Raw genomic sequence first — 49,041 nt, 5'->3', positions numbered from 1 at the left:
CATCCCGAACAGGACCGTGAAACGATTACGCGCCAATGATAGTGCTGCAACCAGTGTGAAAGTAGGTTATCGTCAGGCTTTTATTCCGCATACCCCCGCTTATTCAGTTAAGCGGGGGTTTTGCTTTAAGTGAGAATAGTCGATTTTGTAAGTGGTTTCACAGATCTTAGTGAAATTAGCTGGAGAAAAGACTAGACAAGAAGTTAGATTATGCAGTATAATTTTGCTTCTGTTGATGTGGTGACACACATTAAGTTTATCTGACTAAGCAAGAATATGGGTGCTTAGCTCAGTTGGTAGAGCGGCGCCCTTACAAGGCGTAGGTCGGGAGTTCGAGCCTCTCAGCACCCACCACAGATAAACAGCAAGAACGGTTAAGTAGTTTCGGAGTGGTAGTTCAGTTGGTTAGAATACCGGCCTGTCACGCCGGGGGTCGCGGGTTCGAGCCCCGTCCGCTCCGCCAGTTATAAAGAAAAAAGACAAGCGATGCTTGTCTTTTTTTTCGTCCGCATTTTCCTGCACTTCAAGCTCTGCAATTCCTCTGCGCCTCTAATTTCCGTTCTCCCATATTAAATCCGGCCACCTGGCATACAGACTAATCTCTCATTGCGACTCTGTGGCGTAGCAGGGATTTCGAACGGTATACCTTTGCCTGCATAACGAAGGCTGCTTGCAAGCAGCTCTTCCTTCCTTTGTGCCTCTGTGTTGAGAGCTCTCCAGCCTTTCATAAATGTTGCGCGCAAAACAAAACCCCCGCCAATTACTTGAGCGGGGGTTGATGGGACAAGAGCCGTCAGTTCATCACGCAGCCTGTGCGCTGTCCATCTCACCATCCAGTGCAAACACCACATCACTAAGCAAGCTTGCCAGCTCGGCAGTCATGAGCACAAAGTCAGCATCAAAGCGTTCTTCCTCATTACTACCCTTGTCCTTGCTTTCATCGAGCACATCCAGCGGTTTGATGCGCTTGATCGTCAATGTATCAGTCAGCACAAAGCTGACCTTGTCATCCCAGGTCAGGGCAAGCTTGGTGCATTGCTTACCAGCAGCAATATGTTTCTGGATATCGTCCGGTTCCAGGGTATAGCGCACATAACGTACGGTGGCCTTGTCTTCGGTAGAAGACTTCAATTCTGTATCCTGGTCTATGGTGAAGCCCTTGGGCGCTTCGTTACCGGCCAGCCAGCCTGTCATGGCTGCCTGTGGGGAAGTTTTGGTGCGCAAGCCTTCCAGTGGGAGCTTGTCGCAGCACTTCAGCAAAAGTTTGATGACCTCATCCGCCTTGGAGGGGCTGGAGGCATCAATGACCAGCCAGCGGTTCACAGGATCAATCCAAACATTGGTATTGCGCTTGACGCCAAAGGCGCGTGGCAATAATTCTTCAGTGATGCGTTCTTTTAAGTCTTTCATCGCCTTGCGGCCAGGTGCGAAGCCTTGTTCTTCTTCTATTTCCAGCGCGCGTGCCTTGGTCACCTGGTTGATGACACTGGAAGGCAGCAATTTCTTTTCTGTTGCCAGCGAAATCAGGAATTGCTGATTCACGCTATGCACCAGCTGGTCATTATTGCGTGGCGATGCCCAGCCCTGGCTTTGCATCTCGTTAGAGGCACATTGTGAAAACGCAATGCGTGACAATTGGGCATGCAACTCCTCGGCAGTGATCTTCCAGGGAGTTGTCAGACGAAAAACTTGTAGATTCTTGAACCACATAGCGTATCCAGACGAAGAAAACCTAGCATTCTACACGCCTGCGCCGAGCCACTCACGACCAAAAATACAGCTTTCGCGGCAAGAAGTGAGGCTTCGTCGCTTTCCGGCATACAGGCTGGGTCGACTTTGCAATACTTCTTCCATCGCAGCAGCACAAACAAACCGAAACGACATCAGTAGCGCTAACAGCACTCAAGGAAATCATCATGTTGAACCAACTCATCAGCAACACACCAATCTATGTATGGGCAATCCTGGGCTTTCTGGCCTTTCGCGGCATCAAGTCCAGCGTTGATCGCGAATTGACAGTCAGGGCAGTGGTCATCATTCCTCTGGTCATGCTTGCCTTGTCTATTCAAGGCATATTGTCCGGTTTTGGTGCTGATCCTCTGGTGCTCGCAGCATGGCTGGCGACGATGACAGCTGCCGCCGCAGTCTCCTGGAATATGGTCAGCGACAAGAATATCCGCATCCTGGCAGACAGGGGCACGGTGTTTTACCGTGGCAGCTGGGGCCCGCTGGTGATGATGATGGCTATCTTTGTCATGAAATACATCGTCAATGTTGCCTTGCACGTTAATCCAGCGCTGCACACAAATATGCAATTTGCCTTGATCAGCACAGCTTTATTTGGTTTGTTTAGCGGTTTGTTCCTGGGCAAAATGCTGCGTGTCCTGATTATGTATAAACAAGCAATGTCTGAGAAATCAGTATTTACAAACCAGGTAACAGCATAAAACGCGATAGCGCAGTTATAGCAGGAGAATGAGTAGTAATTCGTAACAAGAAGATGCAAGTTTAGCTTGCAGCATCTCAGACAGGGGGCAGGGTAGACAGTATAATGTCCCCTGTCCTTATTTTATTTATTGTCAAAATACAATAAAAATTCTGTGCCATGCTAGCTGAACAAAAACAAGAATTATTGAAATTATTCCAGAACGCAGTTGAACCCCTGTTGGTGGGTTCCGAGCTTAAGCCTGTGATAGCGCTGGAGCGCCCACGCGATCCTTCTCACGGTGACGCTGCCTGCAATATCGCCATGCAGATCGCCAAGCCACTGCGCAAGAATCCGCGTGAGCTGGCACAGACTATCGTGGCTGCTGTAGAAGCACAAGCTAGTCCGCTGGTTGCCAGCGTAGAAATCGCCGGTCCTGGCTTTATCAATATACGTCTTGCTACTGCGGCCAAGCAGGCTGTCGTGACGACAGTTTTGCAAAAGGGGGCAGAATTTGGCAAAAGTCAGCGCGGTGCCGGTGAAAAAGTGGTGGTGGAATTTGTTTCTGCCAACCCTACTGGTCCCCTGCATGTAGGCCACGGTCGCCAGGGCGCGTTGGGTGACGCCTTGTCTGCTTTGCTGGATGTGCAAGGCTATGCCGTCAGCCGTGAGTTTTACTATAACGATGCGGGTGTGCAGATCAATAACCTGGCTTTGTCGGTACAAGCCCGCGCCAAAGGTTTTGCGCCTGGTGATGCTGGCTGGCCAGAGTCTGCCTATAACGGCGACTATATCTCGGACATTGCACAAGACTTTTTAGCAAAACAAACCGTTTCAGCGGGTGACTGCGCGCCAGTGACTGCCAGTGGCGATGTTGATGATATTGAATCCATACGCCATTTCAGCGTTACTTACCTGCGTCGTGAGCAAGATGCCGACTTGCTGGCTTTTGGCGTCAAATTCGATAATTACTATCTTGAAACTTCTCTCTACAAAGATAACAAGGTAGAGACGACGGTTGCCGCCCTGAAGGCAGCAGGCAAAACCTACGAACAGGAAGGCGCCCTGTGGCTGCGCACCACTGACTACGGTGACGACAAAGATCGCGTCATGAAAAAGTCGGATGGCACTTACACATACTTCGTGCCAGACGTGGCTTACCATGTCACCAAATGGGAGCGTGGCTACCGCAAGGCCATCAATATCCAGGGCAGTGACCATCATGGCACCATAGCCAGGGTACGAGGCGGCTTGCAGGCCTTGAATGTCGGCATACCGCAAGGCTACCCTGACTATATCCTGCACAAGATGGTGACCGTTATGAAGGATGGCGCCGAGGTCAAGATTTCCAAGCGAGCCGGTTCTTATGTCACCGTACGCGACCTGATCGAATGGTCGGCTGGTGGTGATGAACAGCGTGGCCGTGACGCCGTGCGTTTCTTCCTGATTTCCCGCAAGGCAGATACTGAATTCGTGTTTGACGTCGACGTTGCGCTCGCGCGTTCAGATGAAAACCCGGTGTACTACGTTCAGTATGCTCATGCCCGCATCTGCTCGGTACTGGCGCAATATGCGACTGATGAAGCCGCTTTTGCACCGCTGTCCAATGTCGACCTGTCACCATTGACAGCACCACGCGAAGCCAGTTTACTGGCCAAGCTGGCAGAATATCCTGAGGCTTTAGAAAAAGCCCTGGATGAACTCGGCCCGCACCAGGTCGCCTTCTACCTGCGCGATCTGGCAGGTGAGTTGCATAGCTATTACAATGCTGAGCGGGTTTTGGTTGATGATGAAGCAACCAAACTGGCCAGGTTGGCATTGATGCTGGCAACCCGCCAGGTCTTGCGTAATGGCCTGGCACTGTTGGGTGTGTCCGCACCTAACAAGATGTAAGCCAGCAGGCCCAAGCCAAGAAACTAGCTGAAAACAAGCTCACACAACACGTCGGAGACGCATGAAAGCTCAACAGAACGCCCCAAAACAAAAGAATGGCCAGCGTGGCAGCACTCTTACTGGCATCATTATTGGTCTGGTGATTGGTCTGGCTATCGCCGTGGGTGTGGCGATGGTCATTACCAAGACATCGACACCGTTTACCAATAAAAATGGTAAATCGGACAAGGCTGACATTCCTCTCACGCAATTACAAGATCCGAACAAGCCTCTGTATGGCAACAAGGATGCGGTCAAGGAAGCCAATAAGGAATTGACGGCCAGCAAACCTGCAGAAACTGTCGCGCCGCCTCCTCCCAAACCTGTAGAAGCCAAGCCACCTGAAAAAACTGCAGCAGAAAAGGCCGCTGAAAAAGCCGAGAAAGCTGCAGAAGCGGCCAAGCATGATAATGCCGACGAAAAATATATTTACTTTTTGCAGGTTGGCGCGTTTAAGGAACAGGCAGCGGCAGAAAATAGCCGTGCCAAACTGGCATTGATCGGTTTTGAAGCACGTATTCTGGAAAAAACGTCCGACTCCGGCACCATGTATCATGTGCGCTTGGGTCCGTATTCACAACTGGAAGCAATGAACCGTACCCGTTCCAGGTTGTCAGAGAATAGCGTTGATGTCGCTGTTGTGCGTACCGTCAAATAATCTTCGGATCATTGAGTAATCGAGCAAAGGAATCGTGATGCAATTCTTCAGTCAAATCAAACGTCGCATGTTCATGCTGGCTGGTTTGTCCCTGGTGGCTGCGGCTGTCAGTGCCACTCCCACCGCGCCGCAGGCGGGTGTTGAATACCAGGTACTCAAGCGCCCCCAGCCTGTAGAAGGTGGCAAGAAAATTGAAGTGATAGAATTTTTTGGCTATTTTTGCCCACATTGCTATGCACTGGAGCCTTTGCTGGCTGAGTGGGTCAAGAAACAGGGTGATAATATTTCCTTTAAACGCATACACGTGAATTTTCATGAGCTGGTCCCGCAGCAAAAACTCTACTTCAGCATGGAAGCCATGGGTAAGGCTGACGAATATCATATGAAGGCTTTCCAGGCTTTCCATGTCAATCGCAATCGCCTGCAAACTGACGCTGATATCATGGATTTTGTCAGCAAGTCTGGCCTGGACAAGCAAAAATTCACCGACGTGTATAACTCCTTCTCCATTAATAGCAAATTGAGTCGCGCCACCCAGTTGGCGAGTGCCTATCAAATTGATGGTGTGCCATCCATTGCCATTGATGGCCGCTATGTGACCTCGCCTGTCATGGCAGTCGCAACGATGTCGCGCGTGACAGAAGAAGTGCAAAATCGCGCCGCAATCCAGGTTCTCGATTTCATGATCGCCAAGATACAGAAGGAAAGAAATACTTTGGCTCCGGCTCCGGCAGCGGCTGCACCAGCAGCCTCAGTCAATGCACCGGCCAAAAAGAAATAAGCACACCTCCTCATTGCAGCAAGTCCGCCACCACGGCGGACTTTTTTCATTGGACATCATGAAAACTGTCTTTATCACTGGCGCATCCTCAGGCATAGGTGCGGCACTCGCCAGGGCTTACGCTGAGCAAGGAGCCACTTTGGGTTTGGTGGCCCGCCGTCAGGAAGTGCTGGAGGGATTGCGGCAGAGCTTGCCCAATCCCGGCCAGCACCATGTCTATGCAGTGGATGTCACCGATCATGCGGCTCTGGCCGGGGCAGCCCATGATTTCATGCAGGCCGTGGGACAGGTCAATATCGTGATTGCCAATGCTGGTATCTCGGTTGGCACGCTCAGTGAATATGCCAGTGACATCAAGGTGTTTGACAGCATATTGCAAACCAATCTGATCGCCACGGTAGCGACTTTTTCACCCTTCATCAATGCCATGAAAACTTATGCGCGCAATACTGATTGCCGCCTGGTCGGCATAGGCAGTGTTGCTGGCATACGTGGCTTGCCGGGTGCTGGTGCGTATTGCGCATCCAAGGCGGCAGTCATCAGTTATTGCGAATCGCTGCGGGTGGAATTGCGCGACAGTGGCATACGTGTCGTGACTATCGCCCCCGGTTATATCGATACGCCCATGACCAGGGGTAACCCTTATCCCATGCCTTTCCTGATGCCAGTCAGGGCGTTTTGTGCATCTGCATTACGCACAATCGAAAGGGGCAATACTTACCGCGTCATCCCCTGGCAAATGGGTGTGGTCGCCAAATTGATGCGCATCTTGCCTAACGGGCTATATGACGCTGTGTTTGCCAGGGCACGCCGCAAGCCGCGTGCCGCAGACCAGGCATGAGCAGGCTGGTCGACGCGTTGGGTACGCTGCATCAACCCTATGAGGCTGATGCAGAGGCCGGGGCTGGGCCGCGCATCGTCAGCCTTGTGCCCTCGATTACAGAATTGCTGTGTGAGCTGGACTTGTCACGCTATCTGGTCGGGCGTACCGGTTTTTGCATACATCCTAAATCCGTGGTGCAGGATATCCCCAAGATCGGTGGCACCAAGGATGTGAATATAGAGAAAATCCGCCAGTTGGCACCCACCCATTTGATCGTCAATATCGATGAAAATGAAAAGCCAACTGTGGAAACCCTGGCTCAATTCATCCCCCATGTAATCGTTACCCATCCACTGGTGCCACGCGATAATCTGGCGTTATATCAATTGCTGGGCGGGATATTTGGTGTGCAGGAAAAAGCGCAGGAATTATGTATTCAATTCGAAGCTGCTTATGCCGCCCTGGACCCTGTGCCAGACCATACCCAGAGTGTCGTTTACTGCATCTGGCAAGATCCATGGATGACCGTCAGCCGTGACACCTATATCGCCGCCATGCTGGCCCTGATAGGCTGGCAAACCTGGTCGCCACCGAATAGCATCTTGCGTTACCCCGGTTTTCAGTGGAGCAGCGCCGTTGAGCATCCCATAGACCGTGTGCTGCTATCAACCGAACCCTACCGCTTTACCGAAACTCATGTGGATGCGCTGGAGAAGCAGCTAGGCTTGCCTGTGCAACTGGTCGATGGTGAAATGTTGTCCTGGTATGGCAGTAGGGCAATTGCTGGTTTGCAATACCTGCGAGGTTTAAGCAAGCAATAAGGTTATGCAATTTCGCCTAACAGTGCCAAATTCGAAATACGTCTATACAATTTACACAAAAATGCCACACTGCACAGCACAATAATTGACACTCTAATATCTGGACAACCATACTTCTGGGCATACCAGTTAAGGTTTTCTATATATTCTTGGAGAAGTTTGTTATGAGTAAGATGCGCAAAGCGATTTTACTTGCCCTGTATGGTGCGAGTGCAGCAACTGTTTTTACACCCGTCATGGTGAGTGCGCAAACTGCTCCCGCGGCAGAAAAAGCCCCTGAAGCCGGCATGCAAACCATGACTATCGTTGGTTCGCGCCGTGCCAATACCAGCGCCACCAATACTCCTTTGCCTGTCGATTTCATTTCGGTTTCCAAAGCCGCAGAGCAGGGCGGTCAGTTTGACCTGGCCCAGACACTGGCAAATATCTCGCCTTCTTTCAATTCCACGCGTCAGACTGGTGCCGATGGTGCTGATCTGGTGGATTCCGCCGCCCTGCGTGGCCTGGGTTCAGACCAGACCCTGGTGCTGGTGAATGGCAAGCGCCGCCATACCGTCGCGCTGGTGAACTTGTTTGGTGCCCGCAACCGTGGCAATACCGGTACAGATTTGAATGCCATCCCGGTCATGGCGATCAGCAATGTGCAAGTCTTGCGTGATGGTGCCGCCGCCCAATACGGCTCTGACGCGATTGCCGGTGTCATGGATATCAGCCTGAAGAAAAACCTGGGCTGCGAAGCCAGCTTTGGTTACAGCCAGTATTCTGTCGGCGATGGTAAAAACTATCTGCCATCCGCTTATTGCGGCATCGCCCTGGGTGAAAAAGGCGTGTTCGGCATCACGGTAGAATATACTGACCGTGGCCGTTCCAACCGTGCCGACCCTGGCAATCCACGTACCATCGGCGACACCAAGGTCACCGGCCCTACCGTCTACCTGAATGGTGAAGTGCCCAACGGTGGCAATGACAAACTGTATTTCACCCTGGGCGCGCAACAACGCAAGGCATCTTCTGCTGCCTGGGCGCGCGGTGGCATAGGTTCTGACGACATTCCTTCCCGCAATTCTGCCGCCATGTATCCTAATGGTTTCGTGCCCTATATCAATGGCGATATCAATGACATCTACGGCACCGTAGGCTATAAATGGGACATAGGCGAATGGCGTGCTGACCTGTCGCAGACCTATGGCTTCAATGAACTGAAGTACAACGTCAGCAATACCATCAACGCATCGATTGCCAATAAAGACTTGCTGGCTGGTGGCAAAGGTATCAGTCCCAGCAGTTTTGATGCGGGTGGTTTTTCTTTCTCACAAGCCACCACCAATCTGGATTTCAGCCGCTTCTTTGATGGCTTCATGAATGGCGTCAACGTCGCCTTCGGTGCTGAATACCGTCGTGAAAACTACAAGATTACGGCTGGCGAGGCAGGTTCTTACAATGACGTTGATGGCCTCGGTTTTGGCGGCAATGCCGGTAGCCAGGGTTTCCCCGGTTTCCAGCCTGGTGACCGTACTGACAAAAACAGAAACAGCATCGCTGCCTATGTCGATGTAGAAACAGATATCACCACCCGCTTCAAGCTGCAGACAGCAATCCGAGGTGAGCGCTATAGTGATTTCGGATCTACCCTGACGGGCAAGCTGGCAGGCAGCTATAAAGTGGCAGATGAAGTCTTGCTGCGTGGCTCGGTCAGTACAGGTTTCCGTGCGCCGTCTCTACAACAAGTGCATTTCTCTTCCACCTTCACCGACTTCATCAGCGGCGTACCTATGGATGTGGTGCTGGCACCAAACGGTGGTGCAGTGGCCAATGCGGCAGGCATCCCCAAACTCAAGGATGAAACCTCGAAAAACTACACGCTCGGCCTGACTTTCAAACCGAATAATGCGTTTGCGCTGACAGCCGATTTGTACCGTATCGATATCGCCGATCGTATCGTCTTGTCCGGTCGTTTTGATGCTGACAATTACCCGGCTCTGGGTACTACCCTGCAGGCGCTGGGTGTAGGCCAGGCACAGTTCTTTGTGAATTCCATCAATACCAAGACCCAGGGTCTGGATTTGACTGCTTCACATAAAACCAATCTGGGTGCTGGCAAGTTGGCGACATACCTCGGTTTGAATTACAGCACGACTGAAGTCACCAAGGTACAGGCTCCGCCATCTTTGAAAGGCTATGAAGATGTCTTGTTGTCTGAACGTGAACGCCTGTTCATAGAGCAAGGCGGCCCAAGAATGAAAGCCACCCTGGCTTTCAATTATGAGCAAGGCCCATGGGCCAGCGAGTTCAAAGTCATCCATTATGGTTCACAAACCCTGGGCACTTTCTCAGGCACCGCATCCGGTGTGCCAAATGCCCGTTACGAACCCAAGACCTCGGCTGACGTGGCGTTGACCTATGCCTTCAATGACACCACCAAGCTGACTGTAGGCGGCAACAATATTTTCAACGTCAAACCTACCCGCCAGGACCCGAATGAAACAGATAATGGTTTCTACTATGACAGTGTGCAGTTTGGCCTGGGTGGCGCATCTTACTTTCTGAAACTCTGGAAGAAGTTTTAATTTGTCTCACCTAGGGAAATAACCCCTGCCCGCGAAAAAAATGGCCTGCATGCAAATGCCAGGCCATTTTTTCTGGCATCCTCAATTTCTTATAATTCCAAAATGTGGAACAATGAATTTCAAATGATGAGCATTCTTTTCTCTATCGGAATAAGGCAAAGTTACACCATTCGCGGTGCAGATACAAAACGCGAATCCCTTAAACCTGATTTGAATGGAGTCTCACATGTCCCGCATTACTATTCCTAGCGTAGAAACATCCCCTGCAGCTTCCCAGCCATTGTTGGCTGCCGTGAGTCAGCAATTAGGCATGGTTCCCAACTTGATGAAACTGGTTGGCAATAGTCCGGCAGCACTGGAAGGCTATCTGTCACTTAGCGGTGCACTCGCCAAAGGCAGCCTGAGCGCACAACTGCGCGAGCGTATTGCACTGACTATCGCAGAATACAATGGCTGCGATTATTGTTTGGCAGCGCACGCCTACATTGGCAAAAATCTGGCAAAACTCAGCGATACCGATATCGACGCGGCGCGTGGTGCACAAGCCGCCGATACTAAAACCCATGCAGCCTTGCAATTTGCCCGTCAAGTCGCAGAACAGCGCGGCCGTGTCAGCGATACTGAACTGGCCAATTTGCGTGCAGCCGGATTTGATGAAGCTGCGGTCATAGAAATTGTCTTGAACGTGGCGTTGAATGTATTGACCAACTATGTCAATAACGTGTCGCACACAGATGTGGATTTTCCTAGAGTAAATCCGCGCTAATCCTTCGCAAACCCAGTGGTTCTTGACGGGGAGCAAACTCCTCGTCAGTAATACAACATTCAATCAGATGGAGTAAATCATGGATCTGGAATCAGCAATAAGTAAACATGCCGAATGGAAAGTTAAATTTCGTGCTGCTATAGGCAAGAAATCACAAATGGATATTGCGCAAGTATCCAACATCCATCAATGTGAAATCGGTTGTTGGCTGGACCATGAAGGCAAACAGCAAAATGGTCATTTGCCAGAGTTTGCCCATCTGATCGACGCACACAAGCAATTTCATGTTGCTGCCGCCAGAGTCGCCAGCCTGATCAACGTTGGTCAGTATTCTGCCGCAGAGAATATGTTGAATGGGCCTGTCTACACAGGCGTATCAAGGCAAATCGCCACTGGCATCATGAAACTGAAAAAATCTGTTGCTAATGCATGATCAGGTCTTGTTGGTCAAGCTCACCCCGGCAATGACCAGCAAACCTCCAACTATCATCGATGGCAAGATAGGTTCACCCAAGATCAGCGCCCCCAGACTGATACCAAATACCGGCACCAGATTATTAAAGACTGCCGTGCGTGAGGGGCCTATGCATTTCACGCCTTCGTAATACCAGACAAAACCAATGACCGTGCCAAAAGCACCTAGATACACCAGCGAAGCCAATACTTGCCAGCTCATGCGGGCATGCTCAAAGCGCGGCAATTCCAGCACTGCCCCCAGGCCCAGCAAGAGCAAACCCCACAGTGAGGCATACGTGGTGGCAGCAATTGGTGACAGTCCTTTTAAGGCATGCCGTCCTATGATGGTATAGGCTGCCCAGCCGCAAATCGCAGTCAGCATGAACAATTCGCCCTTGCCTAGCGATTGCGATAAATCATGCACCGCGCCGATCAAATCGCCACGGGTAATCACTACAGCGGCACCAGCAAAAGCCACCATGATGCCCAGCCAGCGTACCGCACTCAGCCTTTCGCCAAACAGCAAGGCCAGTGCCAGCGCAGTGACTATCGGGTTCAAGGCCACAAACAGGGCAGTGCGCCCGGCAGGCATATTCTCCAGCGCAGCAAAAAAACACAGGTTGTACAAAAAGATACCCGTCGCGCCCAGCGCAAAGGTGGCATGCATTTGCTGCCTGCTGAGCTTGGGCAAGCCACCTTCCAGCCGCCATGCCAGCAACAATAATAAAACACTGGCGACGGCAAAACGGATAAAGGCCGCAATCATATGCGGGATTTCCTTGGCGACCAGACGCCCGGCAATGAAAGTGCCGCCCCAGAACAGGGCAACACAGACAAGTTTCAGATAAGTGGAGACAGGGGCTTTGTTCACGTTGGCGTACGCTATGCAAAAGCCTGTTAGCCTACACTAAAATCATGTCTCTCGTGATTCGGTGGTCTAAGGTTTGCAGACATATCTTTCAGACTAAAAGACATGTCTGCACGCCCTAATCGATCTCCAATAGCATGACGCCGCGCGCAGCGACCTTTATTTTCTGCGCCAGTTCAAAGTCCTGCCCGCTCAGAACATCTTTTGCCTTTGCGTTTGCAGGCAATATCTCTGCAAAGCGCACCGTTGTCAGTTCTGTCTCAGTCATATTCTTGTTCATTACCACCATGATTTTGCGCTTCTGGTTGTAGCGGAAGTAAACATAGATACCATTCTGCGGTGCAAAGTGCATCAGTTTGCCACCGTGTATTGCGCTTTGCGTCTTGCGCCAGTTCAGCAGCTTTTTGATAAAGGCCTGTGCTTCCAGTTGTCTGGCAGTCAGCCCTTCGCCAGTGAATGCATTTACTGCATCACCCGCCCAGCCACCAGGAAAGTCTTTTCTGAAAGCACCATCATCCCTATGCTTGGTACTCGTCATCAAAATCTCGGTACCATAATAAAACTGCGGCGTGCGCGGCATGGTGGCGACATAGGTGATCGCCATCTTGAACAAATCCAGATCTTCATCCAGGGCGCTATACAGGCGGCTGACATCGTGATTGCCTTCAAACAGCACCATAGATGATGGTTGTGGGTAGAGCTGGTCATTGATCAGGGCTTCATACAACGTGGCAAAACCAGAGTGCAGGTTCTCTGGCGCGACCAATGCCTTACGCAGTGTGTCGTGCAAGGGGAAATCCATCATACTGGGCATATGCGAGACATAGCCATTTGCATTCTTGTGCCCACGCAGCCAGTGCGCCACCAGATTGGGATTGTCAGACCATTCTTCGCCCACCAGTGTCAGGTGCGGATATTCATGCATGATGCGGCGTGACCATTCCGTCAGAAAGCCTGGGTCAGAATAGCCATAGGTATCTGCCCGTATACCCGCCAGCCCGGCATATTCTATCCACCAGATGGTATTTTGTATCTGGTAGTTCGCCACCAGCGGGTTGTTCTGGTTCATGTCTGGCATATGGACTTCAAACCAGCCTTGGGTAAAATTCTTTTTATCTATGGCAGATGCATACGGGTCGCTGGCAGTGGTGCGTGCATGATAGGTCGGTACAAATTCACTGTTATAGCTGAGCCAGTCTTTACTGGGCAAGTCTTTCATCCACCAGTGGCCATCACCGATATGGTTGAGTACGATATCCTGGATTACGCCTATGCCCTGTTTTTTGGCATCGGCCACCAGTTGCCGGTATTCTTCATTGTTGCCCAGGCGGGCATCAATCTTGTAATAATCAGTGGCGGCATAACCATGGTAGGAATATGCCAGCTGATTATTTTCAACTACTGGGGTAGGCCATAGCATGGTGTAACCCATACCAGCAATATAGCCGAGGTGATCGCGTATACCCTTGAGGTCGCCACCATGGCGACCAGCACTGGCATCGTTGCGGTCCAGCTTGTCGACAAAGCCGGGCAAGCGGTCATTGCCGGCATCACCATTGGCAAAACGGTCAGGCATGAGATTCAGGATCACATCTGATGGACCAAAACCGCGTCGTTCTGCCGCGCCTTTTTCACGCGCCTTGAGTTCATAGGGGATGGTAAATTGCTGATTACCCTGCTGCATGCGTATATCGAATTTACCGGAGCGGGTGGCTGGCGCAATCTGTAAATCCAGAAACAGGTAATTGGGATTGCTGAGCTTATGTATGCCCTTGATTTGCACGCCGGGGTAATCAATGCGTGGTGTGTAAGTGGCAATTTGTTTGCCATGTAACATGACTTGCAACTTGTCACTCTTCATTCCTACCCACCAAAAGCCGGGTTCTACATGCTCCATGGCTGGCTGAGCCTGGACAAATGCTGGAGTCAGGACCAGCAAACTGATGTACAGGCGTGCAAAGTCAGTGATTTTCACTGGGTCTCCTTAATAATAAGCTGATTTATATTTTGTACTAAAACTACATTTATTCGTTGATTCTAAATTAATCGTTTGATTTTGGATATTTTATTCAAGCAGGCTATGTATTTTGATTACATATGCAACGGTGGCCGGAGTGGCTAAGCCAATTCAAAGCCAGAACTGGGGCCGGATTTTGCCTCTTTTTTGAGCTTCAAGCAGGCGCTTTGTTTGATATTTTCTAGCTTATCAAATCAGGCTGAGCGATCTCAGCAAAAGCAAGGGTTGCACAAAAGTGTAGCTCGCATCCGGGGAGGATATATGCAAGATATTTCAAATTTACATGGCATTTTCAGCGACGTGCAAGCCTTGCAAGGCAAGCTCAAGTCCCGGCTGGCAGATGTGGAACAAAATGCAGAAAAATTCAAGACGGCTCTGCAAACCGCAGTCAAGCCAGAAACCAAGGCCGAGCTGGTTACCAGTTTGAAAGAAAAAAGCAGCACGCTCTTGAACGGTAATGGCTATGCGACTGATCTGGTCTCACAAATACAAGCGAGCCTGGCGGCTCTGGGTGAGCAATGGCAGGCACCTCCGGTAGCGGCTGCGCCTGTATCTACACCAGCCTCTACCCCCGCAGCAGCCCCGACTGTCGCACCTGTCGCTAGCGCACCAGCGGCCACTACCACCATGGCCAGCACCGGCGACACTGGCAGCAAAGTGACTACGGCAGCAGTCACGACTCCTGCTGTAGCAAAAGCACCTGCAGCAACCCCGCCTGTGGTGGCACCCGCTCCCACCATTGCTCCGGTGAATACCACACATCCGCCATACAGGGTGTATGACCCCACCAATCCATCTGCTTTTGTCGAGCCCAGCAATCCAGGTGGCGGCACTAACTTGCTAGCAGCAAACCTGGTGTTTAATCCTGACCCCAGGCCAGATTCCGTGCACTCCTTGAAATACCCGGTAGCAGTTGCGGGAACGGTTGACCGGGGTGAGCAACTTAAAAACTATGAAATTGCGTATGAAAAATTATGCGCTGAAAATAACGTCTGGAATCAAAAAAATATAGAAATCCGTAACCAGACCTTGCTGGCTTCGCCCTATGCGGCATTTGCTAACTCGAAGGGTGTTAATTTGGCTGCACAGGCTGATCCTTATTATCTGGCTCATCTGGCTGATCCGACCAAGGTGCCGGGCTAGTCATGCTTCAGACCTGCTGACTTCCAGGCGGATTCGTGCTTTAGGGCAATCAAGAATAATTCCTCACAACGGGGCTGGCGCAATCAGTTTGTCACCTGATCGACGTCTGGCCTCGTCTGTCAGCAATGACAGATTCGCATCCCCTATGCGTTTGTGAGCAAACGCGTATTCACCTTGCGTGTTCACGCAAACTCATCCTCATTGATACAGGTAGAACTATTTTTCATGCTGACAGTCTCAATTGCTGCAAGCTGTTTTGCTGTTCCTGATTATGAAATAGCTACCCCATTCTGCTTTGTCCTGGAGTGTTCATCATGAAGCCTGTTCTCAAAGCCTTGCTGTTTGCTTGCAGCATGCTAGCCAGCACTGCCCAAGCCCAAGCTGATCCTGCCCTGTTTCAACCCGGCCTGATTTCTGATGGCGGTGTTTTTGGACTGGCCTTATCCCCAGATGGGAATCAGGCATTTTGGGTGCAATCGCAAGGTCGGCGGATAGCTTTGCGCATCATGAGTTCAAGCAGGGTCAACGGTGTCTGGCAAACTCCCCAGATAGCAAGTTTTTCCAGAGATACCCAATGGAAGGACATCGATCCTGCCATCAGCCCCGATGGCAAGACCCTGATTTTCCAGTCCAACCGGCCAGTGCCGGGCAAACCTGAGCGCAAGGGCTTTGATATCTGGGCCTCCAGCAAAACTGCGGATGGCTGGGGGGCTGCCTATCACCTCGGCAATGTCATCAATACCGATGCCTCCGAATCTTCAGCTTCGATTGCCGCGAATGGCAATATCTATTTCATGAAAGAAAATGAAGAAGCTGCCCAGCAATCTGACCTGTATGTATCCCGTTTCATTAATGGAGCCTACCAGACGCCGGAAAATCTGGGGCCACCTATCAATAGCAAAGAGCGCGAATCCAATCCGTATGTTGCGCCTGACGAAAGCTATCTGATCTATTTTTCCACCAGACCCGGAGGCTATGGGGATGTCGATCTGTATATCAGCTTCCGCGAACAGGGCAAGTGGACTGAGGCTGTCAACCTGGGCCAGACCATTAATTCAGCGGCAGCAGAATTTTGCCCTCTGGTACATCAGGGCCGTATTTATTTGTCACGACAAGTTAAACAAGGTGACAGGTTTATAGAAAATATCTATTCTTTCCCCTTTGATGCCGAACAGTACAGAAGCAGACGCTGAGGCAGGAAGATTGCAGGCAGGTGTATGATGCCGCTTGCTCAGGACAGGATATTTGCATGAAAAAAATGCAGTGGCTACAGCGCTATACCGGCGTAATTTCAGGTTTGTTCATCATATTTGTGGGATTTGTCCCTGCCAGTAGTGCTCAGGCGGCACCAGCATCGATTCCCACTTACACCTATGAAGTCGTGCGCACCTATCCGCATGATCCAAATGCCTTCACCCAGGGCTTGTTCTTCAAGGATGGTTTTTTGTATGAAAGTACGGGTTTGCATGGGCGCTCATCTGTACGCAAGCTCAGGCTGGAAACGGGAGAAGTGCTGCAAAAGGCCGATTTACCCAAACAGATTTTTGGCGAAGGCATCACCTGGTGGGATAAGCACCTGATAGGTATTACCTGGACTTCGCAGGCTGGCTACGTGCTGGATCTGGACAGCTTTGCCTTTAAAAAAGAATTTGCCTATAGAGGTGAAGGTTGGGGCCTGACGCGCAATGATAAAGAAATCATCATGAGCGACGGCACCGCAGAATTGCGTTTTCTTGACCCGGAAACCCTGCGCGAAACCCGCCGCCTCAAGGTGACCGCAGATGGCAAACCGGTAGAACAGTTGAATGAGCTTGAATGGGTAAAAGGCGAGATTTTTTCCAATATCTGGCAAAGCGACATGATCGCCCGCATTGATCCCAAAACCGGCAAGGTTACAGGCTGGATCAATTTGAATGGAATATTACCCATGGGTGACCGTATCCTGAATCAGCCCGATGTACTCAATGGCATTGCCTATGATGCAGCCAAAGACAGATTATTCGTCACCGGTAAATTGTGGCCAAAATTGTTTGAAATCCGTTTAATCAAGCGTTAGACATCATCATGCATAAAATACTGTATTGCCTGGCTTGCGCTGTGATGAGCTTGTTGCTGAGCACGCTCTCTGCGCATAGTCTGGCGGCTGATACCAGGCTGGAAAACCAGCTCATCCTGGCCCTCAAAATCAAACCAGACGGGCAAGACAGGCTGGCCGAATCCAGGCCTGTGATACGGGCTTACCAACAAGCCGCGATCATCAGTAAAAAGCCGCAGCAGCGTGCCGACTACATTGATTTTTATCTCTTGCAAAAACCAGCCAGCTTCATGGGGCATACATTGATTTTGCTGGAAGAAGAATACATGGATAAGTATGTAGGCTGCTGTGTCAGTCCTGGCATGGGCCTGATGTTAAAGACCAATGTTGATACGCGGGCAGTACAAGAGTTTGCCGAAAAAAATGCTTGTACTTTCACCCCGCATGCGGACGTGTTTGACAGGCTGAAGACATTTGGTATTGCTCATAAATTAGCCAAGGCAGATTACGCCATGCTCAGTTGCCGCGAGAGAGACACACAGAAATAATCAGTCTGATGCCTGAAATGGTTTGCTATGGCTAGTCATGGCTTGTAGTTGCTTGCCTTTTTGTATATAAACAGAGCTTGCCAGCCCGGTCTTTCTATCATGAGAGGAAAGTGTCCTGTCTGAGCCTTACCGCAGCCCATCCGATATTTATCCCAGCCTGATTTATGATGATGCCCCAGCCGCGATAGACTGGCTGGTGCGTGCCTTTGGTTTTACCTGCCGTTTTGTCGTGCCCGGCGAGGGTAACAGGGTAGAGCATTCTGAACTGAGCCTGGGTACAGGCGTGGTCATGATCAGCTCGCCCAAGGCCGAGACGCATCATGTCAGCCCCAAATCCCTGAATGGCATTTCACAGGCGCTCAGCGTCTTTGTGGCCGACCCGGATGCACATTATGCAGTGGCAATTGCTGCCAGTGCAAAACTGGTGCGGCCATTGCAGACAGAAGAGTATGGTGCCCGGGGTTATATGGTGCTAGACACCGAAGGCCATCTCTGGTATTTCGGTAATTATCGGCCCGGTGAATACTGGCAGGATAAATAAGCTTAGGGCAAATTCATCAAGCATTCATCAACCAATTCGGGAGTAAATGTTCATGCATAAAGGCAGCTGCCATTGCGGCAAAATCGCATTTGAAGTAGAGGGCGAGATAGACAGCGGACTCTCTTGTAATTGTTCCATTTGCCAGCGCAAGGGTTCGCTGCTGTGGTTTGTGCCATTCACTAATTTGCACTTGCTGACTGCAGAAGATGCTGCCAGTACCTACATCTTCAATAAGCACGTGATTCAGCATAAATTTTGCCCTACTTGCGGCATGCATCCCTATGCAGAAGGCGTAGACCCAAAAGGCAACAAGGTGGCTGCCATCAATCTGCGCTGCCTTGAAGATATAGATCTGGCGGCCATACCTGTGCATCACTATGATGGCCGTGCTTTGTAAAGGGATAAGGATGTTGAAAAAACACTTGGGTACGGCTGGTTTATTGCTGGCCATTTTCAGCCTGGGTTTCATGCCTGCACATGCAACTGGCGCCACTGACGCAAAGCGTGATGCACTGGTGGCGCAATTGACAAAGTTGGCTGACGATTGGGACAAGGCCATTGTCCGCAAGGACCAGGCCGCGATCGAAGCCAATATGGCGGAAGATTTCCGCCAGATAGATGCTAGCGGTGATATCGAAACCAAGACCAGTTTCGTGAATGGACTGATGTCGGCCAAGCTGGAAATTGATCCCTACACGGTAGAGGATTTTGAAGTGCGCCTGTATGGCAATGTGGCCCTAGTCAGTGGTCGCACCAGAATGACGGGGCGCTATGACGGTAAGCCCTTTACCTCTCATTACCGCTATATCGATATCTATGTGCAGCGTGATGGCAAATGGCAGATAGTCAGTGTGCAGATCAGTAAAATACCGCAGGAATAAAAAATACTGCCCCGCTGCAACACGGGGCCATATTTTTTCAGACTTATTTAACGCTTATTTCACTACAAAACGCAGCACACCATCCTCACCCATTTCCCTGCGCAAGACACCGTCATACCAGAGCTTGTGCAAGTGGGCCAGCGCTTCGCCTATGGCGAAAGTCAGTTGATGAGAATCCAGCGGGCGGCGGAACATGATGGGGACGATATCCATCGCGGACTGCAGCGTGGCACAGGCTGTCTTTACTTCTTCCAGCCGTTCGGTATGATGGTCTTGCAATTGCTGCACACGAGTATGCAAGCCCTTGAAGGGTTTGCCATGTGAGGGCAGGATCAGCACATCTTCTGGCAGTGGCAGGTATTTTTGCAATGAATCCATATACTGCTGTACAGGATTGGCTTCCGGCTCTATCGCAAATACCGAGACATTGGTAGAAATGCGCGGTAACAGCATATCGCCAGAGATCAGGATATTCAGCTCTGCGCAATACAGGGACGCATGCTCAGGTGAATGGCCAAAACCGGTGATGACTTGCCAGTGACGTTGGTTGATGATGACATCCAGCCCTTCTTGCATGCGGTGGTAGGCAGTTGGTACAGTCGGCACCAGCCTGGTGTAGTGTGTTTTTCTTTCCTGTATCTGTTCCTGCATGCCGCTATCGACCAGGCCATGCTTGCGAAAATGCGGGAACATGGCCGTGCCGTCAGCACCCGGCAGGCTGGCCGACATCATGCGGGCAAAGGCATATTCGCCTGCCGTCATCCACAGTTGTACATTCCAGCGGCTGCACAGCCAGTCAGCCAGGCCTATATGGTCGGGGTGGCAGTGGGTGGCAAGAACGCGGATGATGGGCAAACCACGCAAATGGTTGTTAAGGTCGCCGAACAAAATCTCCCATGCATCACGGGTGGCATCGCTGGCTATGCCGCAATCGACAACCGTCCAGCCACGCACCTTGCCCTGGCTGGTTTCTATTTCGTCTTCCAGCAGCCACAGATTGATATGGTTGAGGGCAAAGGGCAGGCCCATGCGTATCCACAGCACGCCCGGGGCGATTTCCATTGTCTTGCCGCTGTCGGGCAAGGTTTCGCCGAAAGGATAGTGAAGTTGTTGTTCTAGTAAGTTCATGGCTGTCTCTGTTGTTATTGTGGAGGCGAGGGGGTGTTGACATATCTTTTAGACAAAGCGTTCACCCCATATCGAGGGCTGGCAAGGCGTGTGGTGCAGTCAGGGCTGGTGCCCCTGACAAGACGCAGAATCTTGCAAACCCTGCAGTCCAGCCCTCGACATGGGGTGAACCCGGAGGGAATGGGCCAGAAACCTCGCCTGGCGTTGTTGTGCGTCGCTCACTTGGCTCGCCAAGCAGCGCTCCGCACGCCTAGCCAGACAAGGTTTCTCACCCATTCGCTTGACTAAAAGATATGTCAACACCCCCTATCTGCTACCTGTTTTCTCATTATGGATGACTCCAGAAGCGCTGGAATAGCCTACAATGCGATTTAAAACTATTTGACGTTAACGTCAACTGCATCAAGTGCAGATTGTAATCAGAAAACTGTTTCTGTGTTTTATCACCAGATTGACCATGGCCACCTATACCATTACCGAACTTGCCCGCGAATTTGATATTACCCCAAGGGCAATACGATTCTATGAAGACCAGGGTTTGCTGAGCCCTACGCGTGAAGGTCCCGGCGGCCGCAACCGTGTCTACACGACGCGGGAACGCACTCACCTGAAGCTGACCCTGCGTGGCAAACGCCTGGGCCTGAGTCTGTCAGATATCAAGAGCCTGGTCGATATGTACCGTTCTCCCAAGGATACCGAAGTACAGTTGCAGAGTTTCCTGGTGGTGCTGGCCAGACACAGGGCAGCGCTGGAACAACAGCGCGAAGATATAGAAATCATGCTGGCCGAAATTAGCGCGCATGAAGAAAAGAGCCGTAGTTTGCTGGGGCAACTGGACCATGCAGAAAAATAAGATATTTTCGATAATACATATTGCAAATACGACAAATTTGCTGATAAGTCGGTAGGTGAAAAGTAGCAAATCAATGAATTGACGTTTACGTAAACGTCAATTAGACGTATTATTTTTGTCTGAGATGGTTTTTCCGTAGTAATGGGGGCTTCATGAATAATCAGGCAACACAGTCACTGGATCACAAACTGGCCCTGAGCTTGCTGGAAAGCTTTAATGCCCAGGGTGCTTTGATGGCCTGGAATGCCCGTCTGACCAGCATCACTCCCGGTGCATGTGAAATCAGCCTGCCTTTCAGTGATGTAGTCAGCCAGCAGCATGGCTATTTCCATGGCGGTGTGATTGGTACGATAGCCGATGCAGCAGGTGGCTATGCCGCGAATACCCAATTGATGCCGGTGAGTGAGTGCTTAACTGCAGAATACAAGATCAATATCGTTGCACCCGGCAAGGGTGATACCTTGATCGCCCGTGGCAAGGTATTAAAGGCAGGTAAAACCCTGGTGGTATCCAGCGCAGAAGTCTTTGTCGTGCACCAAGGCCAGGAAAAACTCTGTGCCATCATGCAACAGACTTTGTTTGTGATACCCAAGGCAGAATCCAGGATGTAGGCTATAGGCTTAACAAGGCTGGCATGCTTGATCATAAGTCAACATAAGCCAGCAAATTTTAATTTTATAAAAGTGTGAGGACGACATGCTCCATTTACCAGGTTTGACTTTTGATCACGGCGAAGACATCGCCGCTTTGCGCGAAGCCGTGCAGCAATTTGCCCAGGCAGAAATCGCCCCGCGTGCCGCCGAGATAGACCGTAGCGACCAGTTTCCCATGGATTTGTGGCGCAAGATGGGTGACCTGGGCATCCTGGGTGTGACAGTCAGTGAAGAATACGGAGGCGCAAACATGGGCTACCTGGCCCATATCATTGCCATGGAAGAAATTTCCCGCGCTTCTGCCTCTGTCGGCCTGTCGTATGGTGCCCACTCCAATCTGTGCGTGAACCAGATCAAGCGCAATGGTACAGAAGAGCAAAAAGCCAAATACCTGCCAAAACTGATTAGCGGTGAACACATAGGCGCGCTCGCCATGTCCGAGCCAAATGCAGGTTCCGACGTCGTCAGCATGAAGCTGCGCGCCGACTGGAAGGGTGACCGCTGGGTACTGAACGGCACCAAGATGTGGATTACCAATGGCCCTGATGCGGATACGCTGGTCGTGTATGCCAAGAACGACCTGGAAGCTGGCCCACGCGGCATGACGGCCTTCCTGATCGAAAAAGGCTTTAAAGGCTTCAGCATTGCGCAAAAGCTCGACAAACTCGGCATGCGCGGCTCCCATACAGGCGAGCTGGTGTTCGAGGATTGTGAAGTTCCGGCAGAAAACGTGCTCGGTGGCTTGGGCAAGGGCGTCAATGTGTTGATGTCTGGTCTGGATTTTGAACGTACCGTCCTGTCCGGCGGCCCTCTGGGCATTATGCAAGCCTGTATGGACGCAGTAGTTCCTTATGTGCATGACCGCAAGCAATTCGGCCAGCCTATTGGAGAATTCCAGCTCATGCAAGGCAAGCTGGCGGATATGTATTCCACCATGATGGCTTGCAAGGCCTATGTTTATGCTGTCGGCCAGGCTTGCGACCGTGCCACTACGCCAGAAGCAGTGCGAGCCCTGCGCAAGGATGCGGCGGGAGCGATTCTGTATTCCGCAGAAAAAGCCACCTGGATGGCAGGCGAAGCCATCCAGACCCTGGGTGGCAATGGCTATATCAACGAATACCCGGTAGGTCGCTTATGGCGCGATGCCAAGTTGTATGAAATTGGCGCGGGCACCAGCGAGATACGCCGTATGTTGATAGGCCGTGAATTGTTTGCAGAAACCAAATAAGCTAAATAAGCCGAACAAGCTGATTGTTGTAAACTGAGTCTATTTGACCATGACACATTTGCATATCCCTACACCGCTGCTGGAACACCGCGCTCTTTCAGCCAGCCTGGATAAACAGGTCTGGCTGAAGATGGAAAACAACCAGCCTTCCGGCTCTTTCAAGTTGCGTGGCATAGGCCTGATGTGCCAGCGTGCGGCGGAGCAGGGCGCTAAGCACTTTGTCTGCCCTTCTGGCGGCAATGCCGGTTTTGCTGCCGCCGTTGCTGGTGTTGCCCTGGGTTTGCAAACCACCATCGTCGTGCCGGAAACCACGCATGAAAGTGTGCGTGCGGCAATTCGCGCAATCGGTGCTACCGTCATCGTCGCTGGCAGCGTCTGGGATGAAGCCAATCAGGAGGCCTTGCGCCTGTGCGAACAACCGGGTGCCGTGTATATCCCGCCGTTTGATCATGCCGATATCTGGGATGGCAATGCCACAGTAATAGATGAAGTGGCAGGCAAACTCGATTTTGATGCCATCATCTGCTCGGTTGGTGGTGGTGGCTTGTTGAGTGGCATAGCCCTGGGGCTGGAACGCAATGGCCTCGGCCACATTCCCATCATTGCCGCAGAAACCGAAGGCGCGGCTTCACTGCATGCAGCCGTTCAGGCAGGCGAACTGGTGACTTTGCCAGCGATTACCTCTATTGCCAGTACCCTGGGGGCAAGACGTGTTGCACAACAGGCATTTGACTGGACACGCAAACGTACTATCCATACCGTGACCGTCAGCGATGCCCAGGCTGTGCAGGCTTGTCTGGCTTTTGCCGACGACATGCTGGCCCTGGTAGAGCCCGCTTGCGGCGCGGCACTGGCAGTTGCCTACCAGAACTTGCCTGTATTGGCTGAGTTCAAAAAACCACTGATTGTGGTTTGTGGTGGCATTGCCGTGGATTTAGGTAAACTACAGGCTTGGAAAAACCAGTTCCAGTTGACCTGAGCCTACTATGCCCCACACCCATTTCCCCAAATTGTTGTCTTCGCAAATCGCCTTTGATATCGCCAGGTCGATACTCGATGGCTTTGACAAGCATTACCGCTTGTTCAGAGCCAGCAGTCAAAGGGCAAAGCAGCAATTTGAAACAGGCGACTGGAAGGCGGCACAAATTGCTGCACGCGACCGCATAGGCTATTACGACACCCGCGTGCGAGAATGTGTACAGGCGCTGGAAGACGAATATGCAGAAGAAGATCTCAGTGATGAGGTCTGGCGCGAAGTCAAACTGCATTACATGGGCATGCTGATCGATCATCTGCGCCCAGAGCTCGCCGAGACTTTTTTCAATACCGTCTGCACCAAGCTTTTGCACAGGAATTATTACCACAATGATTTCATTTTTGTGCGCCCGGCAACCTCGACCGAGTATCTGGAAAGTGAAGATACGCCACCGAGTTATCGAGTCTACTACCCGGCAACCGATGGCCTGAGCTTCACCATCAAGCGCATCGTCACCAACTTCCAGTTGAATGCCAAGTTTGAAGACCTGGACCGCGATGTGGCCCTGGTCGAAGCGCGCCTGCGCGAAAATTTTGGTCCCGCCAAGCTGGAGCCGAATCACCAGATACAAGTATTGGCCAGCCTGTTCTATCGCAACAAGTCAGCCTACATCATAGGCAAGGGTATCAATGGCAACAAGGAATATCCTTTTGTTATACCCGTCATGCACAAGCGCAAGGGTGAGCTGGTGCTTGATACCGTGATCTTTGACACCATGCTGATTACGGTATTGTTTTCTTTTACCCGTGCTTATTTCATGGTCGACATGGAAGTGCCATCGGCCTATGTGCAATTCATACGCAGCATCTTGCCCAAGAAGCCGCGCAGTGAAATCTACACCATGATAGGCCTGCAAAAGCATGGCAAGAATTTGTTTTATCGCGACTTTCTGCATCACCTCAAATACTCATCCGATCGCATAGAAGCCGCACCCGGCATACGGGGTCTGGTGATGCTGGTATTCGCGCTGCCGTCTTTCCCATATGTGTTCAAACTCATCAAGGACAGCTTTCCTCCACCCAAGGAAACCACCAAGGCCCTGATCAAGGAAAAATACCTGCTGGTAAAAAACCATGACCGTGTAGGCCGCATGGCTGATACGCTGGAATACTCGGATGTGGCATTCCCGCGCTCACGTTTTTCTGAAGAATTGCTGGCCGAGATCAAACAATATGCGCCTTCATTATTGGAAGTGAATGATGATGAAGTCGTCATCAAGCATCTGTACATAGAACGCCGCATGACGCCGCTGAATATCTGGCTGACCGAGGCCGAACAGCGTGGTGATATGGCTGCGATGGAGCATGGTCTGAAAGAATATGGCAGTGCCATCAAGGACCTGGTGGCAGCGAATATTTTTCCCGGTGACATGCTGTATAAAAACTTTGGTGTCACCCGTCATGGCCGCGTCGTCTTTTATGATTATGATGAAATCGAATACATCACCGACTGCAATTTCCGCAAGATACCTTTGCCGCGCAATGAAGAAGACGAGATGTCTGCCGAGCCCTGGTATCCGATTGCCAAAAATGATGTCTTCCCCGAGCAGTTTGGCACTTTCTTGCTGGGGAATAAAAACGTCAAAGAATATTTTATGAAGCATCACGCTGACTTGCTGACCGCCGAATACTGGCAAGCCCGCAAGAAGCGCATAGTCGATGGCAAGGTGGATGATGTGTTTCCGTATCCGCAGGAAATCCGCTTTTGTAATCAGACCAGTACAACAACTTAAGGCTGTGCATGTCTGTTGACATGCCTCCCGTCATTAGCCAGGCAGCTTTGTTGCCTATATTAATTGGAGAGTAAGATGAATGATCCTATCGTAATCGTTGGTGCTGCCCGTACCCCCATGGGTGCTTTCCAGGGCGATTTTTCTTCCCTGACAGCCAGTCAGCTCGGTGCAGTTGCCATTAAGGCCGCCGTTGAACGCGCAGGTGTAAAACCAGAACTGGTAGAAGAAGTCTTGTTCGGTAACTGCCTGATGGCAGGTCAGGGCCAGGCCCCGGCACGCCAGGCTTTGCTGGCTGCGGGTTTGCCAGTATCCACCGGTGCCGTGACCCTGTCCAAGATGTGCGGTTCAGCCATGAAAGCCACCATGATGGCCTTTGATTCCATCAATGCAGGCAGCAATGAAGTCATCGTTTCCGGTGGTATGGAATCCATGACCAATGCCCCTTACCTGATCCCCAAGGCACGTGGTGGCTACCGCATCGGCCACGGCATGATGTATGACCACATGATGCTCGATGGTCTCGAAGATGCCTATGACAAGGGCCGTTCCATGGGTACTTTTGCCGAAGACTGTTCGGCAAAATACAACTTCAGCCGCGAAGAGCAGGACGCCTTTGCGATTGCCTCCGTCAAGCGCGCACAAGCCGCAACTGCCGATGGTTCTTTCGCATGGGAAATCGCCCCAGTGACGGTCTCTGGCCGTGGTGGCGATGTTGTTATCGACAAGGACGAAGGCCCGCTGAAAGCCAAACTCGATAAAATCCCTGCTTTAAAACCGGCCTTCAAAAAGGATGGCACGATTACCGCTGCTTCTTCTTCTTCCATCAATGATGGTGCAGCTGCACTGGTCTTGATGCGCGAATCCAAGGCCAAAGAACTGGGCCTGACTCCCATCGCAAAAATCCTCGGCCATGCCAGTAATGCACAGGAGCCAGGCTGGTTCACGACTGCACCGGTAGGTGCCATCCAGAAGCTGTACAAAAAACTGGGCTGGACAACGGATGATGTTGATCTGTTTGAAATCAATGAAGCCTTCGCGACCGTGCCTATGGCAGCGATGAAAGAACTGGGTATCCCGCACGACAAAATCAATGTGCATGGCGGTGCTTGTGCTTTGGGTCATCCTATCGGGGCATCTGGTGCGCGTATCATCATTACGCTGATGGGTGCCTTGAAGAAGCAGGGCAAGAAACGTGGCGTGGCTTCTTTGTGTATTGGTGGTGGTGAAGGCACTGCACTCGCCATTGAAATGGTTTAAATCTTACCGTAAGTCCCTTCCCTTCACGGGGGAGGGGATTTGAAAATTTTCGCACATTGGGAAAATATGCCAGTCGCTTTAATCATCGGTGCATCACGCGGTATAGGCCGCGAACTGGCCATGCAATACAAGGCTGCAGGCTGGCGTGTCATCGCCACTGCGCGCAAGGAAGAAGATTTGGCTAGCTTGAAGTCAGTAGATTGCGAGCCGCTGCAGTTGGACGTGACTAAGCTCAGTGATTGCGCCGGGCTGGGTGAGCGTCTTGATGGTGAAAAAATCGATGTGGCTATCCTGAATGCCGGTGTTTTCGGCCCAAGAACCGAGGGCCTGACAGCACCAGACCTGCAACATTTTGACGCTGTCATGCATACCAATGTCTTGTCGGCCATGCGGATCTTGCCTATCGTGTTGCCGCTGGTAGAAAACGCCCATGGCAGGCTGGCGGTAATTTCATCCAGCATGGCATCGATAAGTGAGCGCAGTAATCCTGCTGGCTGGTTATACCGTGCCAGCAAAACGGCATTGAATTCAGTATTGAAAGACGTGTCGCTGAGTACCGACAAGGCCATCTGTGTTGCCATGGACCCGGGCTGGGTAAAAACCGATATGGGTGGTGATTCCGCAGAAATCACTGTCGATGTCAGTGTGGCAGGCATACGCCAGACTCTGGCCGCACTGAAGCCAGCCGACAATGGCAAGTATTTGCAATATACCGGCACAGAACACGGCTGGTAAAGCAGTCACAGTTACAGCAAAAATAGAATAGAAGACAGATCAATATGCTACTCACACCAGAACACGAAATGATACGCGACGCCGTGCGCGCCTTTGCCCAGGACCGTCTGGTGCCCAATGCCGCACGCTGGGACAAGGAACATCACTTTCCTGCAGAAGAGTTGAAAGAACTGGCGCAAATGGGTGCCTATGGTGTCGCCGTGCCAGAAGAGTTTGGTGGCGCAGGCATGGATTACCTGTCACTGGCCCTGGTGCTGGAAGAAATTGCCGCCGGTGATGGCGGCACTTCTACCGTCGTATCCGTGAACAATTGCCCGGTCTGCAGCATCGCCATGATGTATGCCAATGACGCGCAAAAAAAACAGTGGCTGACTCCGCTGGCACAAGGCGAGATGCTCGGTGCTTTTTGCCTGACTGAACCACATGCAGGCAGTGATGCCTCTGAGTTGCGTACGACGGCAAAACGCGATGGTGATCATTACGTCATCAATGGCGTCAAGCAATTCATCACCAGCGGCAAATATGCCGATGTCGCCATCGTCATGGCTGTCACCGATAAAGAAGCAGGCAAGAAGGGCATCAGCGCCTTCTGGGTGCCAACCAGCACGCCTGGCTATATCGTCGCCAGCCTGGAACAAAAGATGGGCCAGCATTCGTCCGACACCGCACAAATCCTGTTCGAGAATTGCCGCATCCCTGCAGAGAACCTGATAGGCGAAGAAGGCATGGGTTACAAGATCGCTCTGTCTGGACTTGAAGGTGGCCGTATAGGCATAGCCTCACAATCAGTGGGCATGGCGCGCGCCGCATTTGAAGCAGCACTTGCTTATGCCAAAGACCGAACCAGTTTTGGCAAGCCTATCTTTGAACACCAGTCCGTGCAATTCAAACTGGCCGACATGGCGACCCAGATAGAAGCCGCCCGCCAGCTCATCTGGCACGCCGCCAGCATGAAAGATGCAGGCAAGCCCTGCCTGAAAGAAGCGGCGATGGCAAAACTGTTTGCGTCGGAAATGGCAGAAAAAGTCTGCTCGGATGCGATACAGATACACGGCGGCTACGGCTACGTCAGCGATTTCCCGGTGGAACGTATTTACCGCGATGTACGTGTTTGCCAGATTTATGAAGGTACGTCAGATATACAAAAGATTTTGATTGGACGTGCACTGGCGGGTTGACCCAAGAGACACAGAGAAAGCAGGTTTTCTCCTGGGTTTCTCTGTGTCTCAGTGCCTCTGTGGTGAGAGGTCTTGAATTTAAACGGAGACAGCATGAAAAAAGGTTACAAGCAACTGGTCGATGAAGCCACTGCCGAAATCAAGACCTATAGCGTGGCAGAAGCCCAGGCAAAACTCGCAGACGCTAATGTCCAGTTCATTGATGTCCGTGATATACGCGAACTGGAACGTGAAGGCATCATCCCCGGTGCCTATCATGCTCCACGCGGCATGATAGAGTTTTGGGTTGATCCTGATTCTCCTTATTTCAAACCCGTATTCGGTGAGAAAAAAGAATTCATTTTGTTTTGTGCCGCTGGCTGGCGCAGTGCATTGACGACCAAGACCGTGCAAGACATGGGTCTGGAAAATGTCGCCCATATTGACGGTGGTTTCACTGCGTGGAAGGCCGCCGGTGGGCCAGTCGCCATCAAGGAAAGCAAGAAGTAATAATGAGTAGCAAAGCATGCCCCTGTGGCTCGACTAAGAGTTTTGACCTATGCTGCGGCCCGTACATCAGCGGCGCAGCGGTAACATCTACGGCAGAAGCATTGATGCGTTCGCGCTATACCGCCTATACCCTGAACGATGAAGCCTATCTGCGTGCGACCTGGGATGAGCGGACTTGTCCCAAAGAACGTATTACGCATGATGACCCTACCAAATGGCTGGGTCTGGAAGTCAAGAAATTCAAGGCTGATGGTGACAATGCCACCGTGGAATTTGTTGCCCGTTACAAGATAGGTGGCAAGGCGCACAGGCTGCATGAACTCAGCCGTTTTGTGCGCTATGAAGGCAAGTGGTTTTACGTGGATGGCAGTTTTCCAGAAAAGTGAAAAAGATAATGACAACTTTAGATTCCAAACTCAATCCCCGCTCTGAAGAATTCAAAGCCAATGCAGCGGCCATGCAGGCCGTGGTGGATGACCTCAAAGAAAAGATCGCCAAAATTGCACTGGGCGGTGGTGATGAAGCACGCAAGAAACATCTGGCGCGCGGCAAGCTCTTGCCGCGAGACCGTGTACAAATGCTGCTCGATGCAGGCACGCCTTTCCTGGAGTTCTCGCAACTCGCTGCCTACGACATGTATAAAGAAAAGAATGATGTCGATGCAGCTCCATCTGCTGGTGTGATCACCGGCATAGGCCGCGTGGCCGGGCAGGAATGCATCATCGTCTGTAATGATGCGACAGTCAAAGGTGGCACTTATTATCCCCTGACCGTCAAGAAGCATTTGCGCGCACAAGAAATTGCCGAGCAAAACAATCTGCCCTGTATTTACCTTGTCGATAGTGGCGGCGCGAACCTGCCTAACCAGGATGATGTCTTCCCTGACCGTGATCACTTTGGCCGCATCTTCTACAACCAGGCCAATATGTCAGCCAAGGGCATACCGCAAATCGCCGTGGTCATGGGTTCCTGCACTGCCGGTGGTGCGTATGTGCCAGCAATGAGTGATGAGTCCATCATCGTCAAGAACCAGGGCACGATTTTTCTCGGTGGCCCACCGCTGGTGAAAGCTGCCACTGGTGAAGTCGTCAGTGCCGAAGACCTCGGTGGTGGTGATGTGCATACCCGCCTGTCTGGCGTGGTTGATCACCTGGCACAAAATGATACGCATGCACTGTCATTGGCGCGTACCATCGTCTCACACCTGAACCGCCAGAAGCCGCAAACCGTGGTCATGAAAGAAGTCGAAGAACCCAAGTTCCCGGCTTCTGAATTGTATGGCGTGATACCGGTCGATACCCGCAAGCCTTTCGATGTGCGTGAAGTGATTGCCCGCATCGTCGATGGCAGCCATTTTGATGAATTCAAGGCACGGTATGGCACAACCCTGGTGTGCGGTTTTGCCCATATCCACGGCATGCCAGTCGGCATCATCGCCAATAACGGCATCCTGTTTTCTGAGTCTGCCTTGAAGGGCGCGCATTTCATAGAGCTGTGCTGCCAGCGCAAGATACCGCTGGTGTTCCTGCAAAACATCACCGGCTTCATGGTCGGCCGTAAATATGAAAACGAAGGCATCGCCCGCAATGGTGCCAAAATGGTGACCGCAGTGGCAACAGCAAATGTGCCCAAGTTTACAGTTATCATCGGTGGCAGCTTTGGTGCTGGTAACTACGGCATGTGCGGCCGTGCTTACTCACCACGCTTCATGTGGATGTGGCCAAATGCGCGCATCAGCGTCATGGGCGGTGAACAGGCCGCCAGTGTATTGGCAACAGTAAAACGTGATGGCATAGAAGGCAAGGGCGGTAGCTGGTCAGCCGAAGAAGAAGCGGCTTTCAAACAACCGATCAAGGATCAGTACGAACACCAGGGCCACCCTTACTATGCATCCGCACGCCTGTGGGACGATGGTGTCATCGACCCGGCAGATACGCGCATGGTGCTGGGCCTGGGCTTGTCGGCAGCCTTGAATGCACCGATACCGGATGTGAAGTTTGGCGTGTTCAGGATGTAGGTAGCAGATCAGATGATGAAAAAAACCTTTATTTCCGCCTTGTGTGCCTTAGCAGCCAGTCTGATGTTAAGCGGCTGTCTGAATGCTCCTTATATTGAGCCACAAAATGGGCAGACTGCTGAAATGGTAGTCAGAATCAGTCCAGCACGTAAAACCTTGTTTTATCTTAACAACTACGAAAATGCCGAGACTTGCTCTGGCGAACAAGGCATCATCAGTGATGCTAACAGGATCAGTATTTCCAAATTTAAATTTGCCGCTGATAAACTGACGACCCTGCGTTATGTGGAAATGCAGGGATCGGTTTCCTGCTCGATGAAATTCAGTTTCTTTGGAAAAGCTAATCATGTCTACGCCCTGGACAGTGTGACCACGACGGGCAACTGCAGTGTCAGATTATGGGATGCTACAGATATGAAGACGCTGGTGCCAGTCGCTATCATCAGCAGGGACAAGGGCCAGAATGCTTGTCCGAATTTCAAGCGTTAGATCCATACACCTATAGGTCGCATACCGTGGACAACTCTCAGCAATAGTGAAGGCTATATCAAAATGGAAACTTTAATTGTAGAAACCACGAATCAGCTGGCCACAGTCACGCTGAACCGCCCTGAGGTACGCAATGCATTTAATGAAACAACCATAGCCGAAATCACTGAGGTTTTTCGCAATTTGGATAAGGACGCCAGCATTCGTGCTATTGTGCTGGCCGCGAATGGTCCTGCTTTTTGTGCTGGTGCAGACCTCAACTGGATGAAAAAGATGGCCGATTACACCCATGAGGAAAACCTCGTGGATGCCGGTCAATTGGCTGAAATGCTGCATACCATCTATAGCTGCAGCAAGCCGGTAGTTGCCAAAGTGCAAGGTGATTGCTATGCGGGTGGCATGGGTCTGGTGGCAGCTTGCGATATTGCCGTCAGTGTGGGTACAGCAAATTTTTGCCTTAGTGAAGTCAAGCTGGGCTTGATACCGGCGACGATTTCGCCGTATGTGATCAAGGCTATGGGTGAAAGCGCGGCGCGCCGTTATTTCATTACTGCCGAGCGTTTTAGCGCCGCTGAAGCATATCGCACAGGTTTTTTACATGAAGTGGTGGCGGCAGAGGCACTGGATGCCAAAGTGGCCGAAATCGTCAAGGCGCTGAGCAGCAATAGCCCAAATGCAGTGAAACAGGCCAAGCGCCTGGTACAGGATGTGGCCAGTCGTGAATTGACGCCAGCACTGTTAGCGGCAACGGTAGAAGGCATAGCGCAGATCAGGGCGTCTGATGAAGGCCGTGAAGGTGTGCGCTCTTTCCTGGAAAAGCGTAAGCCAAACTGGTTAAGTTGAATCCAGCTTAAATATCAAGCGGATAGCAAAAATAGAATGGAAAGGAGCTGGCAAAGATGACAAAGCGTAGACTGGTATTGACTGGCCTGGGCGTCTCTTTGCTAGCCGCAGCGGGCGCTGTGACTTATCGCAAGTCCACAGTCGTGATCACATCAATTGCAGATATGCAGGCAAAACTTGCCGGCCTGAAATTGGAAAAACTGGCCAGCCTATCCGGCTGGCAGCCCTATAAAGTCTTTGTGCACCTGGCGCAGAGCATAGAGTATTCAATCACGGGTTATCCGGAAATGAAATCGGCAGCCTTCCAGCACACAGCAGGTAGCGCAGCTTTTTATGCTTTTTCTGTAGCCGGTGCCATGACGCATGATCTGACTGAACCTATACCGGGTGCACCTGTGATTGCTGAGAGCGGCGATGTCAATGCTGGTATCGATATGCTGATTGCAGCATTAAAAAAATTTGAAAACCATGCGGGTGACATCAAGCCGCATTTTGCTTATGGCAATTTGAGCAAGGCAGAATTTGCCCAGGCCCATGTCATGCATATAGAAAATCATTTGAAGGCGATGTCTTGCGAGCCTTGTGATTTAAAGGTGTTGTAAGAGTAATTTGCTAAATGTCTGGAAATAATTTGAATCAAGAAAATGACTGGGTAGCACGCAGCCTGCAGCATGTATGGCATCCGTGTACCCAGATGCAGCATCATGAAACCGTGCCGCTGATCCCCGTCAGCCATGGCCGCGGTGCATGGCTGTTTGATATGGAAGGCAAGCGCTATCTGGATGCCATCAGTTCCTGGTGGGTCAATCTGTTTGGCCATGCCAATCCACGCATCAATGCAGCGTTGAAAGACCAGCTCGACAAGCTTGAGCATGCAATGCTGGCCGGTTTCACCCATGCGCCTGTCGTAGAATTATCGGAAAAACTGGCAGCACTCACTCATCACGCCCTCGGCCACTGCTTTTATGCGTCTGATGGCGCATCGGCTGTCGAGATTGCCCTGAAGATGAGCTTCCATGCCTGGCGCAACGGCGGCCAGACTGAAAAACAAGAGTTTATTTGCATACAGGGCAGCTACCATGGTGAAACCGTGGGTGCGCTGGCAGTTACCGATGTTAGCCTGTTCCGTGAAGCCTATGGCCCCATGCTGCAGCGGGCTCATGTTGTCGCTTCACCCGACGCGCGTCTGGCTGAGGCTGGCGAAACTGCCTCCGATGTGGCCTTGCGCGCCGCCGCTGCACTGGAAGCAAAATTGCAGGAACGTGCAGGCAAGATTGCTGCCGTCATCATTGAACCGCTGGTACAGTGCGCGACTGGCATGGCCATGCATGACCCGGTGTATCTGAAGCGTTTGCGCGAATTGTGCGATCAGTATCAGGTCCATCTGATTGCTGATGAAATTGCCGTGGGCTGTGGCCGCACTGGTACTTTCTTTGCCTGTGAATCAGCGAATATCTGGCCAGACTTTTTATGTCTGTCGAAAGGAATTAGCGGCGGTTATTTACCATTGTCACTGGTGATGACGACAGATGCTGTCTATCAGGCATTTTATGATGCCGATGTAAGACGCGGTTTCCTGCACTCGCATTCCTATACTGGCAATCCACTGGCATGCCGTGCAGCGTTGGCGACACTGGCGATATTTGAAGATGACAAGGTTTTGCAAAATAACCGTGTCAAGGCAGAATTCTTGAACGCAGCTTTTGCAGACTTGAAAAATGATGTACGCGTGCGCCACTTCCGCCAGCAAGGCATGATCCTGGCCTTTGATGCCGTGGTCGATGATGCAGAACGAGCATCGACATTTTCACGCCGTTTTTTTGCTGCGGCACTGGAGCAGGAATTATTAATGCGGCCCATAGGCCGCACAGTCTATATGATGCCGCCCTACATCCTTGAGCAGGATGAAATGAGTTTGCTGGCACATAAAACCAGACTGGTATTTGAAGAGGTAATGGCATGACAGATGCTAGTAAAAACAATCCCGGCATAAGAATAGCCACGCAACGCAAATCCCTGATACAGGGTTTGCAGCAAGAGCTGGCCGTGCTGGATCAAAAACATTTATTGCGCCAGAGGCGCACGGTAGAAACGCCATCAGCACCAAACATGAAAGTCGATGGCCGTGACTTGTTGGCGTTTTGCAGCAATGATTATCTCGGCCTGGCAGCACATCCAAAACTGGCAGAAGCCATGCAGGAAGGTGCCGCGTTGTATGGAGTTGGTAGCGGTGCCTCGCACCTCATTAGCGGCCATAGCCGTGCCCATGCTGTGCTGGAAGAACGCCTGGCCGAGTTTGTCTCACCGCATATCGATAATGCCCGCGCCCTGTATTTTTGCACTGGCTATATGGCCAATCTGGCGGTTATCACCGCACTGGCCATCAATAAAGACACAACCGTATTTTCTGAAGCCCTGAACCATGCCTCCCTCATTGATGGCGCGCGCCTTTCGCGTGCCACCGTGCAGGTATTCCCGCACCGTGATTACACGGCGCTGGAACGTATGCTACAACAATGCAAGACCAAGCACAGGGTAGTCGTCACTGACAGTGTCTTCAGCATGGATGGCAATATCGCTGAACTCGCTAATCTGCTGGCAACTTGCGAACGCTATGATGCCTGGCTCATCGTCGATGATGCCCATGGTTTTGGTGTGCTGGGCCAGCATGGCCGTGGCGTGCTGGAGCACCTGAATATCAAGTCGCCGAATCTGGTCTATATGGGCACCCTGGGCAAGGCTGCCGGTGTCGGTGGTGCCTTCGTTGCTGCTGATGCGACTGTGATTGAATGGCTGGTGCAGCGCGCTCGCGCATATATCTATACGACTGCTGCCGCACCTGCACTGGCGCATGCACTGCTCACCAGCATAGATATCATTGCTGGCGAAGAGGGCCAGCAAAGACGTGCGCATTTGCAAAAACTGATAGGCCTGTTCAGTGATGGCCTGCATTTGCAGGTCTGGCAAGGCATGCCATCCGATACTGCGATACAACCTGTGCTCATTGGTGACAACGCCGCCATGCTGAGGGTTGCTGGCAATCTCATGGACCAGGGTTTGTGGGTAGGCGCGATACGCCCACCTACCGTGCCTGTTGGTACGGCACGCCTGCGCGTGACTCTGTCTGCTGCGCACACAGAAATTCAGGTATTGCAACTGGTACAAGCCATCAACCGTCTGGATCAGATGAGTTATGTTGCTCAGTGTTTTGCCGAGGTGGCCTGATGCAAAAGCGGCAGCATGATTTTTTCGTGACCGGCACTGATACCGAGATAGGCAAGACTCTGGTCAGCGCCGCGCTGCTGCATGCAATGCAGGCGCAAGGTTTGCGAAGCGTGGGCATGAAACCAATAGCCGCCGGTGCAGAAATGCGTGATGGCGTCTTGCATAATGAAGATGTGGACATGCTGGTCGCCGCTGCCAGTGTCAAGGCAGAGCTGGCTCTGGTTTGCCCTTACCTGATGCAGACACCGGCAGCACCACATATCGTGGCTGAGCTGGAGCAGGTGAAGATAGAACTACCGCATATCATCAACAGCTACCAGCAATTGCGTGAACAGGCAGATGTCGTGATTGTAGAAGGTGTAGGTGGATTTTGCGTACCCCTGAATGCCCAAGTGACGACGGCAGACATGGCGCAAGCCCTGGATTTACCAGTGATACTGGTGGTTGGCATGCGCCTGGGTTGCATCAATCATGCATTGCTGACTGTTGAAGCCATCGCTGCCCGCGGTTTGAGGCTGGCAGGCTGGGTTGCCAACACCGTTGATGCCAACATGCTGTACCCGCAAGAAAATATTGCCGCCCTGCGTGAACGCATAGCAGCACCCATGCTGGGGCATATTCCCCGTTTGAATGTTCCTGATCACGAGAAGGCAAAAGCTGCTGCCTCGTATCTGGATTTGAGTCAATTGAAGTAAAAGGAAACAAAGATGCAAGCTACTGATACGACTTTGCAAGCCATGCAATTCCAGCCACCGGTCAAGAAAATCGAAGCCGAGACCTGGCCCGTGGATGAAGTACTGGCCCTGTTTGATTTGCCCTTCAATGACTTGATGTTCAGGGCGCAAACTGCTCACCGCGCCAACTTCCCTGATGGTGATGTGGAGCTGGCGACACTCTTGTCCATCAAGACTGGTGGTTGCGAAGAAGATTGCGGTTATTGCCCACAAGCGGCACGTTACGACACTGGCGTGGAAGCAAAAAAATTGCTGGATGTGCGCGAAGTGCTGGACGCCGCCAAAGCCGCGCGTGAAAACGGCGCAACCCGTTTTTGCATGGGTGCAGCCTGGCGTTCACCCAAAGACCGTGATATGGAAAAAGTAGAAACCATGGTGCGCGAAGTCAAGGCCATGGGCCTGGAAACCTGTGCAACTCTGGGCATGCTCAAGGAAGAACAGGCACAGCGCCTGAAAGATGCGGGTCTGGATTACTACAACCACAATCTTGATACCGCACCTGAGTTTTATAGTAACGTGATTTCCACCCGCGATTACCAGGACAGACTCGATACTCTTGGCCATGTACGAAGCGCCGGTCTCAAAGTCTGTTGTGGCGGCATTGTCGGCATGGGTGAATCACGCCGCCAGCGCGCTGGCCTGATTGCGCAATTGGCGAACCTGAATCCTTATCCTGAATCCGTGCCAGTCAATCATCTGGTGCAGGTAGAAGGCACGCCTTTGCATGGCCTCGACCCGCTTGATCCGCTGGAATTTGTACGCACCATAGCTGTTGCCCGCATCACCATGCCCAAGGCGCGTGTGCGTTTGTCTGCGGGCCGCCGCCAGATGGGTGAAGCAGTGCAAGCCATGTGTTTCCTGGCTGGCGCGAATTCGATTTTCTACGGCGATAAATTGCTGACTACGGCTAATCCGGAAGCACAGGATGACCGTGTCTTGCTCGACAAACTGGGCTTGAAGACGCGTGGCAAGGTTGAGGCTAAGGCTGGTAGTTGTGGTTGAATAAAACCATAAATCTTCAGCACAGAGCACACAGAGAGAAAAATGAGACACAGAGGAAGGCAAAGTGAAGGAAGAGCCTTTTTCTGATGACTAATAATTGCAATTAATTATCGTAGATACATCCACCCAAAAGGTTAGAGACATGTTTACCAAAATCCTTATCGCCAACCGTGGCGAAATTGCTTGCCGTGTTGCTGCTACCGCACGCCGCATGGGCATCAAGACTGTCGCTGTGTATTCCGAAGCCGATGCCAACGCCAAGCATGTTGCAGTTTGTGATGAGGCAGTTTTGATAGGCCCCGCGGCTGCCAAGGAAAGTTATCTGCGCGCTGACAAGATCATTGAAGTCGCATTGGCGACTGGTGCGCAGGCGATACATCCTGGCTATGGCTTTTTGTCAGAAAACAGTGAATTTGCTGAAGCTTGCGCCAAGAATGGCATCGCCTTCATCGGCCCGCCAGCCTCGGCGATTGAAGCCATGGGCAGCAAATCTGCTGCGAAATCCTTGATGGAAAAAGCCAATGTGCCGCTGGTGCCTGGCTACCATGGCGATAACCAGGATGCTGATTTCTTGCATATCGAGGCTGACCGTATTGGCTACCCGGTCTTGCTGAAAGCCAGTGCTGGCGGTGGTGGCAAGGGCATGCGTGTCATCGAGAAGTCGGCTGACTTCAAGGATGCGCTGGCATCCTGCAAACGTGAAGCCATCAACTCTTTTGGTGACGATAAAGTGCTGGCAGAAAAATATCTGCAAAGACCGCGTCATATAGAAATACAGGTGTTTGCTGATACTCACGGCAATTGCGTCTACCTGTTTGAGCGCGATTGCTCGGTACAGCGCCGCCATCAAAAAGTACTCGAAGAAGCACCCGCACCAGGCATGACGGCAGAACGCCGTGCCGCCATGGGTGATGCTGCCGTGGCTGCTGCAAAAGCAGTTGGCTATGTCGGTGCCGGTACGGTGGAATTCATCGCCAACCAGGACGGTTCTTTCTATTTCATGGAAATGAATACCCGTCTGCAAGTCGAACATCCGGTGACAGAAATGATCACTGGTACTGATCTGGTTGAATGGCAATTGCGTGTTGCTGCCGGTGAGAAACTGCCGCTGCAACAAAATGAATTACAGATACATGGTCACGCCATAGAAGCACGCGTGTATGCAGAAAATCCTGAAAAAGGTTTCCTTCCATCGATAGGTACTTTGCGTCATGCCCGCACCCCTGTTGCAGTGAATTTTGAACTCGGAGGTGCTACTGATCCGGCTGCTTTCCGTATCGATAGCGGTGTACGTGAAGGTGATACGATTTCCCCTTTCTATGACCCCATGATTGCCAAGATGATCGTCTGGGGCAAAGACAGGAAAGAAGCACTGGCGCGCATGGCGCAAGCGCTGGCGCAGTATCAGATCGTTGGGCTGCACAGCAATATTGCTTTCCTGTCTCGCCTGGTGACCAGCACGGCTTTTTCTGGTGCTGATCTGGACACTGGCCTGATAGAGCGCAATCAGGCAGAACTGTTCCCGACACCGGTAGCGGCGAACATGACGACACTGGCACTGGCCGTCGTGTTCTTGCTGAACTCAGAGAAGTCTACAAATGGTAGTTGTGACCCATGGCAGTCCAGCCACGGCTGGCGCATGAACAGCCTGATGCAACGTAGTCTGCAATTCACTGAAGAAGAACAGACCCATGAAGTGCAGGTGACTTATTTGGCAGACGGCTGGCAAGTGCAGGCTGGTGCAGCGACAGCACAAGTCAAACTGGCACTGGCGCATGAGAATGACATTGTCATCAAGATTGCAGACCAGACCGTGGCTGCCACCGTTGTGCGGGATGGTGAACATTTCCACGTCTTTAGTCAGGGCAGGCATACTGACCTGCATTACATTGATGCGCTGGCACATGCCGGTGAAGCCGAGGCCGAGACTGGCCGCCTGACTGCACCTATGCCAGGCAAGATCGTCGCTGTGCTCGTCAACAAGGCGCAGGAAGTGAAGAAGGGCGATGCCCTGCTGATCATGGAAGCGATGAAGATGGAACATACGATCTCTGCACCGCATGATGGTGTGATTGATGAAGTCTTGTATGCGATTGGTGATCAGGTGACTGAGGGGGCGCAGTTGCTGGCTTTCCAGCAGTAAGCTTGTCTGGAGTTCGTACCATAAAGCCAGCACTGTTGTGCTGGCTTATTTTTTTCATCAGATTATTTAAGCAAAACAGATACACCAGCAAATCACCCCGCTGTGTTACTTGTACAAACCGACAAGCAAGTCCATGATGAATACTTGAACAAGAAAAATCTGCAATGATGATTTTTCATTACCTTGCCCGAACTTTGGAATCAACATGACCGCACTCTCCATCAACATCAACAAAATCGCCTTGCTGCGCAATTCCCGTGGCCGCAATTACCCTGACGTGCAGGCCTTTGCTGCCCGCTGCCTGGATCTCGGTGCGCGTGGGATTACCCTGCATCCACGGCAGGATCAAAGGCATGCGCGTTATTCGGATGTGGAAACTCTGGGTGTGCTATGCCAGGCGCGTGGTGTGGAATTGAACGTCGAAGGTTATCCCGCGCCAGACTTTCTCGAAGTTGTAAAACGCCACAAACCTGCTCAATGCACGCTGGTGCCGGATGCGCCAGATCAGCTGACTTCTGACCATGGCTGGGACTTGCGCAAGGATGCTGACTTTTTACGTCCCGTACTGGCTGAACTGAAGGCGCTGGGCATACGTAGCAGCTTGTTTATTGATTACGACAACCAGGATATGCATCTGGCCAAAGAACTCGGTGCCGACCGGGTCGAGTTATATACCGAACCCTATGCCGAGCATTTTGGCACGGCAAAGGGTGAAGAGATTTTCCAGGACTTTGCTGCCGCCGCCAAGCGTGCCCAGGATGCTGGTCTGGGGGTAAATGCAGGGCATGACCTGAACCTGGATAACCTGGCCAAATTCCTGACCATATCCGGCATACTTGAAGTATCCATAGGCCATGCGGTAATCGTTGAATGCCTGGAGCAGGGCATTGCTGAAGTGCTCACAAAATACGCAAAAATTTGCCAGCAAGCTTAAATTTTGCATACTTTGCATGAAAAAATAAAAAGCAAAAAAATGTTAACTTTTTCCTTGTAGCTTATAAATTCTTGAACTACATTGGGGTAACGGTGCTTCGCATGAGGCACTGTGGTTGGTGTACCGCCCTATGGATGAGAAGTAGTTCATAGGGATAGCATCAGCGTTGTTTAAAGGCAAACCATCCGAAAGAGTGGGACGCAAAACTACAGGGCCCTCGCTGATCATGGCAGGGCAGCCAGGTACCGTAATCCGCAACAGCGGTGTTTCGTTAAGAGGTAGGTCGCTCATGAACAGCATCTCTACGGCGCTCCCCTGCGCTTCAAAAAAAATTCTGATTAGTGTATTTGGTTTGTCTGAGTATGAATTGCGTCTGGTGCGCAGCGTGCTCAGCTTGACCATGGCCAGCGGTCGCAAGCATTCCTATGCGCTGTTTGATGCCAGTCAGGCTGCTGATCCGGATATCGTCATACTTGACCCCGACAATGGTCAGGCCAGGGCTGCTTTGCAGGAGCTGATAACAACACGCAATATTCCTGAACCCGCAACCGTTTTTATTTCGAATGTGGGTCAGGCAAAGCCAGGTAAATATCATTTACTGCATCCCCTGGTTCCGACCAAGATGCTGGCTTTGCTGGATCAGGTAGCAGGTGAGCTGGAAAAAGTGTTGCCAGCGGAATTACCCGCCGGTGCCGCCATGCTTCAAAAGGCAGATATGAACAAAGCAGCTATTGTGCAACCACTGGTGCAAAAGAATTTTCAGGCAGCGGTCATGCAAACCGCTCATCGCGCTTTGATTATTGATGACAGCCCCACCGCAAGAATCAAGATTGACCTTGAATTGCGTTCCATGAAGATTGCTTCCGACTGTGCAGAAACAGGTGAACAAGCCTTGCAAATGCTGGAGAAAAAAAACTACGACATCATCTTCCTCGACATCGTCATGCCCGGTGCCGACGGCTATGAAATTTGCAAGATCATCCGTCGTCATCCGCAAACCAAGCACACGCCAGTCGTTATGTTAACCAGCAAGTCTTCACCTTTTGACCGTATACGTGGTTCCCTGTCAGGTTGCAGCAGTTATCTGACCAAACCTGTAGAGCATTTGAAGTTTCGCGCTGTGGTGGAAAAGACCCTGACTGCAGGGGACGCCATCTTTGCAATGGACAAGGGCCGCGATCTGGCCATGGGTATCTGAATCGTTATCGCAAGCTTGCACAATTACCTTTACCCTGGGGATCAGGGTGTTTCATCTACACATCTCGGGAGTACATCATGGGCATGAAAAAAGCACTCGTTGTTGACGATTCCACGACTGAACTGGCCAACATCAAAAGCATATTGACCGATGCCGGTTATGTGGTAATCACCGCATCCAGTGGCAAGGATACTTTGGAAAAAGCCAAGGCCGAAAAACCCTCGATTATTTTCCTCGATATCGTCATGCCAGAGATGGATGGTTATGAAGCTTGCCGCAGTCTGACGCAAGACCCTGCAACCAAAGACATTCCTATCATTTTTGTCAGCAGCAAATCTCAAAAAGCTGACAAGATCTGGGGCCAGTTGCAAGGTGCCAAAGGCTATGTCGCCAAACCCTATACCGCTGACCAGATCATCGATCAGCTCAAAATCGCTGCCTGATTTCAATATCCTTTTACCCATGCATGGGGGCGGTCATGAGTCAAATCACATCCAGCAATGCCGGGCTGCCTACGGAATGGCTGCCACCCAGCATTGCTCTGGATCGCTTCACTCCACCCGGTGATTTGTTGTGGAGCGATGTGGCACCGCTAGTCGAAAGAAAGCGTTATGGCTATCGCGTGGGTTCGCTGAATTTGCTGATCCGGGCTGAGGTAGGGAGTGAAGTGATACGACCACAGGCTGTTGCGCCTCTGCCGGGTGCAGCAGCCTATTTGCTTGGTTTGATCAACCTGCGTGGCAATCTGGTGCCCATCTTTGATCTGGGCCTGGTGCTTAGTGGCCGCAGGTCTGAAGTTGCGGCGTCTAAATTATTTTTGATACTGGACAAGGCAGAAAATGCCGTTGGCATGCTGATAGACAGTTATCCGCAACCGCTGACGGAATTGCGTACCATCACACAGATGCCGCAATTGCCAGCAACACTGGAAGCCCATGTAACAGCCGCCTTCGTCAAGGATGACAAGGTCTGGCTGGATTTCAATCATGAAAGTTTTTTTGAAAAACTCAGCCGTAGCGCATAGAGCATAAAACTTTAAGCAAAATCTGGCTGAGCCTTGTTTGAATAAGCAGTCTTTGATGTTTTTCTTGTGGAGAGCAAAATGAAATTACGTACTCCGAATATTGGTATCCGGCTCAGTCTGGGATTTACAGCGGTGTTATTGCTGCTGGCGGTAACGGCCTGGCTGGCGATGTCCAACCTCAAGAGCATCAATGAAGGTACCCACCGTATTGTGGATGGCAGCTATCCCAAGGTTGTGCTGGCTTACAAGATGCTCGGTAATGTCAATGCCAATGCGCGTTCGATGCGTAATATGCTGCTCTTGAATGATCAATCGGCAGTTGAAAAAGAACAGCAATTGATTTTGTCACGCAGACAGAATCAGGAAGAAAATATTGCCAATTTTGAAAAACTGATTACTAGCGCTGAAGAAAAAGGCATTTTCCAGACAGCCACCGAGGCACGTACCAAATACGGTACTTCGCAAAGGGAATTCATGCGCCTGGCGACTGAAGGTAAAAAGGCAGAAGCGACTACCTGGCTGCTGGGAAATCTGCAAGCCGATCAGGAAAAATGGTTTTCTTCCATGGATAGCCTGATTGATTACCAAACCAAGCTGGTGAACAGGGATGGTGCCGCAGCCGATAACACTTACCTGACAGCGAAAAACGTATTGGCCGCAGTGGCCGCACTTTCCATCTTGCTGGTGGTTGGTGTTGCTTACTGGATGACGCGCAGTATCACCAAGCCGGTATCGCATCTGATCGGCGTTATGCAAAAATTGACACAGGGCGATGCCACCGTAAGGGCGCGCAGTAATCATCCTGACGAAATTGGCAAACTCTCACGCCAGTTTGACAAGATGGTGGATGAACGTGAAGCCAGCCGCAAATCCATCGAAGATGAAAATGAAAAACTCAATGAATCCGTGCTGGTCTTGTTGCAGGCGGTGGCGCAACTGGCGAGCAGAGATTTGACAGTAAAAGTGCCAGTATCTGCCGACGTGACTGGTGCAGTGTCTGATGCCTTGAACATGCTGACCAGCGAAACCGCCAAAGTGCTGCGCGATGTAAGTAATATTTCTGCCGACGTGACCGAGGCCACGCTGAAAGTGAAAGCGCAGTCCGATAACGTGATGGCAGCGGCAGCAGAAGAAAGGCTGGAAGTGGAACATACGACTTTGTCACTGTCGAATGCTTCTGAAGAAATGCGCAATATTGCTGACTTGGCACAAACCTGTAACCGCGCTGCTGACAATGCCATACGCTCAACACAACTGGCGATGGATACGGTAAACAGCACCGTGGGTGGTATTAACAGTACCCGCGACATCATACGTGAAACAGAAAAACGGATTAAACGTCTGGGTGAACGTTCACAAGAAATTTCCGGCGTGGTCGGTCTGATCAATGCGATTGCCGAACGTACTCACATCCTGGCGCTGAATGCCAGTATGCATGCAGCATCTGCCGGTGAAGCTGGTCGCGGTTTTGCGGTGGTTGCGGATGAGGTGCAAAGGCTGGCAGAAAATGCGCGTCAGGCGACGCTGCAAATTTCTGGCCTGGTCAATAACATCCAGCTGGAAACATCAGATACGGTCAACACCATGAACTCGGCAATTGCCCAGGTGGTGGAAGGCAGCCGTCTGGCAGAACAGGCCGGTCTGCAAATGCAGGCGACCCAGAATGCCACAACAGAATTGGTGGAATCAGTACAGCAAATTGCCATCAAATCCCATGGCCAGGCAAAGGCCAGTCAGGAGCTGCTGGACAGAGCGATACAGATCAAGAAAACCAATCAGCAAACCAGTTTGCAACTCGACGAACAATCTGCGCAAACCACCAACCTGGTGGAATATGCAAGGATGCTTTTGTCTACTGTACGTGTCTTCAAACTGGCAGCCTGATACCACCACTCAAACCTGCGCAAGGCTTTGCGCAGGTTTCTCTCTTTCCAACTTACCCATCTGAGGCAGTATGGAACAGCTAGAAAACCATGCTACAGATTTCAGCCATGTCGTCCTCGGTGCCCTGGATGAGGTATTCAATGCGCTGGAAACAGACGCCACCCATTCTACTGATGTTGCCATAGTTACCCGCGCACTGGCTTGTTATATAGAGCAATTGCGGCGCATACGCGCAGCAGCCAGTGCCGCTGACATGCCAGGCCTGCACTGGGTCTGCGCGTTGATAGAGCGCAACCTGATCAGCCTGTATAACCAGAACCGCAAACTCACCGAAGCAGAATATTATTTGCTCAGCGAGTGGCCTGATCTACTGGCCAGCCATGCCTTGAATCATGGCGACAAAAATATAGAAACCCTGATCGATCATCTATCGACAGCCAGCTGGCCCCTGCCTTTGAGTCACGGTGATTCTGGCGAATTACGGCAGTTACTAAATAGCGATCCGCTAACCCCCGTAGATGAGGTTGAGGACGCACCTGCACTATTCCTGGTGCCTGCTGCGACACCAGCATTTGCCGAAGCGGTGGTACAAATAGAGGCAGAACAGTTAAGCACCCCCAAACAGTCTTTCGACTTGCACGATGCCCTCGATGCACTGGTGATGACCCTGGCTGCCGATGAGCATTTTGGCCTGGGCGGCGAAACTGATGCAGCTACCCTGCAATGCTATGCCGCCCAATTGCAGGCGTTTTCTACATGTGCTGCGCAATTGTCCATGCATGCTGTGGCCGATGCCTGTCATGCTTTCGCCGATGTCGTCACCTTGAGATCTGAAGTCGCGAATGCCTTGAACGAGACAGAACTGAGTATATTGCAGCGCTTTCCTCTGATGCTGATGGACAGCATTGCCGATGCAGATAATCCTGAAGTAGTAGCGGGTTTGCTGGATGTCATTTATGACCCGGTATGGAATGGGACCGAGGCACTAGCAGAGCCATCAACAGAAATCGAAGTAAATGAAGCAAATGAAGCAACCGAGGCAACGTATACTGAACTGGAACAAAGCGAAGATACTGAACACGGCCTCGCCATGCAAGAAATCAGCAGCGACATGCTGGCCCTGTTTGCCAGAGAATTTGGCTTGATGGCTGACATGCTGGCAGCGGACCTGGCTGCCGTTTTAGCCGCAGGCGATGATGGCGAAAAGCGCCACCTTGCCTTGCAGAACTACGTCGAAGCGTTGCTGCGCATAGCAACAACTTCCGAATCCATAGGGCTGACTGCCTTACATCGTTTCTTATCCCTGCTCGCCAATCTGGTCTCAGCGCAAACTGAAGCTTTGGATAATCAACAAATCAGCTTGCTCAATGATTTGCCTGCCAAACTGACAGGCTATTTGAGTAATCCAACAGAAGAAGTACCTGCGCTGGAGTTGCTGGCTCTTTTGATGGACCAGGTCTGGTCCCAAACTGCGACTATGGATGGCAATGAGTCCCTGTTTGCAGAACTCATCAATGTCAACATTATAGAAGAAATTCACGATGGAGAAGAGCTTGCTGTCTCTATCACGGAAAGCGATGTTTCCATACAATTGCCGGATGATTTGAATACTGAATTATTTGATGGTCTCTTGCAGGAATTGCCAATACAGGTGGGCAGTTTTACCAGTGCCATAGAAAAATTTTCCAGCGGCGCTGGCAGCATGCAGGATGTAGAGCAGGCCAAGCGTGCTGCACATACGCTGAAGGGTGCAGCCAATACCGTGGGAATAGCCGGTATCGCCAACCTGACTCATCATCTGGAAGACTTGCTGATTGCGCTCAGCAATAAGCAAAGCCTGCCCGACCAGGCATTGTCAGAACTGTTGACCGAAGCAGGGGACTGCCTGGAAGCCATGAGCGAAGCAGTGGTCGATGGCGGTACTGCCCCGGCGCAGTCACAACAAGTCTTGCAGCAAGTTTGTGACTATGTCAGCTTTATGAACAGTGGTGAGTTCCTTGTGCGCAGTGAGCCTGTACCATCAAGCCAGTCAGTTGCAGTAACATCAGCAGCACAGCCTGCGAGCGTGGTGCTTGACCTGGTCGAGCCAGGTTCACACGCTGCAGAACCGATGCTGCGGGTACCAGCAAAAGTGGTCGATGAACTGCTGCGCCTGGCTGGTGAAAATGTCATCTCGAATGCGCAAATCCAGGAGCAATTGAAACAGACCCAGAAACAATCGAAAGCGATACAAAAGCACGATGTCCTGTTCCAGAAACTCATCGCTGATCTGGAAACCCTGGTCGATGTGCGCGGCATGAGCAGTCCACAGAAAAAAGCCAGCATCAGTACTACCGATGGCGATTTTGACCCGCTGGAGTTCGAACGTTATAGCGAGCTGCACACCATTACGGCACAATTGGTGGAAGCACGCACCGATGCCTTTGAAATGTCCAATCACATAGACGAACAATTGCATGGCCTGGCGGAATTGCTGGAAGTTCAGCGCCGCTTGCAAATGGAAAACCAGCATGCAGTGATACGCACGCGCCTGGTGCCGGTGACGACCATCGTTTCGCGCCTGCAACGCAGTGTACGCCAGACTTGCCGTTTGCTCGACAAACAAGTGAACCTGAACATACTCGGCGCAAATACCAATATCGATAGCAATATGCTCAATGATCTGACTGATCCATTAATGCATATCCTGCGCAATGCGGTTGACCACGGCATAGAGACAGCATCCAGCAGGCTGGGTGTGAACAAACCAGCAGATGGCCTGATAGAACTGAGCTTTGCGCGTGAAGGCAATTCCATCGTCGTGCGTTGCAAGGACGATGGTGCAGGTCTGGATTATGCTGCCATACGCCGCACCGCCTTGAAACGCAAGATGATCAGCGCCGAACGTATTTTGTCGGAAGAAGAACTGGCCAGGCTGATCTTGGTGCCAGGTTTTTCTACTCGTGACAGCAGCACACAGACGTCTGGCCGTGGCATAGGCATGGACATGGTGCATGCACGCATACTGGAAATGAAAGGCTCGCTAAACCTGCGCTCTGTCGCAGGCCAGGGTCTGGTGGTGGAATTGCGTTTGCCTGCAAGTCTCTTGTCAGAACATACCCTGATGGCGCGCGTGGCTGGTCATATGATGGCGATATCCAGCCGTCGCATTATTGATATCCATTACATCACTGATGCACAGATTGATACGCTGGCTGATCAGCCTGTCTATCGCGTCGGCGATGCCGTACATAAATTGCTGAAGCTGGATCAATTACTGGGCATGCAAGACCATCGCAAGGAAGCACGCAGCTATGGCTACCCGGTCTTGCTGATCAGTACCGATACTGGTGCTACCTGTGCCGTACAAGTACAAGAACTGGTGGATGGCCGCGAAGTCGTGGTCAAGAAATTTGGCCGCTATGTACCAAAAATCCAGGGAACCATAGGTGCGGTTATTCTTGGTGATGGCAGTGTTGCACCAGTTATCGATTTGCCGGAATTGTTGCGTGCATCCACCCAACAATACGTCAATGCGGATGATGCCCATACTGGCTTGCCAGTGCAAACTGATCATCAGGCTGCACATGTGCGGACAGCGCTGGTGGTCGATGATTCCCTGTCAGCCCGCCGTGCTACCGCACAGATCATGCGCGATGCCGGTTATGAAGTGCGCACCGCCATTGATGGTCTGGATGCAGTTGCCATCCTTGACGAAGTGATACCGGATGTTATTTTGGTAGACATGGAAATGCCGCGCATGAATGGTCTGGAACTGACCAGCCATGTACGCGCCCGCAAGCTCGACAAGCGCATTCCCATCATCATGATCACTTCACGCTCGACCCAAAAACACAGGCAGCAGGGTGATGCTGCCGGGGTGGATGCCTACCTCGTCAAGCCCTTCAGTGAAGATGCCTTGCTGCAGCATATCAACCGCCTGACAGGAGTTTGAACATGGGAGCGATGATGCCGGGCATGAAAACAGAAGTACGTAACTGTCTGTTGCTGCGCATTG

At 51.5% G+C, this 49,041-nt stretch carries 47 protein-coding genes, 2 tRNA genes and 1 riboswitch (1 of these 50 running past the window's edge); of the genes, 44 read left to right on the top strand and 5 right to left on the bottom strand.

What is annotated here, in order from left to right; genetic code table 11:
* Window positions 1-278: 278 nt before the first annotated feature.
* Window positions 279-354: transfer RNA gene (locus H8L47_RS23195), tRNA-Val, on the top strand.
* Window positions 355-386: 32 nt separating this feature from the next.
* A tRNA-Asp gene (locus H8L47_RS23190) sits at window positions 387-463 on the top strand.
* Window positions 464-801: 338 nt separating this feature from the next.
* Here the strand turns inward: H8L47_RS23190 and H8L47_RS23185 are convergent.
* Complete coding sequence (locus H8L47_RS23185; protein ID WP_186955976.1) at window positions 802-1,710, bottom strand: recombination-associated protein RdgC; 909 nt, start codon at window positions 1,708-1,710, stop codon at window positions 802-804.
* Window positions 1,711-1,916: 206 nt separating this feature from the next.
* Here H8L47_RS23185 and H8L47_RS23180 point away from each other — a divergent pair, with 206 nt between their 5' ends.
* From H8L47_RS23180 to H8L47_RS23140, 9 genes are all read left to right on the top strand, one after another.
* Complete coding sequence (locus H8L47_RS23180) at window positions 1,917-2,447, top strand: DUF6622 family protein (protein WP_186955975.1); 531 nt, start codon at window positions 1,917-1,919, stop codon at window positions 2,445-2,447.
* A gap of 158 nt (window positions 2,448-2,605) precedes the next feature.
* The gene (gene argS / locus H8L47_RS23175) at window positions 2,606-4,318 is read left to right on the top strand and encodes an arginine--tRNA ligase (protein WP_186955974.1); all 1,713 of its coding nucleotides are present in this window, start codon (window positions 2,606-2,608) and stop codon (window positions 4,316-4,318) included.
* 61 nt (window positions 4,319-4,379) lie between these two features.
* Window positions 4,380-5,015 (top strand): SPOR domain-containing protein, encoded by a 636-nt coding sequence (locus tag H8L47_RS23170; RefSeq protein ID WP_186955973.1) that lies wholly within the window; start codon window positions 4,380-4,382, stop codon window positions 5,013-5,015.
* 37 nt (window positions 5,016-5,052) lie between these two features.
* Complete coding sequence (locus H8L47_RS23165) at window positions 5,053-5,796, top strand: thiol:disulfide interchange protein DsbA/DsbL (protein ID WP_186955972.1); 744 nt, start codon at window positions 5,053-5,055, stop codon at window positions 5,794-5,796.
* A 58-nt stretch (window positions 5,797-5,854) separates the two neighbouring features.
* Window positions 5,855-6,637 (top strand): SDR family oxidoreductase, encoded by a 783-nt coding sequence (locus H8L47_RS23160; RefSeq protein WP_186955971.1) that lies wholly within the window; start codon window positions 5,855-5,857, stop codon window positions 6,635-6,637.
* Complete coding sequence (locus tag H8L47_RS23155; protein ID WP_186955970.1) at window positions 6,634-7,440, top strand: helical backbone metal receptor; 807 nt, start codon at window positions 6,634-6,636, stop codon at window positions 7,438-7,440. Before H8L47_RS23160 ends, H8L47_RS23155 begins: the two co-directional genes overlap by 4 nt.
* Window positions 7,441-7,604: 164 nt before the next feature.
* Entirely contained in the window at window positions 7,605-10,007 is a 2,403-nt protein-coding gene (locus tag H8L47_RS23150) for a TonB-dependent receptor plug domain-containing protein (RefSeq protein WP_186955969.1), read from the top strand.
* Window positions 10,008-10,233: 226 nt separating this feature from the next.
* Entirely contained in the window at window positions 10,234-10,773 is a 540-nt protein-coding gene (locus H8L47_RS23145; protein WP_186955968.1) for a carboxymuconolactone decarboxylase family protein, read from the top strand.
* A 79-nt stretch (window positions 10,774-10,852) separates the two neighbouring features.
* Window positions 10,853-11,206 (top strand): CZB domain-containing protein, encoded by a 354-nt coding sequence (locus H8L47_RS23140; protein WP_186955967.1) that lies wholly within the window; start codon window positions 10,853-10,855, stop codon window positions 11,204-11,206.
* Here H8L47_RS23140 and H8L47_RS23135 read toward each other — a convergent pair whose 3' ends face one another.
* Both H8L47_RS23135 and H8L47_RS23130 read right to left on the bottom strand, forming a co-directional pair.
* Window positions 11,207-12,100, bottom strand: coding sequence for a DMT family transporter (locus H8L47_RS23135; protein WP_329605485.1), 894 nt, complete (start codon window positions 12,098-12,100; stop codon window positions 11,207-11,209).
* A gap of 115 nt (window positions 12,101-12,215) precedes the next feature.
* On the bottom strand, window positions 12,216-14,072 hold the full coding sequence (locus H8L47_RS23130) for a glycoside hydrolase family 13 protein (RefSeq protein ID WP_329605484.1): 1,857 nt from the start codon (window positions 14,070-14,072) through the stop codon (window positions 12,216-12,218).
* 303 nt (window positions 14,073-14,375) lie between these two features.
* Between H8L47_RS23130 and H8L47_RS23125 the strand changes: the two genes are divergently transcribed.
* On the top strand, window positions 14,376-15,257 hold the full coding sequence (locus H8L47_RS23125) for a hypothetical protein (protein WP_186955966.1): 882 nt from the start codon (window positions 14,376-14,378) through the stop codon (window positions 15,255-15,257).
* A 63-nt stretch (window positions 15,258-15,320) separates the two neighbouring features.
* On the opposite strand, the gene H8L47_RS30120 is transcribed toward H8L47_RS23125, so the two are convergent.
* Window positions 15,321-15,443, bottom strand: a complete 123-nt coding sequence (locus tag H8L47_RS30120) for a hypothetical protein (RefSeq protein ID WP_268978087.1) — start codon at window positions 15,441-15,443, stop codon at window positions 15,321-15,323.
* 128 nt (window positions 15,444-15,571) lie between these two features.
* On the opposite strand from H8L47_RS30120, the gene H8L47_RS23120 reads away from it, so the two are divergent.
* From H8L47_RS23120 to H8L47_RS23095, 6 genes are all read left to right on the top strand, one after another.
* Window positions 15,572-16,450 (top strand): TolB-like translocation protein, encoded by an 879-nt coding sequence (locus tag H8L47_RS23120; protein ID WP_186955965.1) that lies wholly within the window; start codon window positions 15,572-15,574, stop codon window positions 16,448-16,450.
* Between the two features lie 56 nt (window positions 16,451-16,506).
* Window positions 16,507-17,313: a glutaminyl-peptide cyclotransferase gene (locus tag H8L47_RS23115; RefSeq protein WP_230413881.1), complete on the top strand. Its 807-nt coding sequence runs from the start codon at window positions 16,507-16,509 to the stop codon at window positions 17,311-17,313.
* Between the two features lie 8 nt (window positions 17,314-17,321).
* Window positions 17,322-17,840 carry a hypothetical protein gene (locus H8L47_RS23110; RefSeq protein ID WP_186955964.1) on the top strand — a complete coding sequence of 173 codons (519 nt, stop codon included), beginning with the start codon at window positions 17,322-17,324 and terminating at the stop codon, window positions 17,838-17,840.
* A 115-nt stretch (window positions 17,841-17,955) separates the two neighbouring features.
* Window positions 17,956-18,381 (top strand): VOC family protein, encoded by a 426-nt coding sequence (locus H8L47_RS23105; RefSeq protein ID WP_329605486.1) that lies wholly within the window; start codon window positions 17,956-17,958, stop codon window positions 18,379-18,381.
* Window positions 18,382-18,433: 52 nt separating this feature from the next.
* Complete coding sequence (locus H8L47_RS23100) at window positions 18,434-18,778, top strand: GFA family protein (RefSeq protein ID WP_222616655.1); 345 nt, start codon at window positions 18,434-18,436, stop codon at window positions 18,776-18,778.
* A 10-nt stretch (window positions 18,779-18,788) separates the two neighbouring features.
* A complete protein-coding gene (locus tag H8L47_RS23095; protein ID WP_186955961.1) occupies window positions 18,789-19,262 on the top strand; it encodes a nuclear transport factor 2 family protein in 474 nt (157 codons plus the stop codon).
* A 54-nt stretch (window positions 19,263-19,316) separates the two neighbouring features.
* On the opposite strand, the gene H8L47_RS23090 is transcribed toward H8L47_RS23095, so the two are convergent.
* Window positions 19,317-20,390 (bottom strand): MBL fold metallo-hydrolase, encoded by a 1,074-nt coding sequence (locus H8L47_RS23090; protein ID WP_186955960.1) that lies wholly within the window; start codon window positions 20,388-20,390, stop codon window positions 19,317-19,319.
* Window positions 20,391-20,847: 457 nt separating this feature from the next.
* Here H8L47_RS23090 and H8L47_RS23085 point away from each other — a divergent pair, with 457 nt between their 5' ends.
* The 26 genes from H8L47_RS23085 to H8L47_RS22960 all read left to right on the top strand — a co-directional run.
* Complete coding sequence (locus H8L47_RS23085; protein WP_186955959.1) at window positions 20,848-21,243, top strand: MerR family transcriptional regulator; 396 nt, start codon at window positions 20,848-20,850, stop codon at window positions 21,241-21,243.
* Window positions 21,244-21,395: 152 nt separating this feature from the next.
* Window positions 21,396-21,854, top strand: coding sequence for a PaaI family thioesterase (locus H8L47_RS23080; RefSeq protein ID WP_186955958.1), 459 nt, complete (start codon window positions 21,396-21,398; stop codon window positions 21,852-21,854).
* An 85-nt stretch (window positions 21,855-21,939) separates the two neighbouring features.
* A complete protein-coding gene (locus tag H8L47_RS23075; protein ID WP_110257510.1) occupies window positions 21,940-23,124 on the top strand; it encodes an isovaleryl-CoA dehydrogenase in 1,185 nt (394 codons plus the stop codon).
* A 49-nt stretch (window positions 23,125-23,173) separates the two neighbouring features.
* Complete coding sequence (locus H8L47_RS23070; RefSeq protein ID WP_186955957.1) at window positions 23,174-24,103, top strand: pyridoxal-phosphate dependent enzyme; 930 nt, start codon at window positions 23,174-23,176, stop codon at window positions 24,101-24,103.
* A gap of 7 nt (window positions 24,104-24,110) precedes the next feature.
* Window positions 24,111-25,892 carry a bifunctional isocitrate dehydrogenase kinase/phosphatase gene (gene aceK, locus H8L47_RS23065; protein WP_186955956.1) on the top strand — a complete coding sequence of 594 codons (1,782 nt, stop codon included), beginning with the start codon at window positions 24,111-24,113 and terminating at the stop codon, window positions 25,890-25,892.
* Window positions 25,893-25,967: 75 nt separating this feature from the next.
* Entirely contained in the window at window positions 25,968-27,149 is a 1,182-nt protein-coding gene (locus H8L47_RS23060) for an acetyl-CoA C-acetyltransferase (RefSeq protein ID WP_186955955.1), read from the top strand.
* A gap of 66 nt (window positions 27,150-27,215) precedes the next feature.
* Complete coding sequence (locus H8L47_RS23055) at window positions 27,216-27,884, top strand: SDR family oxidoreductase (protein ID WP_186955954.1); 669 nt, start codon at window positions 27,216-27,218, stop codon at window positions 27,882-27,884.
* Between the two features lie 44 nt (window positions 27,885-27,928).
* On the top strand, window positions 27,929-29,062 hold the full coding sequence (locus H8L47_RS23050) for an acyl-CoA dehydrogenase family protein (RefSeq protein WP_110257515.1): 1,134 nt from the start codon (window positions 27,929-27,931) through the stop codon (window positions 29,060-29,062).
* Between the two features lie 93 nt (window positions 29,063-29,155).
* Entirely contained in the window at window positions 29,156-29,551 is a 396-nt protein-coding gene (locus H8L47_RS23045) for a rhodanese-like domain-containing protein (protein ID WP_186955953.1), read from the top strand.
* Window positions 29,552-29,553: 2 nt separating this feature from the next.
* The gene (locus tag H8L47_RS23040; protein ID WP_186955952.1) at window positions 29,554-29,937 is read left to right on the top strand and encodes a YchJ family protein; all 384 of its coding nucleotides are present in this window, start codon (window positions 29,554-29,556) and stop codon (window positions 29,935-29,937) included.
* 8 nt (window positions 29,938-29,945) lie between these two features.
* Window positions 29,946-31,568, top strand: a complete 1,623-nt coding sequence (locus H8L47_RS23035) for a carboxyl transferase domain-containing protein (protein WP_186955951.1) — start codon at window positions 29,946-29,948, stop codon at window positions 31,566-31,568.
* A gap of 12 nt (window positions 31,569-31,580) precedes the next feature.
* Complete coding sequence (locus H8L47_RS23030) at window positions 31,581-32,057, top strand: hypothetical protein (protein WP_186955950.1); 477 nt, start codon at window positions 31,581-31,583, stop codon at window positions 32,055-32,057.
* Between the two features lie 63 nt (window positions 32,058-32,120).
* The gene (locus tag H8L47_RS23025) at window positions 32,121-32,900 is read left to right on the top strand and encodes an enoyl-CoA hydratase/isomerase family protein (protein ID WP_186955949.1); all 780 of its coding nucleotides are present in this window, start codon (window positions 32,121-32,123) and stop codon (window positions 32,898-32,900) included.
* Window positions 32,901-32,956: 56 nt separating this feature from the next.
* Complete coding sequence (locus tag H8L47_RS23020; protein ID WP_186955948.1) at window positions 32,957-33,502, top strand: DUF1569 domain-containing protein; 546 nt, start codon at window positions 32,957-32,959, stop codon at window positions 33,500-33,502.
* Window positions 33,503-33,516: 14 nt separating this feature from the next.
* A complete protein-coding gene (bioA, locus tag H8L47_RS23015; RefSeq protein ID WP_186955947.1) occupies window positions 33,517-34,863 on the top strand; it encodes an adenosylmethionine--8-amino-7-oxononanoate transaminase in 1,347 nt (448 codons plus the stop codon).
* Window positions 34,860-36,125: an 8-amino-7-oxononanoate synthase gene (gene bioF, locus H8L47_RS23010; RefSeq protein ID WP_186955946.1), complete on the top strand. Its 1,266-nt coding sequence runs from the start codon at window positions 34,860-34,862 to the stop codon at window positions 36,123-36,125. The genes bioA and bioF overlap by 4 nt, the downstream gene beginning before the upstream one ends.
* A complete protein-coding gene (bioD, locus tag H8L47_RS23005) occupies window positions 36,125-36,820 on the top strand; it encodes a dethiobiotin synthase (protein ID WP_186955945.1) in 696 nt (231 codons plus the stop codon). Before bioF ends, bioD begins: the two co-directional genes overlap by 1 nt.
* Before the next feature lie 12 nt (window positions 36,821-36,832).
* Entirely contained in the window at window positions 36,833-37,861 is a 1,029-nt protein-coding gene (gene bioB, locus H8L47_RS23000; RefSeq protein WP_370868662.1) for a biotin synthase BioB, read from the top strand.
* A gap of 142 nt (window positions 37,862-38,003) precedes the next feature.
* The gene (locus H8L47_RS22995; protein ID WP_186955944.1) at window positions 38,004-40,004 is read left to right on the top strand and encodes an acetyl/propionyl/methylcrotonyl-CoA carboxylase subunit alpha; all 2,001 of its coding nucleotides are present in this window, start codon (window positions 38,004-38,006) and stop codon (window positions 40,002-40,004) included.
* A 205-nt stretch (window positions 40,005-40,209) separates the two neighbouring features.
* Complete coding sequence (locus H8L47_RS22990) at window positions 40,210-40,938, top strand: pyridoxine 5'-phosphate synthase (protein WP_186955943.1); 729 nt, start codon at window positions 40,210-40,212, stop codon at window positions 40,936-40,938.
* 165 nt (window positions 40,939-41,103) lie between these two features.
* Window positions 41,104-41,188: riboswitch (cyclic di-GMP riboswitch) on the top strand.
* Window positions 41,189-41,227: 39 nt separating this feature from the next.
* A complete protein-coding gene (locus H8L47_RS22985; RefSeq protein ID WP_186955942.1) occupies window positions 41,228-42,136 on the top strand; it encodes a response regulator in 909 nt (302 codons plus the stop codon).
* A gap of 77 nt (window positions 42,137-42,213) precedes the next feature.
* The gene (locus H8L47_RS22980) at window positions 42,214-42,579 is read left to right on the top strand and encodes a response regulator (RefSeq protein WP_110257528.1); all 366 of its coding nucleotides are present in this window, start codon (window positions 42,214-42,216) and stop codon (window positions 42,577-42,579) included.
* A gap of 35 nt (window positions 42,580-42,614) precedes the next feature.
* The gene (locus H8L47_RS22975; RefSeq protein WP_186955941.1) at window positions 42,615-43,160 is read left to right on the top strand and encodes a chemotaxis protein CheW; all 546 of its coding nucleotides are present in this window, start codon (window positions 42,615-42,617) and stop codon (window positions 43,158-43,160) included.
* A gap of 78 nt (window positions 43,161-43,238) precedes the next feature.
* Window positions 43,239-45,044 (top strand): methyl-accepting chemotaxis protein, encoded by a 1,806-nt coding sequence (locus H8L47_RS22970; protein WP_186955940.1) that lies wholly within the window; start codon window positions 43,239-43,241, stop codon window positions 45,042-45,044.
* Between the two features lie 70 nt (window positions 45,045-45,114).
* Window positions 45,115-48,978, top strand: coding sequence for a hybrid sensor histidine kinase/response regulator (locus H8L47_RS22965; RefSeq protein ID WP_186955939.1), 3,864 nt, complete (start codon window positions 45,115-45,117; stop codon window positions 48,976-48,978).
* A gap of 2 nt (window positions 48,979-48,980) precedes the next feature.
* Window positions 48,981-49,041: the start of a hypothetical protein gene (locus tag H8L47_RS22960; RefSeq protein WP_186955938.1), read on the top strand. It continues 428 nt past the right edge of the window; only the first 61 of its 489 coding nucleotides appear in the window; it begins with the start codon at window positions 48,981-48,983; its stop codon lies beyond the right edge, outside the window.

The organism is Undibacterium umbellatum (assembly GCF_014284125.1).
Lineage (GTDB): Bacteria > Pseudomonadota > Gammaproteobacteria > Burkholderiales > Burkholderiaceae_D > Undibacterium > Undibacterium umbellatum.
This window is presented reverse-complemented; position numbering and strand designations above follow the sequence as displayed.

Bases quoted from the DNA above. Each gene is read 5' to 3' on its own strand.
- H8L47_RS22980 (WP_110257528.1), top strand. From the start codon at position 42,214: ATGGGCATGAAAAAAGCACTCGTTGTTGACGATTCCACGACTGAACTG.
- H8L47_RS23030 (WP_186955950.1), top strand. From the start codon at position 31,581: ATGATGAAAAAAACCTTTATTTCCGCCTTGTGTGCCTTAGCAGCCAGT.
- bioA (WP_186955947.1), top strand. From the start codon at position 33,517: ATGTCTGGAAATAATTTGAATCAAGAAAATGACTGGGTAGCACGCAGC.
- H8L47_RS23090 (WP_186955960.1), bottom strand. From the start codon at position 20,390: ATGAACTTACTAGAACAACAACTTCACTATCCTTTCGGCGAAACCTTG.
- H8L47_RS22975 (WP_186955941.1), top strand. From the start codon at position 42,615: ATGAGTCAAATCACATCCAGCAATGCCGGGCTGCCTACGGAATGGCTG.
- H8L47_RS23185 (WP_186955976.1), bottom strand. From the start codon at position 1,710: ATGTGGTTCAAGAATCTACAAGTTTTTCGTCTGACAACTCCCTGGAAG.
- H8L47_RS23110 (WP_186955964.1), top strand. From the start codon at position 17,322: ATGCATAAAATACTGTATTGCCTGGCTTGCGCTGTGATGAGCTTGTTG.
- aceK (WP_186955956.1), top strand. From the start codon at position 24,111: ATGCCCCACACCCATTTCCCCAAATTGTTGTCTTCGCAAATCGCCTTT.
- H8L47_RS23045 (WP_186955953.1), top strand. From the start codon at position 29,156: ATGAAAAAAGGTTACAAGCAACTGGTCGATGAAGCCACTGCCGAAATC.
- H8L47_RS23070 (WP_186955957.1), top strand. From the start codon at position 23,174: ATGACACATTTGCATATCCCTACACCGCTGCTGGAACACCGCGCTCTT.
- H8L47_RS23150 (WP_186955969.1), top strand. From the start codon at position 7,605: ATGAGTAAGATGCGCAAAGCGATTTTACTTGCCCTGTATGGTGCGAGT.
- H8L47_RS23085 (WP_186955959.1), top strand. From the start codon at position 20,848: ATGGCCACCTATACCATTACCGAACTTGCCCGCGAATTTGATATTACC.
- H8L47_RS23170 (WP_186955973.1), top strand. From the start codon at position 4,380: ATGAAAGCTCAACAGAACGCCCCAAAACAAAAGAATGGCCAGCGTGGC.
- H8L47_RS23040 (WP_186955952.1), top strand. From the start codon at position 29,554: ATGAGTAGCAAAGCATGCCCCTGTGGCTCGACTAAGAGTTTTGACCTA.
- H8L47_RS23025 (WP_186955949.1), top strand. From the start codon at position 32,121: ATGGAAACTTTAATTGTAGAAACCACGAATCAGCTGGCCACAGTCACG.
- H8L47_RS23080 (WP_186955958.1), top strand. From the start codon at position 21,396: ATGAATAATCAGGCAACACAGTCACTGGATCACAAACTGGCCCTGAGC.
- H8L47_RS22970 (WP_186955940.1), top strand. From the start codon at position 43,239: ATGAAATTACGTACTCCGAATATTGGTATCCGGCTCAGTCTGGGATTT.
- H8L47_RS23115 (WP_230413881.1), top strand. From the start codon at position 16,507: ATGAAAAAAATGCAGTGGCTACAGCGCTATACCGGCGTAATTTCAGGT.
- H8L47_RS23050 (WP_110257515.1), top strand. From the start codon at position 27,929: ATGCTACTCACACCAGAACACGAAATGATACGCGACGCCGTGCGCGCC.
- bioF (WP_186955946.1), top strand. From the start codon at position 34,860: ATGACAGATGCTAGTAAAAACAATCCCGGCATAAGAATAGCCACGCAA.
- H8L47_RS23075 (WP_110257510.1), top strand. From the start codon at position 21,940: ATGCTCCATTTACCAGGTTTGACTTTTGATCACGGCGAAGACATCGCC.
- H8L47_RS23055 (WP_186955954.1), top strand. From the start codon at position 27,216: ATGCCAGTCGCTTTAATCATCGGTGCATCACGCGGTATAGGCCGCGAA.
- bioD (WP_186955945.1), top strand. From the start codon at position 36,125: ATGCAAAAGCGGCAGCATGATTTTTTCGTGACCGGCACTGATACCGAG.
- H8L47_RS22985 (WP_186955942.1), top strand. From the start codon at position 41,228: ATGAACAGCATCTCTACGGCGCTCCCCTGCGCTTCAAAAAAAATTCTG.
- H8L47_RS23180 (WP_186955975.1), top strand. From the start codon at position 1,917: ATGTTGAACCAACTCATCAGCAACACACCAATCTATGTATGGGCAATC.
- H8L47_RS23160 (WP_186955971.1), top strand. From the start codon at position 5,855: ATGAAAACTGTCTTTATCACTGGCGCATCCTCAGGCATAGGTGCGGCA.
- H8L47_RS22990 (WP_186955943.1), top strand. From the start codon at position 40,210: ATGACCGCACTCTCCATCAACATCAACAAAATCGCCTTGCTGCGCAAT.
- H8L47_RS23165 (WP_186955972.1), top strand. From the start codon at position 5,053: ATGCAATTCTTCAGTCAAATCAAACGTCGCATGTTCATGCTGGCTGGT.
- H8L47_RS23020 (WP_186955948.1), top strand. From the start codon at position 32,957: ATGACAAAGCGTAGACTGGTATTGACTGGCCTGGGCGTCTCTTTGCTA.
- H8L47_RS23125 (WP_186955966.1), top strand. From the start codon at position 14,376: ATGCAAGATATTTCAAATTTACATGGCATTTTCAGCGACGTGCAAGCC.
- H8L47_RS23120 (WP_186955965.1), top strand. From the start codon at position 15,572: ATGAAGCCTGTTCTCAAAGCCTTGCTGTTTGCTTGCAGCATGCTAGCC.
- H8L47_RS22965 (WP_186955939.1), top strand. From the start codon at position 45,115: ATGGAACAGCTAGAAAACCATGCTACAGATTTCAGCCATGTCGTCCTC.
- H8L47_RS23155 (WP_186955970.1), top strand. From the start codon at position 6,634: ATGAGCAGGCTGGTCGACGCGTTGGGTACGCTGCATCAACCCTATGAG.
- H8L47_RS23095 (WP_186955961.1), top strand. From the start codon at position 18,789: ATGTTGAAAAAACACTTGGGTACGGCTGGTTTATTGCTGGCCATTTTC.
- H8L47_RS23100 (WP_222616655.1), top strand. From the start codon at position 18,434: ATGCATAAAGGCAGCTGCCATTGCGGCAAAATCGCATTTGAAGTAGAG.
- bioB (WP_370868662.1), top strand. From the start codon at position 36,833: ATGCAAGCTACTGATACGACTTTGCAAGCCATGCAATTCCAGCCACCG.
- H8L47_RS22995 (WP_186955944.1), top strand. From the start codon at position 38,004: ATGTTTACCAAAATCCTTATCGCCAACCGTGGCGAAATTGCTTGCCGT.
- H8L47_RS23035 (WP_186955951.1), top strand. From the start codon at position 29,946: ATGACAACTTTAGATTCCAAACTCAATCCCCGCTCTGAAGAATTCAAA.
- H8L47_RS23145 (WP_186955968.1), top strand. From the start codon at position 10,234: ATGTCCCGCATTACTATTCCTAGCGTAGAAACATCCCCTGCAGCTTCC.
- H8L47_RS23140 (WP_186955967.1), top strand. From the start codon at position 10,853: ATGGATCTGGAATCAGCAATAAGTAAACATGCCGAATGGAAAGTTAAA.
- argS (WP_186955974.1), top strand. From the start codon at position 2,606: ATGCTAGCTGAACAAAAACAAGAATTATTGAAATTATTCCAGAACGCA.
- H8L47_RS23060 (WP_186955955.1), top strand. From the start codon at position 25,968: ATGAATGATCCTATCGTAATCGTTGGTGCTGCCCGTACCCCCATGGGT.